Here is a 53280-nt window from a genome sequence, read left to right as displayed (position 1 = left end):
TGAACGCGTCGGTCGTCACCCCCGACGCCACCAGCGCCGCCGCGACGTGGGGTCGGCCCAGCGGCGCGCCCCCCGCGATGGCGGAGACCTGGTCCAGGGTGATCGGCGCACCCAGCTCGCGGCAGCGTTCGACGATCCGGACCGCGCGCCGGGCGCGGTCGGTGCGGATCAGCTCCAGCTCGGCCGCCAGCGGCGCGTCCGCCGGGTCGACGAAGTAGCCGAGCAGGTGCACCTCGGCGTCGTCGAGCCGGCAGGAGATCTCGACGCCGGGCACCAGCTCGACCCCGGCTTCCGCGGCGGCGGGCGCCGCCAGAGCCAGGCCGTCGAGCGTGTCGTGGTCCGTGAGCGCCACCACGGTCAGGCCCGCCTGGGCCGCCAGCCGGGGCAGGTCCGCCGGTGGTGTCGTCCCGTCCGAGGCCGTGCTGTGGGCGTGCAGGTCGATCGTCACACAGCGGATCGTGCCACCGATCGTCTTGAATGGGGGCGTGGAGATCCTCACCGACGCCGCCACGCTCGCGCTGTACACGACCGACGCCTCCAACTACCGCCACGTGCCCCGGGGCGTCGTGCTGCCGGAGACGGTCGACGACGTCGTCGCCGCGGTCGCCGCCGCCCGCGCCCGGGACCTGCCGGTGATCGCCCGCGGCGGCGGCACCAGCGTCGCGGGCAACGCGTGCGGGCCCGGGCTGGTGATCGACACTTCGCGCCACGTCGGCGGGGTGCTCTCGCTCGACCCGGACGCGCGGCTCGCGCGGGTGCTGCCCGGCACGGTGCTGGACGACCTGCAGGCCGTCGCGGCGCCGCACGGCCTGCGGTTCGGCCCGGACCCGTCGACGCACAGCCGCTGCACGATCGGCGGGATGATCGGCAACAACGCGTGCGGCTCGCACTCGGTGGCCTGGGGCCGCACGGTCGACGTCGTGCGCTCGCTGGACGTCCTGCTCTACGACGGCACGAGGCTGCGGGTGGGACGGGACGAGCCCACCGAGGGCCGGATCTTCGACGAGCTGCGCGCGCTGGTCGGGGACAATCTGGCCTTGCTGCGCAAGGAGCTCTCGACCTGGGGCCGCCGGGTGTCCGGTTACGGCCTGGAGCACCTGTTGCCGGAGAACGGTTTCGACGTCGCGAAGGCCCTGGTCGGCTCGGAAGGCACCTGCGTCACGGTGCTCGAAGCGACGGTCGCGCTGGCCGAGCTGCCCCAGCAGCGGGTGCTGGCGGTGCTGGGGTTCCCGTCCGACATCGCCGCGGCCGACGCCGTGCCGCAGATCCTGCCGTGGTCCCCGCTGACCGTCGAAGGGGTCGACGCCGAGCTCGTCGCGATGCTGCCCGGGCGTGCGGACGACCTGCCGCCGGGCGGGGCCTGGCTGTTCGTCGAGCTGGCGGGGGAGGACCCGGCCGGGCGGGCCCGCGCGCTGGCGGCGTCGCTGGAGCTGACCGGGGCCGCGGTGCTCGACGACCCGGTGGCGCAGCGGCGGCTCTGGCGGATCCGCGAAGAGGGCGCCGGCCTGGCGACCCGGCTCGCCGGCGGCGCCGAGGCGTGGCCGGGCTGGGAGGACGCGGCCGTCCCGCCCGAGCGGCTCGGCGCGTACCTGCGCGAGTTCAAGGAGCTGATGCGCGCGCACGGGCGCAGGAGCGTCGTCTACGGCCACTACGGCGAGGGCTGCCTGCACCTGCGTCTGGACTTCGATCTGCTCTCACCGCAGGGGATCGCCGGGTTCCGCCGGTTCCTGGAGGAGGCCGCGGACCTCGTCGCGTCCCACGGCGGCTCGCTCTCCGGCGAGCACGGCGACGGCCAGGCCCGCTCGGAGCTGCTGTCCCGGATGTACAGCCCCGAAATGCTCGGCGTCTTCGCCCGGTTCAAGGCGATCTTCGACCCCGCCGGGCGGATGAACCCCGGCATCCTCGTCGAGCCGCGCAAGGTCGACGCGAACCTGCGCGTCCGCTCGGCACCACTGTCCATAGAGGACGTCACGGTGCTCGGTTACCCCGAGGACCGCGGCAGTTTCGGGCAGGCGATGCGGCGTTGCGTCGGCGTGGGGAAGTGCCGCAACACCAGCGGTGGCGGTGTGATGTGCCCGAGTTTCCGCGCCACCCGCGAAGAACAGCACTCGACGCGCGGCCGGGCCCACCTGCTCGCCGAGATGATCAACGGCGAAGTCATCACGGACGGCTGGCGCTCCACGGAGGTCCACGACGCGCTCGACCTGTGCCTGTCCTGCAAGGGCTGCCTGTCGGACTGCCCGGTGGACGTCGACATGGCGACGTACAAGGCGGAGTTCCTGCACCAGCACTACCGGCGGCGGCTGCGCCCGGCGTCGCACTATTCGATGGGCTGGCTGCCGCTGTGGCTGCGGGTCAGCGCGCGGCTGCCGCGGCTGGCGAACGCGGCGGGGCGCTCGAAGGTGCTGTCCGGCCTGCTGAAACGGCTGGGCGGGATCGCGCCGGAACGCGCGCTGCCGGAGTTCGCGCGCGAGCCGTTCACGAAGGCGCGGGCCGACCTGCGGCGCCGGGCCTCCGGCGAGCGGAAGGTCGTGCTGTGGCCGGATTCGTTCAACAACTACCTGACGCCGTCGGTGCTCGACGCGGCACACGAGGTGCTGACCGCGGCCGGCTACGACGTCGTGCTGCCCGACCGCGGTGTCTGTTGTGGACTGACCTGGGTGTCGACCGGCCAGCTCGACGTCGCGCGCCGGGTGCTGCGCCGCACCTTGGACGTGCTGCAGCTCTATTTGGACGCCGGTTACGAGGTCGCCGGGCTGGAGCCGAGCTGCACGGCGCTGTTCCGCGGCGACCTGCCCGCGCTGCTGCCCGGTGACGCCCGCGCGGACCTGCTGGCGTCGCGGACGGCGACGTTCGCCGAGCTGCTGGAGCGCGCGCCGATCCCGTTCGCCGCCCTGGACGTCGACACGATCACCCAGGTGCACTGCCACCAGCACGCGGTCCTCGGCTTCACCGCCGACGAGTCGGCCATGGCGGCGGCGGGCGTCCGCAACACGACGCTGGATTCGGGGTGCTGCGGCCTGGCGGGCAACTTCGGCTTCGAGCGCGGCCACTACGACGTGTCGAAGGCGGTGGCGGAGGACCGCATGCTCCCGGCGATCCGCGCGGCCTCGCCGGACACCGTGGTGGTCTCCGACGGCTTCAGCTGCCGGACGCAGATCGCGCAGGAGTCGGGCCGTCAAGCCGTGCACCTCGCCGAGCTCCTGCGGCGCGCGCTACCGTGATCTGGTGCCCCACCACGTCTCCGCCAGCGCGTCGAGCGTCGGTTCCGGTGGCGCGGGCAGCACGTCGAGGTACCAGCGGAAGTCGCTGTAGACGTGCAGCAGCGCGTACGCGAGGCAACGCCGGGGGAAGCCCTCGTCCGGTTCGACGCCGTAACCGCGCAGCAGGTCGCGCAGGAAACCCTGGTCCCCGCCGGAAACGAACAAGCCCGCCGCCACGAAGTCGTACTCCGCGGCGCCGCGCATCGCGGGCTCGAAGTCGAACAGCCCGGTGATGCGCGGGCGGTCGCCGTCCACCATGACGTGGTCGCGCATGAACTCCGTGTGCAGCGGCACCGGGCGCGGCGCCCCGAGGTCGGCCGCGTCGAGGAACGCGGGGATCTGGGCCAGCCAAGCGTCGTCGAGCTTCGTCCGCCGATGGTGCTCGACGACCTTCGCGTGCTGCGCGGCGACGAACTCCGGCCAGTCCTTCGGCGCCAGCACGTCCAGCCTCGGGTCCTCGACGGCGTGCAGCCTGGCCAGCAGCTCGCCCAGTTCGGGGGCCAGCCGTCGTCTGTCCTCCGTGGACAGTGACGGCCAGGCCTCCTTGAGCGCCCGGCCGGGCAGGCGGGCCATCAGCAGGTGACCCCAGCCGTCCCGCTCGCCGGTCCGCTCGAGCCGGGGCGTGGGCAGGGTGCCGTGCAGCACTTCGAGCATCGTGCGCTCGGTGGTGATCTCGTCGCGGTACAGCGGTGGGTAGAGCTTGAGCACCAGGTCGTCGCCGACCGCGTACACCGGCAGCGAGCCGTCGGTGAACGGGACGACGTCGTCGCGGCCGAGCAGGGACGTGACCGCGGGCAGCAGGCTTTCGCGGGTGAGCGCGCCGAACTCCGCTTCGGTCGCCGCGGGCGGGAAGGGCACCATGATCCCGACGGTAGGGCCGCCGTCCACCGGTTATTCGGTGCGCTCCAGCAACGTCCGGGTGGCGGTGAGCACGAGACGGCAGATGTCGTCCGGGTCGGCGCTGGCCAGCGGTTCCTTGGCGGTGATCTCGCGGACCAGCCCGATGCCGAGCAGCCAGGCGATCGCGAGGTCGGCGCGCAGCTCGGCGTCCGGGGCGTCGGTCAGTTCCGTGAGCGTGGCGGCGTACTCGCGGCCGAGCTCCTGCCGCATCGCCGCGGCGGCGCTGTCGCTGCCCGGCGACCGCAGGTAGGTCTCCAGCGTCCGGTTCCGTTCGCTGCCGGGCTCCAGCATGGCGCGCAGGGTCGCGCTGAACAGCCGTTCCGGCGAGTTCGACGCGATCTGCGCACGCGTGTTGCGCGCGATGACCGCCTCGAACAGCGCCTCTTTGCTGCCGAAGTACCGGAAGAGCAGCGACTGGTTGGCGCCGGCCTCCTTGGCGATGTCCCGCACCGTGGTGCGGTCGAAACCCCGCTCGGCGAACAGCTGCGCGGCGGCGTCGAGCAGCGCCAGGCGCGTCGCGGCGGCGTCCCGCTTCCGGCCCGGCTGTTCGGTCACCGGTGAAGGTTAACCGGCAAACCGGACGCGGGCGCGGCGCGCCTACGCCTCGGCGAGCCGGATCGCCGCGGCCGGGCAGGTCAGCTCCGCCTGCCGCGCCGCGTCCCGCTCCCCGGCCGGCGGTTCCTCCGCGAGCAGGACGACCGTGCCGTCCTCTTCGTTCTGGTCGAACGTCTCCGGCGCCAGCAGCACGCACTGTCCGGAAGAGACGCACTTCCCGGTGTCCACGCTGATCTTCACAAAGTGCTCCTCACCAGGTGACGGGGACGCGGTCGACGCCGCCCGCGACGCGGTTCACGCGGACCGCGATGTCGTCGATTCCCACGGCGAGGCGCATGCCGGGGAAGCGGCGGAACAGGGCCGGGAACACCGTCCGCAGCTCGGTGCGGGCCAGGTTGGCGCCGATGCAGACGTGCGCGCCGGTACCGAAGGCGAGGTGGACGTTCGGGGTGCGGCCCGGGTCGAACTCGTCCGGCTCGGCGAAGGCCGCGGCGTCGCGGTTGGCCGCGTCGCTGGAGATGAGGACGGCGTCCCCGCGCATGATCCGGGTCCCGGCGATCTCGACGTCCTCGTGGGCGTAGCGCAGCAGGCCGGTGCCGCTGGTCGCGGTCATCCGCAGGATCTCCTCGACCGTCTGGTTCACCTCGCCGTCCGGGTCGGCGGCGAAGCGGTCGCGGCGGCTGGTGTCGGTGAGCAGGAACAGCACGCCCATCGCGATCCGCGTGGACGTCGTCTCGTGGCCGGCGAACAGCAGCCCGGCGCTCAAGCGGGCGAGGTCGTCGTCGGTGAACGCCGGGTCGCCGGCCTGGGCCGCGACCATGTCGGAGATGACGTCGGGCTGCGGGTTCGCGCGCTTGGCGTCGGCGAGACCGGTCATGTAGGCCTTGAACTCGTTCATCGCGGCCTGGGCGTCCGCGCCGCCGTCCATCACCGCGATCCGCTCGGACAGGTTCCGGAAGTGCCCGCGGTCCTCGAACGGGACGCCGAGCAGCTCGCAGATCACCAGCACCGGCAGGGGGAACGCGAGCAGCTCGGTCAGGTCGACCGCCTCGGCGGGGTGGGCGTCGTGCGCCGCCTGCATGTCGTCGAGGCAGCGGGTGGTCAGTTCGTCGATCCGGTCGCCGAGGGCGCGCATCCGCGGCGCGGAGAACGCGGGCGCGAGCATCCGCCGCATCCGCTTGTGCTCTTGTTCTTCGGTGTCGAAGTCGCCGCTCGGGCCGTCCTGGATCGCGGCGTGGGAGATCCGCGACGCCTGTTCCGGCGCCGGGTGCGAGCGGCCGAATCGCTTGTCGCGGAAGACCTCCTTGGCCTCCTCGAACGACGTCACCAGCCACGCCGGGTCGCCGGCGGGGGTGAGCACGCGGCTGATGGGAGCCTGCTGCCGGAGCGTTTCGTAGTCGGGCGCGATCGCGAGCGCGTTGGCGCGGGCGAAGGGCAGCCGAGGGGTCTCTTCGGTGGTGGTCATGAGTTCGCTCCTCGTTTCAGGTCGGAGAGCCAGGCGCGTTCGGTGTCGAACTGCTCGCAGACGTGCCGCATGGTCGCCCGGCTCCACGGATCGGCCTGCTCGGCGAGCAGCCGCGTCAGCCGCTCGCGCTCGGCGGCCAGCGCGCGGTCGCGGACCTCGATCACGCGGACGCGTTCGTCCTCGCGCAGCCAGCCGAAATTCCCCACCCTGGCGAGGAATTCGGCGTCGTTGAGCCCCAGTTCGGCCGGGAAGTCGGCGAGCATGTCGTGCAGCAGCTCCCGCCCCACATCGGTGACGGTGTAGACGTGCCGCGGCGGTTTGGCCTCCTGTTCCTCCGCGCTGCGGCTCACCGCACCGGCGTCGACGAAACGCCGCAGGGTCGGGTAGAGCGAGTTGTTCGACAGGGTGTGGCCGGTGGACGCCTCCACGGCCTTGCGCAGCTCGTAACCGTGCATCGGCTCGCGGGCCAGTCGCGACAGCAGCAGGATCTCGATCCACACCTAGGTCACCGTAACCTAGGTCTCCGTGACCCGGCAATGGCTCGCGGTGACACCCGGCCGGAAACTTTCCGTCGAGCACTGGACAAAAACGGGTCGATAACCGCGCTGACCTGGGCGGGCGGTCGCGCGTCGGACATCCTCGTCGTGACGGGGGAGGGTGCGGGTGGCGCAGCGATGGGTGACGTTGAAGGACGGCCGGAAGGTCCCGGTCGGCCGCGGCGGGGGTGTGGTCGCGGCGGTCGGCGTGGCCGTCCTGGTCGCCGGCGGCGCGGGCGTGGGAGGGGCGTTCGGCGGAGCCGCCTCGGAAGCCGGCCTGGGGGCCGCTTCCGAGGCGTTCGCCGGGAACACGGCCGGCGACGTCGTCGACTCGCTGCCGGGCCGCTCGCTCAAGACCCGTCGTGGCGAAGCGCGCGAGTCGGCCAAGCGCGGGAAATCGGGTGAAGCTTGGAGCAAGCTGCGGTTCAAGGAGCTGAAGCGGGCGGTGCGCAAGCTCGAACGTGCGGGGGACTGCGTTGCGGCCGCTTCCGGGCGGGTGCGGGACTTCCTGGTCAAGACGCCCTGCACGGCGCTGAACCGGATGCTGCTGGCGGTCGGCGACGGGCACGGCAACGCCGCGGTGATCTCGGTCGTGCGCGTCGGATTCCGGAGCAAGGCGCAGGCGCGGGAGTTCGAGAAGGTCGAGGCGGTGCAGGGGAGCGGCGACGTCCGGCCGCTGGGGATCGCCGCGGTCCTCGGGGTCGCCGGGGTGCGCATGACCGGCCTGCACTACCGGTCCCGGCCGGACGGTTACGGCATGGTCGTGGCCGAGGCCGACACCGCGACGGGCCGCGTCGACGCCGCGACGTTGGACGCGCTCGCCGACGTCGCCGCCTACCTGCCGATCAGGTGATCCTCCACGCAGCGTGGTCATCAGAGCGCTCGACGTGAGCCTCCAAGCTGTGTAGCGTTTGCAAGCGGGTGCTTACAAACGAGATCACGGGGGTTCCGCATGACCACCACGCACACCGAGCCGCTCGCGTACCCGTTCAACGAGGAGGCCGGGCTCGATCTCAACGAGGCCTACGCCGCCGCGCGGGAGGCTAATGGCCTGGTGCGGGTCAAGATGACCTACGGCGAACCGGCGTGGCTGGCCACCCGGTACGCCGATGCCCGGCTCGTGCTCGGGGATCGCCGCTTCTCACGGGCGATGGAGAAGGAGAAGGACGCTCCGCGCCGGTCGCCGATGCAGCGCGACGGCGGGATCCTGCAGATGGATCCGCCCGACCACACGCGGCTGCGGACGCTGGTCGCGAAGGCCTTCACGATGCGCCGCGTCGAGCTGCTGCGGCCGCGCGTCGTCGAGCTCGCCACCGGGCTGATCGCGGACATGAAGGCCGCCGGCGCGCCCGCGGACCTGGTCGACGCCTACGCCTTGCCGATCCCGGTCGCCGTGATCTGCGAGCTGCTCGGCGTCCCGGTCGGCGACCGGCCGAAGTTCCGCGTCTGGAGTGACGCCGCGCTGTCCACCAGCGGGCTGACCCCCGAGGAGTTCGAGCGCAACCGCGAAGAGCTGCGCGACTACATGCGCGGGCTGATCGCCGAGCACCGTGAACAGCCGCAGGACGACCTGATGACGGCGTTGATCGAGGCCCGCGACACGCGCGACCGGCTGACCGAGCTGGAGCTGGTCGACCTGTGCGTCGGCATCCTCGTCGCCGGCCACGAGACCACCGCCAGCCAGATCCCCAACTTCGTCTACGCGCTGCTGGACCAGCCCGGGCAGTGGGACCGGCTGTGCGCCGACCCCGAGCTGATCCCGGCCGCGGTCGAGGAGCTGCTGCGGTTCGTGCCGCTGGGCGCCGGCGCCGGGTTCGCGCGGTACGCCACCGAGGACGTCGAGGTCGGCGGGGCGCTGGTGCGCGCGGGTGAACCCGTGCTGGTGGCCGTCGGCGCGGCCAACCGCGACCGGCTGCAGTTCGACGACGCGGACGGGCTGCGGCTCGACCGCGAGGACAACCACCACCTCGGCTTCGGCCACGGGGTCCACCACTGCCTCGGCGCGCCGCTCGCCCGGCTCGAACTGCAGGAGGCGCTGCGCGCGTTGGTCACCGAGATGCCGGGGTTGCACCTGGCCGGCGATATCGTGTGGAAGACGCAGATGCTCGTCCGCGGACCGCGGTCGATGCCGATCGGCTGGTGACGGTGAAGGGTGACTATGAGCTGGCACGTTGAGGTCGACGAACACACCTGCATCGGCTCGGGGATGTGCGCGTCCCTGATGCCCGAGGTGTTCGCGCTGGACGGCGCGGTGGCGCACACGGTCACCGACGAGGTCGACGGCGACGAGACGGTGCTCGACGCCGCCGACTCCTGCCCGGCCATGGCGATCCTGGTGACCGACGGCGGCCGCGAGATCGGCCCGCGCCCTTAAGAAGGGTCGTAACGGCCGTGTTCGGTGACCACGGCCGTGATCAGCGCCGCCGGGGTGACGTCGAACGCGGGGTTGAACACCTCCGCGCCCGGCGGCGTGATGCCCACCCCGGCGAATTCGGTGAGCTCGCGGGCGTCGCGTTCCTCGATGGTGATGCCCGTGCCGTCCGCGAGCGAGCTGTCCACTGTGGACGACGGCGCGACGACGACGAACGGTACGTCGTGGTGCGCGGCGGCGATCGCCAGGCCGTAGGTGCCGATCTTGTTGGCGACGTCGCCGTTGGCCGCGATCCGGTCGGCGCCGACGAGCACGCAGTCGACCATCCCGCGCGCCATCGCGGCGGCGGCCGCGCCGTCGGGCTGGACCCGGTAGGGGACACCGGCCTGCGCCAGCTCCCACGCCGTCAACCGGGCACCCTGCAGCAGCGGGCGCGTCTCGTCGACGAGTACCTCCTCGACGAGGCCGCGCGCCTGAAGGTGCCAGACGACGCCGAGCGCGCTACCCCACGAGACGGTCGCGAGCCGGCCGGCGTTGCAGTGGCTGAGCAGCCGCAGCGGCCGGCGCGGGCATTCGGCCAGCACGATCTCGGCGGCGTGCGCGGACGCCGTCTTGTTCAGTTCTTCGTCTTCGGTGAGCAGGGCTTGTGCTTCGGCGAGGACGGCGTCGGCGCCCTGGCCGAGCTTGGCCAGCGCGCGTTCGACACCCCAGCGCAGGTTGACCGCGGTCGGGCGGGCGCCGGCGATCAGCTCGGCCTCGGCCCGGACGTCCCCGCCGAGGCGGGCCGCCAGCGCGACGCCGAGGGCGCCGGCACCCCCGAGCGCGGGCGCGCCGCGGACGGCGAGCCGCTTGATCGCGTCGACCAGTTCGCCGACCGTGCGCAGCTCCAGCAGCCGGTACTCGGCGGGCAGCGCGGTCTGGTCGATGATGACGATCGCGCCGTCCGCCCAGTCGATGGTCCTGCGCACGTGCCCTCCCGAAATCCGGTTGCCCGCCCGGAGAGGATGCGGGTTGTGACCATACAACGGCAGAATCCGCCCGGTCTGCACCCGACACCGGGGTACCACCACGTCACGGTCGCTTCGGCGGGCCGCACGGTGTACCTGGCCGGCCAGTGCCCGCTGGCCGCGGACGGCAAGGTCGTCGACGGCGACGTGCTCGCCCAGACCGACCAGGTCATCGCCAACACGGCGGCCGCGCTGACGTTCGCCGGCGCCACCCCGGAAGACGTGGTCCGCACGGTGATCTACGTGGCCACCGGCGACCGCGCGACGCTCTCGGCGGTCTGGGACCGCCTGACGGCGTCGGAGATCGGCGCGGCCTTCACCACGGCGAGCACCCTGCTGGGTGTCGCGCAGCTCGGGTACCCGGACCAGCTGGTGGAGCTGGACGTGACGGCGGCGCTGGCCTGAGCCGCCGCGTTCAGAGCCCGGCCATCAGATCCGTCTCCGTGATCCCCGGCCCCTGGCCGGCTCGGATGTACCACTCGGTGCCGAACGCGAAGGCGAACGCGTCGTCCGGCATCGCCAGCATGAACATGTCCTCGCTGATCTGGCTCGGGTGGGCGCGCATCGCCGCGCGTTTCACGTCCACGTACTTCGAGACGTCCACCGCCGCGGTGATCTCGGCCTCGGGCTTGCCGAACTCGACGTTCTCCGGGGGTTTCGGGGCGGCCTCCGGCGGCATCAACCCCTGTTCGACGGCCGCTTCGAAGCCGCGCTGCATGAACTCGCGGTTGAACGTGGCCTGGAAGACCCGGGCGGTGCCGGCCAGCTCGGCCGCGCGGACGCCGACGCGGTGGACCTGGATGTGGTCCGGGTGGCCGTAGTCGCCGTTGTCGTCGTAGACGGTCAGCACGCTCGCCGACTCCTCGCGCAGGATCGCCGCGAGCCGGGCGGCGGCGGTTTCGACGTCGGCCTGCCAGAAGCACCGCGGGTCGTCGTTCGTCGCCTCGCCCATCATCCCGGAGTCGCGGTAGCCGAGGAACTCGACGCGCTCGACGCCGAGGATCTCCGCGGCCGCGTGCGCCTCCCGGACCCGGCGGTCCTCGAGTTTTTCGCCCTCGGCGAGAAATCCGTCGGGTACCTCGCCGACCTCGCCGCGCGTGGCGACGACCAGCACGACGCGGTGCCCGTCTTCGACGGCTTTCCGCATGACGCCCGCGGTGCGGAGGCACTCGTCGTCGGGATGGGCGTGGAAGGTGACCAGTGTTGCCATGGATCCGACGCTACCGGGTACCTCCGACAATTTCCGTTCGCCGTCGTGCGGAGTCGCCAGGGTCCGGCGTCGTGGACCGCGAGAAGAGTTTGCTGCTGGGGTACCTGCGCGCCCAACGCGATGTCGTCCTGGCGATCCTCGACGGCTTGGACGAGACGGCGCTGACGGCCGCGGTCCTGCCGTCCGGGTGGACGCCGCTGGGGATGGTGGAGCACCTCGGGTACGCCGAGCGGTACTGGTTCCAGGAGATCGTCACCGGCACGGCCGACCCGGTCGCCTGGCCGGACGACGACCACGCGCCCCTGACCACGCCGCGTCCGCCGGAGGTCGTTTTCGCGTTCTACCGGCACCAGTGCGCGCGGTCCGACGAGATCTTCGCCGCGACGCCGCTCGCCACACCCTGCCACGCACTTTCCCCGGAGCTGCCCGAGGCGGAGGTCGGCGACCTGCGCGGGGTGGTGCTGCACATGATCGAGGAGACGGCCCGGCACGCCGGCCAGCTGGACGTCGTGCGCGAGCTGATCGACGGCCGCACCGGGCTCGGGCCGCGTTAGCCGGTCTGTTCCTTCGAACACCACCAGGTCGACCGGCCGCCGACCGTGCCGTGCGCCATCTCGGCGCCGCAGCGCGGGCAGTGGTCGCCGGCGCGGCGGTGCCCGATGATCTCGCCGGTGTGCACCCCGCCGTGCTTGATCGCGGCGCGCAACGACTTCCTCAGCGCCTTGTGGAGTTCGGTGAGGTCGTCGCCGGTGAGGCCGTCGACCGGTCGCGACGGGCTCAGTGCGGCCTGCCACAGGGTTTCGTCGGCCAGCAGGTTGCCGATCCCGGCGACCACGGACTGGTCCAGCAGCCGCGCCTTCAGCGGCGCCCGGCCGCGGCCGACGCGCTCGCGGAACTCGGCCCGCGCGACCTCGCCGGCGTCGGGGCCCAGCGCGTCCAGGTCGGGATCGAGGCGCACCCGGCTGAGCCGTCGCGTGTCGAACAACCGCAGCTGTTCGCCGTCGGCGAAGGTGATCCCGAACCGGAACCACTCGGGCTTTTCCACCCGGCGGCTGAGGTGCTCGGGGCCGAGCGGCCCGCGCTCGTCGCCGAGCCGCAGCTGGCCGGCCATCCCCAGGTGCAGGCCGAGGTTCGGGCCGGGCCGACCGTCGCCGCCTTCGGTTTCGCACCACAGGGTTTTGCCTCGCCGGTGCGCGGCGGTCAGGCGGCCGCCGGTCAGCGCGGCGGCGATGTCGCCGGGCGCGTGCGGGCGGCAGACCCAGTCGTCGTGGTCGTCGACCTCGCGGATCTTGCGGTCCAGGGCCCCGGTGAGGACCTGGCGGGCGAGCTCGACCTCGGGCAGTTCCGGCACGGGCCCAGTCTGCCCCAAGCTCAGCCGCCGGGCCGGTCGAGCCACTCGGCGAGCAGCGCGCGTTCGGCGGCGGTCAGCTTCGCCAGGTCGGGTGTGGCGACCTCGGGCGCCGGTGCGTCGGCGAGGATCGCGTGCAGCACCGCCTGGTACAGCGCGTCGGCGAGCCCGGTCTCCCGGTCGTCCGGCGGCGTGGCCAGCAGCGTGAGCACGGCGCCGGTGCCGGCGGCGTGGACCAGCTCGACCGCGCGTCGTTCGGTGACCCGGAGCCGTCCGGTGGCCGCGAGGCGGTGGACGCGGGCGCGCAGCACCGCCATCCCGGCGGCCGCGGCCGGGCCCGCGGGCCGCCGCGGGTCGATCAGCAGGCCGAACAGCGGCGCGTTGGCGAGGCCGAAGGCGACGTGCGCGTCCCAGCCGGCGCGCAGATCGGCCACCGGGTCGGCCGATTCGTCGAGCGTCTTCCCGGTGACGTAGGCGGTGAACACGTGCTCGGCGACAGCGTCGAGCAGCGCGTCCTTGTCCGCGAAGAACCGGTAGATGGCCGGCGGCTGCAGCCCGGCCGCCTGCGCGACGGCGCGGATCGTGACCGGGCTCTCGTTCCGCAGCAGCCGCGCCGCGACCTCCACGATGTGCGCCCGCGTCTCGTCCCTGACCGTCGTCATGTTTTCAATGGTAACGCATCTGTGGTATCCATGATGCTAACGTCGTTACTACCAACGTTAGCGAGAGGTGGACCATGATCGTCATCACCGGTGGGACCGGCAAGCTCGGCTCGCGGATCGTCCAGCGGCTGCTGGGGCTCGTCCCGGCCGAGCAGGTCGGCGTCAGCGTCCGGGACGTCGGCCGCGCCGGCGACCTGGGCGTCCGCGTGCGGCGCGGCGACTTCGGCGACCCGCAGTCCCTCGCCGAGGCGTTCGAGGGTGCTTCGCAGGTGCTCATCGTCTCGGCGAACGAGACGGGCGGAAAGGCCGTCGAAAGCCACGTCACGGCGATCGAGGCCGCGGTGAAGGCGGGCGCCGGGCGTATCCTCTACACGAGCCACCAGGGCGCGGCCGAGGATTCGCTGTTCGCGCCGATGCCCGACCACGCGGCGACCGAGGCCCACCTGGCGGAGACGGGCACGCCGTTCACGGTGCTGCGCAACGGTTTCTACGCGAGCACCGTGCCCCAGCTGCTCGGCGCGGCCCTGGAAACCGGCGAGCTGATCGCCCCGGCGGACGGCCCGGTGTCCTGGACCGCACACGCCGACCTGGCCGAAGCGGCGGCGATCATCCTGGCGTCGGACGGCTCTTTCGAGGGACCGACCCCGCCGCTGACCGCTCCGGTCGCGCTGGACCTCACGGACGCCGCGCGCATCCTCACGGAGCTGACGGGCCGCACGATCCGCCGGGTCGTCGCGGACGACGAGGAGTGGGTGGCGTCCCTGACCGGCCACGGCGTCCCGGCGCCGCAGGCGCGGCTGCTGCTGGGCATGTTCCACGCCTCCCGCCGCGGCGAGTTCGCCGAGGTGAACCCGGAACTGGAGCGGCTGCTGGGACGCCCGGCGACACCGTTGCGGTCGGTGCTGGCGGAGGCCATTGGAGCGGCGGCGTAACAAAGCGGCCCTGAGCGACGGCAGGCCCTGGAACGCCGAGGCTACCGGCGAAAGTTCCTCGACTCGGACGGCCGCTACGTCGACGACGACAACCTGGCCGGTCGGGCGAGTCGGCCTCGTGGGATGAGTGGGCCGCCGTCGCGCGGAGCGGATATGTCCACGAGATGGCCGGTTGCACCGGGTGCTGCACCGGCCGTACTGGGGTCGCGGGGGTTGGCCGAACATGGCGCCGTGGGGGTTCGATGACAGGGTGCCTGCAGCAACTGCAGACTGGTCGTTACGGGACGAGCTTCGGCCACCCCAATGCCGACGCTGTGGCCGGTTTCAGTGATTTGCTTCGGCTTGAAGACCGGCCGCGACTTCTGCGTCGATACCGCGTTCGACCTCGGAGAGGACGATGCGGTCACGGTTCTGCACCGCCGAGTAGATCGCCGCCGGTCCGGTGCCCGCACCTCGTTCAAGGTTCGTTCCGACCGACAGCGAGAGGCCGCGGTTCGCTCGGCCTGCGGTTCGCATGCTCGGTCTGATCAACCGGCCAACTCGCGGAAGCGGCCAGGTCTTCGCCGCCGGCTTGGTCCTGGCCACCCACCTGGAGACCCCGGCCGGCGCCGCCGGAAAAGGAGTTGGGTGCGGGGACCTCCAGCCGGTAACCTGCGCGGGAACCGTGACACCGGCCCAGGAGGTGAGACCCCGTGAACGTTGCAGTGATGTGGGTGCTCCCCTTCCCAGCACGGTCGGGCGGCTGACGTAGGTGTCGCCGGGAGCGCCAGGCACTCCCGAAAGGTGACACCATGAACCATTCAGGCACCGCCGTCGTGACGCGGGTCGCGGAGCGGCATTGGCACGCGCTGGAGGACGACCTCGTGGTCGGCCGCGGCGAAGCTTCCCGGCGGCCCGATGGGCGGACCTTCCTCAGCATCGACGCCTGGCACGGCGCCGTCTTCGACCACCTTGCCGAGGCGATGCTGCGGGACCTGCCGAGGCCGCTCCACACCGTGGTCGACGAGGCCGATCTCGACCTGACCACCGACTGGCTGCGCGCCGGCTTCTCGATCCGCCGTCGCGAGTGGGAGTACGTCGTGCCCACCAGAGCCGGCGAAACCCCTCCTGACGTCACCGTCATCCCAGTCGGCGAGGCGGAAGAAAAGCCCTTGAAAGAGCTGGATCGCGTGATCCGTGCCGAGGTCGAAAGGACCGTCGGCTGGCAGGAGATGCCCGCCGAAGTGCGGTCCGTGCTCGACCCGTCCAGGTACGCCGTGGCCGCGCGCGGCGGTGACTACGCAGGGCTGGTCCGGGTGGTACCGCTGCGGCAGCCCCGGATCGGGTTGATCGCGGTCCGGGCCGAGCTGCGCCGCCGGGGCATCGCCCGGGCTCTGCTCGCCCATGTGCTGGATTCCTTGTACCACAAGGGAATCGAGACGGCGTCCGCCGAGGTGAACGAGGCCAACGCGGCGGCCACGGCGTTGTTCGAGAGCTTCGGTGCCCGGCGGGCGGGCAGCAACCTCGAGCTGGTGATCCGCTGATGGCGAAGACCGGCAGCATCGAAATCGAGGGCACCGTCACGGAGTGCCTGCGCAACGCCACGTTCCGGGTGGAGCTGGAAAACGGGCACAAGGTGCTCGCGCACATCAGCGGGAAGATCCGGCGGAACTACATCAAGATCCTGCCGTTCGACCGGGTGCTCGTGGAGCTCAGCCCGTACGACCTCAGCCGCGGCCGGATCCTGTTCCGCTACCGGAGCTGAACGTCCGCCGGTAGGCATCCGGGGTCGTGCCGACCAGGGTGCGGAAGCGGCGGCGGAGGTTCACCGCGGAGGTGAGGCCGACGCGCGCCGCGATCGCCTCCACCGGCAGGCCGGTCTCCTCGAGCAGGGTGCGGGCCTCGGCGACCCGGCGTGAAAGCAGCCAGGCGCCGGGGCTCGTGCCGAGCCGCTCGGTGAACCGCCGCGCCAGCGTGCGCGGCGAAACGTTCAGGTGCGCGGCCAGGTCACCCACCGACAGCGACGTCCCGAGGCGCGCGCCGGCCCAGTCGAGGAGGCCGTCCAGCGCGTCCGACGGTGGCGCGTACTGGGCCTGGCCGCCGTCGCGGCGCGGCGGCATCACCATGTGCCGCGCGACGAGCGCCGCGTGCGCGGCCCCGTGGTCCTTCCGCACGAGGTGCAGGCGCAGGTCGATCCCCGCGCCCGCACCGGCGCTCGTCGCGACGTCGCCGTGGTCGACGTACAGCGCGTCGGGCTCGACACGCACGTCGGGGAACTCCGCCCGCAGCCGCGCGGCGCGCTGCCAGTGCGTCGTGGCCGAACGGCCGTCCAGCAGCCCGGTGCGGGTGAGCGCGAAGACACCCGAGCAGATCGTGACGAGCCGGGCGCCGCGGGCGTGGGCCCGCAGCAGGGCGGTGCGCACGCGGGCGGGCAGCGGCTCGTCGAGCGGCGCCCAGCCCGGGATGAGCACGGTGTCCGCGGACGCGAGCGCCGAAAGCCCCCGCGGCACGGACATCGTGTACCCGGCCGTGGTCGGCACCGGGCCGGGCGTCTCGGCGCAGACGTCGAACTCTGTTCCGGCGTGGCCCGGGCGCGGCACCGTGGGGGACATGCACCCCGAGATCCTCGCCCAGCCGGGCTACACCGCCGTCTCCGTCCGGGAAGCCCCGTCCGGGAGGTTTTCCCCGGCATCCGGTTCCGTCCGTTGTGGACGGACCCGGGCGGCGCGCACGCGGGGGTGCTGGAGATGGACCCGGGCACGTTCAACGACGGCGCGCGCTGTTCCTCTTCTACCCGCAGGGTTAGGACGCGGCCGCGATCGACGTGGTCTCCCAGGCGAAGCCGTCCGGGTCGGTGAAGGGCGTTCCGCCGCCGACGATCGCGATCCGGTGCGATCCCTCGCCTTCGGGGGAGACGCCGGCGTCCTTCGCGAGCGCCTTGCGCCGGTACAGCCCCAGCTTGAGGCCGGTGGTCTCGAACTCGACGTACATCCGGCCGAAGCTCTTCCGGACGGCGATGCCGTGGTCGACGTAGAACTTCTTGCTCGCGGCCACGTCGGTGACGCCGAGCAGGAGGACGACGTCGTCGACCTCGCGGGTGGCGGGGCCGGTGTCCTTCTTGGCCGAGGTCGCGATCTTCCAGATCGTGCCGTCCGGGGCCCGGACGACGCCGCCGTAGCCCCACATCGACTTCGCGGCGGGCTTGAGGGTCGTCGCCCCGGCTTCGAGGGCGGCGCCGATCAGGGCGTCGAGGTTCGCGGGCTGGGACACGGTGAGCGAGAGGGTGAACCCGCGGAAGCCGGTGGTCGGTTCTTCCGAGGCGCGCACCCGGATGCGGTCGCCCAGGCCGAAGGCGGTGGTGTAGAAGCGTTCGGCGGCCGCGGGGTCGGCCACCTCGAGGGTGAAAGATTCGATGGAGGTCATGGCGGTAACGCTAGGCGTGGGGCGGTGACCAGGGCTTCTTGATTCCTGATCGGTCTGGGTGCACTGTGACGCACCATGGAGCTGAACCTGTCCGGCAAGATCGCCGTCGTCACCGGCGCCAGCAAGGGCATCGGCCTGGCGATCACCCGTGCGCTGGCCGCCGAGGGCGTCCACGTCGTCGCCGGCGCCCGCACGCTCACCCCCGAACTCGCCGAGCTGACCTCGGTCCGGCCGGTCCAGGTCGACCTCGCCGCCCCGGACGGTCCCGCGCGGCTGGTGGACGTCGCGATCGGCGAGTTCGGCGGCCTGGACGTCCTGGTCAACAACGTCGGCGGGGTCACGCCGCGCACCGGCGGTTTCCTGTCCGTCACCGACGAGGACTGGACCACGGCGCTGACGATCAACTTCCTCGCCGCGGTCCGCACGACCCGGGCCGCGGTGCCGCACCTGATCGAGCGGGGCGCCGGCACCATCGTCACGGTCGCGTCGGTCAACGCGTCGCTGCCGGACCCGCTCGTCATCGACTACAGCGCCGCGAAAGCCGCGTTGCTCAACTTCAGCAAGTCGCTGTCCAAGGAACTGGGACCCCAGGGGATCCGGGTCAACACGATCAGCCCCGGCCCGGTGAGCACGGGCCTCTGGCTGGGCGACGAGGGTGTCGCGGCGACGGTCGGCCGCGCCAAGAGCCTGGACCCGGACGCGATCGCGAAGCAGGCCGCGGGCGACGCGGTGACCGGCCGGTTCACCCGGCCCGAAGAGGTGGCCGACCTGGTGCTGCTGCTGGCCGGCAACCGCGCGGCGAACGTGACGGGCACGGACATCGTCATCGACGGCGGTATGACACCCACCCTGTGAAATGCTCGGTGATGACCGAAGCCGTCCTGCCCCTGGACCTGTCCTGGGACGACGTCGATCCCCGGCGGCACCCGTTCGACGCCGGCGCCGCGCTCGACGCGGTCAAGGCCCTCCCGCCCGCTGCTCGCGTACCTTCCCGCGACGGCGCCGCCTGGGTGGACGAGCTGAACCAGGCCATCACCCGGCCACTTCGGGGCGTGGGCTTCGGGCTGGCGCTGGGCGCACGACGAAGGGGATCTCGGCGGCGGGCCGGTCGCGGCCTGGTGCTGCGCCCGCCACTCGATCACCACCCCGGACGAGACGCTGAACCGCGTCGCGGAGGCCCTTTGCCAGTGGCGAAGCTGGCTGGAGGACCTGGCCGAGCGGTTCGACCGGTACCCGTGGGAAGACGCGCCGGGTGCGGAACGCGCCACTGCCGACCTGGTGAACGCCGTCGTCGAGCGGACCGGCGCCGGGGACGCCTGGTATCTGCACTGCCGGCAGGTGCTCACCTGGTACCTGACCCGCTGGGGAGTGCCCGCCGAAACGGCCCAGGAGCAGGTCGAGCGCGCCGTCTCCGGCGAGTTCGAAAGCTGGGTCGCGCCGGACCCCGGCGCCCTGGACGAGGTCGCCGGACGGTTCGCGGGCCCGGGGTGACCGACCACCTCGCGGCGTGGCTGTCCGTCCGGGATTCCGTTCCGTGGCACCAGGTGCGCGGCATTCCGCCGGAGGTGGTCGTCCCGGTGCGCGACGGGCCGGTGCACGACGTCAGCGTCCGCGACCACCGCCGTGACCCGGTGCGGGCCGCCCGCCTGCTCGACGCCCTCGCGTGCGTCCGAGCCGACGCCGAAGCCGGTGCGACGCTGAGCTTCGAGTTGCTCAGCGCGTGGCAGTGCCGTGTCCTGGACACCGCCGACGCGCCGTTCCGGACGCTGCCGGCGTTCGCCAAAGGCGGTCGTGAACGCTACGGCGTGGACCCCTCGCTGCGCGGCCGGTTCGACCAATGCCTGGCGCAGGCCCACGAAACCGACCCGCCGCTGCCCGCCCGCGCCGCGCGGCTCTACCTCGACGTCTGCTTCGTCCACCCGTTCGACGACGGCAACGCCCGCTCCGCGTTCCTGGCCCTCACGTTCCTGCTGGCGCGATCGGGGATCACGCTCGACCAGGTGGGTCCCGTCCGGAGCGTCCCGCGCCGCGCCGACGATCCCGAGGACGCGCTCGCGCCGGCCGGTCTGCTGGCCGTCCTCATCGCGAGCACCGCCCGGCGCGGGGTCAGTACTCGTTCTTGATGACGAAGTAGGAGCCGCGGATGGTGCCGGCCAGCTTCGACTTCTGCCGGGCGAACTTGAACGCGGACAGCTCCCCGGGGATCTCCATCCCGTCCGACAGCTTGAACCCGACCGCCCGTTTCCCGGAGTCCTCGATCGTGTACATCACGTTGATCGACAGGCCGTCTTCGTAGAAGACGTAGGCCATCCGGATGCCCTCGACCTCGAACGCGGTCGCCTCCAGCGGGCGCGCGGCGATGACGATGCCGCGCTCCTCCTTGAGGATCCGGTGCACCCACTCGACCGTCGACGCGGCGTCGCTCGCGGGCTCGACCGTGAAGACGTGGTCGAACTTGTTCTTGAAGTACCGGGCCTCGTTCGCCCGCAGCCCGGCGAGGGCGTCCGCGATCGGCGACGATTCCAGGCCGACCGTCGACACGGTCGTGAAGTCCACGGCGTAGGTCATGCGGATTCCTCCGGAGTCGAACTCGGCGTATGCGCTGGTGGCGACTGTAGACGCGTCGCCGGGCATAGTCATTTCCGGTCGATGTCCGTGTAGAAGGACAGGAGGGTGTCGGCCAGCTGTTCGGGCGCCTCCATCGCCACGTAGTGGCCGATCCCTCCGATGTGGACCGCCGTCACGTCGGCGGCGACCTGCCGCAGGGTCTCGGGGGTGCGGTCCGAGAAGGCCGCCACCGCGAGCACGGGCATGGCCAGCTTCCGGGCCGCGAGCTGCCGGAGTTCCTCGCCCTCCGAGAGCAGGGACCGGTACAGGCCGGCGGCCCCGGCGAACGCGCCGGGGCGCCCGTAGGAGCGGACGAGCTCGTCGATGTCGCTGTCGGTGAACGCGTCGGGGCTCGCGGAGAGGGACGGGATCGCGTAGTCGGCGAGGAACGCGCGCTCGCGTCCGGCGAGGAGCATCTCCGGGATGCCGGGGGCGGCGAGGACACCGATGTGCCAGGCGCCGCCGTGGGTGACGTCGGCGAGCGCCTCGGCGCCGAACCCCGGGAGTGCGGTCTCGATCCCGGCGTAGCTGCGGACGAGGTCGGGGCGGGTCGCGGCGACGCGGAACGTCGCAGGGCCGCTGACGTCCTGGCCGGTGAGGTGGACGGGGCCGGCGTCCAGGTACCCGATCAGGTCGATGAGGTCCTGCGCCGCGGTCGCGCTGTCGTGCTCCGGGCCGGCGGTGGCGGAGTCGCCGAACCCGCGCAGGTCGACGGCGAACACCCGGTGGTGCTCACCGAGCAGGGGGATCAGCTTGTGGAAGACCCACCAGGTCTCCGGGAAGCCGTGGACCAGCAGGACAGGAGACCCGGACGTGCCGGCGGCGACGTAGTGCAGCTCGGTGCCGTTGAGGCTGACGCGGTGGTGGTCGATCGATAGACAAGTCACTTGTCGAACTATAGAAGATAGACAAGTGACTTGTCCATATCGGCGTGCCTCGTACAATCGGCCGCATGGCGCAGTCCAGCGGCGCCGAGCTCGCGCTTCTGCTGCTCGGCGGGTTCCACTCGATGGTCGACGAGGTGAACGTGGAGCTCGCGAAGCGCGGCCACGAAGGCGTCCGCCCGGTGCACGAGTTCGCCCTGCGCGCCGTGGACGCGGGCGCGGACACCGCCTCCGAGCTGGGCCGCCGCCTGTCGGTCACCAAGCAGGCCGCGGCGCAGACGATCGCCACCCTGGAGGATTTCGGCTATGTCGACCGCGAGCCCGACCCGGCCGACGCCCGCCGCAAGCGCGTCCGGGTGACCGCTCGAGGCCACGAGCTGATGACCGTCGGCGGCGCCCTGTTCGACGACGTGCGCAGCCGCTGGGCGGCCCGGATCGGGCCGGCGCAGCTGGAGACGCTGGAAGCGCACCTCGCCCAGCTGACCGGGCGCCGCTCGTTCACCGCGGAGAACCTGCAGGACTGAAACCCTCAGCGCTGCTTGCGGAGAAGGCCCGCGTCGCCGAGCGCAATGCGGACGTCGCGGGTGAAGCCGGCGGTGTCGTCCAGCCCGAAAGCCGTGTACTGCAGGACAAAACCGTGCAGCAGGGCCATCACGATCCGCGCGCCGCGGTCGGGATCCAGGTCGGCCGGCACGCTGCCCGCCCGCCGGCCGTTTCGCAGCGCGTCCGCGATGCGCCCGCGCACGTGCTCGAAGCCCGCTTCGGCGTGCTGTCGCAGCCCTTCGTGCCGTAGCAGTTCGCCCCACGCCTGGACGGCGCAGCGCAGGAGCTCGTCGACCGGGACGGCGTGGCCCGCCGCGTCGACGGCGACGTCACCGCTCACCGGCTCGATCGCCGCCGCGACCAGGTCGGCGACCGTCACGTCGCCGGCCGCGTCGACGAAGTGCTCGACGGGATCGAACATCACCCGGAAGGCGTCGCCGGCGATCTCGAGGATGATCGCTTCCTTGCTGGCGAAGTAGCGGTAGGGGGCGCCGACCGACACGCCCGCTTCGGCGGCGATGTCGGGCATGGACGTCTGGTGGAAGCCGTCACGCGAGAAGCAGCGACGGGCCGCGGCCACGATCTGCGACCGGTTCGCCGCCCGGCGTTCGGCGGTGATGCGGGGCACGGGTCACCTGCTTCCGTGAACGGTCATTCGCCTTGACGATAGCAGGGGTCCCGGGGCATCCTCAAAATGAAAGTTCGTTCACGGAAACGGCCCCGCGAGACGGAGGAGGACCGCCATGACCGACCGGAAGCCCAAGCTGGGCGTCTACCGGTACGAGCACACCGAGCCGCTGTTCGACGGGCGGGTCAAGATCGACGCCACCCTGGAGACGTCACCGCTGATCTCCGACGTCTTCCAGCGCATGGCCCAAGGTGAGCTGGACATCGCCGAGTACGGGCTGACCTACTTCCTGCGCTCGTTCGACCTGGCCGAGTCGCCCTTCCTGGCCCTGCCGATCTTCCCGAACCGCAACTTCCGGCACTCGTCGCTGTTCGTGAACGCCGACAGCGGGATCGAGCGGCCGGAGGACCTCGCGGGCAAGATCGTCGGCGAGTTCGCGCTGTACGGCTCCGACCCGGGTGTCTGGGTGAAGGGCGTCCTGGCCGACGAATACGGCGTGAAACCCGAGCAGATCGACTGGGTGATCGGCGGCACCGACCACCCCATCCCGTCGTTCGGCTGGATCCCGCAGCCGGTCCCGGACGGCGTCCACGTCCGCCACGCCGGCGACGACCAGACGCTGGCCGCCCTGCTCGAAGCGGGAGAGATCGACGCCCTGCTGTCGGTCGACGTCCCGCAGAGCGTTCTCGACGGCTCGACGAAGAAGATCCGCCGGCTGTTCACCGACTACGAAACGGTGGAACGGGATTACTACCGCCGCACCGGCATCTTCCCGATGATGCACGTCGTCGCGATCCGCCGGGAACTGGCCGAAGTGCCCGGCCTGGCCGAGTCGGTCTACCGGGCGTTCGGCCAGGCCAAGGAAATCGTGCAGGAGCACTACCGGGCCAACGCCGCGAAACAGCACATGGCCGTGATCACGCCCTGGTTCAGCGAGCTGTTCGCGGAGAACCGCGCGCTGCTGGGCGAGGACTGGTGGCCCTACGGCCTCGACGCCAACCGCAAGGCCGTCGACACCTTCCTGCGGTACCACCACGAGCAGGGCCTGTCGCGGCGGCTGCTCACGTCCGAGGACATCTTCGTCCCCGGGGTCGGCCGATGAACGTGCGCGTGGGCACCATGCTGTACGACACCACACAGGCCCTTTTCGACGGCAGCGTCACCTTCGACGGAACCCCGGCGACGATCGCCACCGCCGACATCGCGTCCGACATCTTCCGCCGGATGGTCCGCGGCCGGGAGTTCGACGCGGCGGAGCTCGGCCTGACCGTGTACCTCCGGTCGCTCGAGGCCGGTGAAGCGCCGTTCGTCGCGATACCGGCGTTTCCCGCCCGTGTGTTCCGGCACTCCTGCGTCTTCGTCACCACGTCGAGCGGGATCTCCCGGCCGCAGGACCTCGCCGGCAAGACCGTGGGGGAGTTCGGGATGTACGGCCAGGACTCGGGAATCTGGATCAAGGGCATCCTGTCCGACGACTACGGCGTCACCCCGGACCAGTGCCGCTGGGTGATCGGCGGCCTGGACCGCCCGATGCCGCCGTTCGACTTCGTGCCCCAGGTCCGCCCCGCGGGCGTCCACGTGGAGGAAGTGCCTCCCGGACGCTCCCTCGGCGCGATGCTCGAGGCGGGCGAGATCGACGCGCTCATCTCGTCCAACGCTCCGCGGTGCGTGCTGGACGGATCGCCCGCCGTCGCCCGGCTGTTCCCCGAGCACGAGGCCGTGGAACGGGACTACTTCCGCCGCACCGGAATCTTCCCGATCATGCACACGGTCGTGCTCGCCCGGTCGGCGGTCGCGCAACGCCCCGGCCTCGCGCGGACCGTCTACAACGGATACCTCGCCGCCAAGAACGCGGGCCTGGAACGGTATCGCGCCGGCCGCAGGGTCTACCAGGTCCGCACCATGCTCCCGTGGGCGAACGCGCTGTTCGAGCGCAACACCGAGTTGTTCCCGGACGACTGGTGGCCCTACGGCCTCGCGGCGAACCGCACGACGCTCGACACCTTCCTCAGGTACCACTTCGAACAGGGCTTGTCGGCCCGGCGCATGACCTGCGAAGAGCTGTTCGCCCCCGAATTCCTCGACACGTGAAGGAGAACTCGTGAAGGTCATCGGCCTGGAAGAGCATTTCGTGACCCGCGACGTCGTCGAGGCTTGGCGGGCGCTGGACCCGGAGTGGCAGGATCTGGCGCTGACGCCGTCCACGCAAGGGGATTCCGCCCGCCGGCTGGCCGATTTCGGCGACGAGCGGCTCGCCGAGATGGAGAAGGCGGGACTCGACGTCCAGGTGCTGTCGTTGAGCACCCCGGGCGTCCAGAACCTGGCCCCGGCCGACGCCGTCGCGCTGCAGACCGCCACCAACGACCTGCTCGCCGAGGTGACCCGCGCCCGTCCCGGCAGCTTCCAGGGCCTGGCGACCCTGGCCACCCCGCGTCCCGACGCGGCCGCCGCCGAGCTGGCACGCGCGGTGACCGAGCTGGGTCTCCACGGCGCGATGGTCTTCGGGCGCACCAGGGACCACACCATGGACGAACAGGCGTTCTGGCCGATCTACGAGGCGGCGGCCGCGCTCAGGGCGCCGCTGCACCTGCACCCGCAGTCCCCGCCCCCGGCGGTGCGCCGCGCCTACTACAGCGGATACGGCACCCGTGCCGACGCCGCGCTGGCCACGCACGGCATCGGCTGGCACTACGACAGCGGCGTCCAGCTCCTCCGCCTCATCCTGAGCGGCGTGTTCGACCGCTTCCCCGACCTGCAGGTGATCGCCGGTCACTGGGGTGAGATGGTCCTGTTCTACCTGGACCGCATCGATTCCCTGAACGGCGTCGTCGGCCTGCAGCGACCGGTCTCCGACTACTTCCGCACGAACATCTACCTGGCGCCCAGCGGCATCCTCAGCCGGCGCTACCTGCGGTGGGCGATCGAGGTGGTCGGCGTCGACCGCATCCTCTTCTCGACGGACTACCCCTTCGTCACCCCACCGGAGGGCGGGGCGCGCGCTTTTCTGGCCCAGGCAAAGACAAGTGACGTGGATCAGCTGAAGATCGCCTCGGGGAACTGGGACCGGCTTTGCTCCGCCATCAGGCGGTGAAGTGGGCCTCGCTCAGCGCGAGGAGCCGCCGCTGCGTGGTGGGGTCGTGGGACACCGGCGGGGTGCTTGATTCCGTGTCACGGCGGAAGTAGCGGCCGGTGACACCGGCCAGGGCCGGGTCGGTCGCGATGCGTGTCGCGCTTTTCGCGCCTTCGGCCGGGGTGAGCATGCTCCGGCGGATCAGTCCGCGCATCGGGCGGAGCAGCGGGGGCACGAGGTCGTCGATGATGTCGGTGGCGACGATCCCCGGGTGCAGGGCGTTGACGGTCACTCCGTCGGCGGCGAGGCTGCGGGCGAGGGCGTAGCCGGCGGTGACGGTCATGAGCTTGGCGCGCGCGTAGGCCTCGAACGGCGCGAAACCGGTGACGGGATTGAGTTGCGCGAGGTCGTCGACGCCGGCCAGGTCGAGGGTCGCCGGTCGGGGCCGGCCGGCGAGCTTGATCCGGCGGGTGTCGTTGAGGGTGTCGCTGGCGACGTTCACCACGCGGGCCCGGCCGCGTCGCAGCGGCTCGTCCAGCAGGGTGGTGAAGCCGTAGGCGGCGAGGTAGTCGAGGGCGATGTGCATCTCGACGCCGTCGGCCGACAGACGGTGCTCGGAGTAGTGCGCGCCGGCGTTGTTGACGAGGACGTGGATCCGGTCGTAACGGTCCGAAATGGTCTTCGCCGCGGTCACGACGTCCGCGCGCCGGGACAGGTCTCCGGGGATGACGTCGAGCCGGTTCGCTGCCGATGCGCCGATCAGGGCGCGCAGGGCGTCCGCACGGGCCGGGTCGCGGGCGACGGTGACCACGTGCGCCCCGGCGCGGACGAGGTCGGCGGCGATGATCCGGCCCATGCCGCCGGTCGCACCGGTGACGACGGCGACCTTCTTCGTCAGGTCGTTCATCGGACCACCCGCGGGCAGGCGTGGGTGTACTGCGGGGTTTCGGCCTCGCCGACCAGGAACGCGGCGAGATCGGCGCGCCCGACCGAGCTCCACATCCGGATCGGCAGGTCGGTGCCGGCCCGGTACTTCCCGATCCGCCGGCGGTCCGACAGCTTCGGCGGCCGCGCGATCGTCCACTGCAGACCGGAGGCGGTGATGAGCTGCTCCATCGTTTCCTTGTCGTGCATCCGCTCGGCCACGTTCGCCCACACGGCCAAGGAGTACAGCGACCTGTCGTGGGTCTCCAGCACGCCGTGCGCGCTGACGGCGACCAAGCGGGCCACTCCCGTCGCCTTCATCGCCGTGACCGCGGAGCGGATGCCCTCGGTGCAGACCGTCGTCGGCCCCTTGTCCGCTCCGCCCAGCGCGCTGATCACCACGTCCGTGCCCGGCAGGGCGCGCGTGAGGGCCGAGACGTCCGTGACCTCGGGCCAGGTCACTTCGTCTAGACCGGCCTTCGGCGCGAACGTTCCGGCCCGGCGGGTCAGCGCGACCACGTGGTGCCCGCGCTGAAGCGCCGTGGACACCACGTGACGGCCGGTGGCGCCCGTGGCCCCGAGGACCGCCACCTGCATCTGTGAAACAGATTGTCTCATAACTTGATGATGCCCGGCCGGTGCGCTATGAGTCAAGGTGTCTCACAGAATCGGCTCGTGACCGGTCGAGCGCGCGCCGAGATCAGCGCGGCTCGCCGAACCAGTGACCGAGTGCCGGTTCGAGGTCGTCCGGGTCGCCGGCCCAGCAGACGTAACCGTCCGGGCGGATGAGCATCGGCTCGGCCGCGGTGTGCCGGCCCACGCGGTCGACCCGGTCCGGCCAGAGGGCGGCGACCTTGGCGAACCGGTCGTCCGGGTCGATCAGGAGGCCGCGCCCGGAACGCAGCAGTTCGTGCGACCGGACCGGGCCGAGGTCCAGGTCCGGCGCGGGAAGGCCGACGCGCGGCCGGTCGTCGCCCGGCATCGGGTAGCGGATGCCCATCCCGGACAGCGTGTCGTCGAGGTGGTACTGCACGTCCCTCAGTTGCGTCAGGGCCGCGAACAGGTCCTTGGTGGCCAGCAGGTCCGGGTCGCGGGTGCCCTCCTGGTCCATCAGGAGGCTCTGCGCCTGGACGTTGCGCAGCACGGCGGCCGCGACCGGGTGGCGTTCGGCGTGGTAGGTGCCGAGCAGGTGCTCCGGCGCCCAGCCGTGCACCGCGGCGCCGAGTTTCCACCCGAGGTTGAGCGCGTCCTGGATCCCGGTGTTCATGCCCTGCGCGCCGATCGGGAGGTGCACGTGGGCGGCGTCGCCGGCCAGGAACACGCGCCCGTGCCGGTACTGCGCGGCTTGCCGGGCGGCGTTGGTGATGCGGCGGGCGTAGCGCAGTTCGAGCAGTTCCACGCGAGAGCCGAAGGCGGCGCGCAGCCCGTCGCGGATCTCGTCCTCCGTGACCGGGACGTCCCGGGGCAGCGACCGGCCCGGACCGCCCATCGAGAGCCGGCGCAGCGGCCTGCCCTGCGGGTCGGTGCCGAGCGGGAACACCGCCGCCCAGTGCCCGTCGTCGCCCCGGGCGTGCGTCATCGCCTGGACGTCGCCGCTCAGCCGGACGTCGGCGGCGACCACGGTCACCGTCCCCGGCCGGCCGGGGAACTCGGCGTCCAGCAGCGACCGCACCGTGCTGTGGCCGCCGTCGGCGGCGACGAGATACCGGGAGCGGATGACACCGCCGCCGGCGAACGTCGCGGTGACGCCGTCCTCGTCCTGGGTGAGGCCGGTCAGCTCGTGGTCGCGTCGCACGTGGATGCCGTGTGCGGCAAGGTGTTCTTCGAGAAAGCCTTCGATCACCACCTGCGGGATGGACCGCCACGGATGGCGGTGCCGGCCGCGGGTGAGCGGGAGCGTGATCCCGGCGAAGTGGGCGATGCCGGCCGGGTGGTTTCCGGTGGCCAGCAACGGTTCCAGCAGGCCGCGCTGGTCGAAGGCCTCCTGGGTGCGGGATTGCACGCCGCCCGCCTTCGACAGCGTGCTGCGCCGCGGCAGCTTGTCGACGACCACGGCCGGCACCCCCGCCACGCGCAGTTCGTTGGCCAGCGTCAGGCCGGTCGGGCCGGCGCCGGCGACGAGCACCTCGGTGTCCATGGATTCTCCCCTGGTTGTGCCGATCATGACGAGAGCGACGCTCCGCCGGCCGACGCGGAGGAGCCAGAAACCGGCTTGATTGCGTCGGTATCCGACGCCGATTACGCTTTGCGTAGTGGAATCCGACTACGACGAGCTGGATCGTCGGCTCGTGCACGCCCTGCAGATCAACGGCCGGGCCCCGTTCAGCACGATCGCCGACGTTCTCGGCGTGTCGGATCGCACCATCGCCCGCCGGTACGCCCGGTTGCGGGCGGCCGGGGCGGTGCGGGTGCTCGGCGGGGTCGACCCGACGGCGCTGGGGGTGGTGCTGTGGTTCCTGCGGGTGCGGTGCGCGCCCGCCGCGTCGGTCCCGGTCGCCGAGGCGCTGGCCCGGCGTCCCGACACGTCCTGGGTGAGCATCAGCTCCGGCGGCACCGAGATCACCTGCACGGTCCGCACCGAGAGCGTGGCCGACAGCGAAGCGCTGCTGCTGGCCAAGCTTCCCCGCACCCCACGCGTGGAGGGCGTCACCGCGCACTCCGTGCTGCACGCGTTCTACGGCGGCCCGGACAACCTGGTCGCCAAGCTCGGCTCGCTGGACGAGCAGGCGATCGAGCGGCTGCGCCCGCTCCCGGTGCCGCACCGGCCGGGACCGGTGCGGCTCGACGACGGGGACCGCAGGCTCCTGGCCGCGCTGGCCACCGACGGCCGGACCGAGCTCGAGCGGCTGGCCGCGCTGACCGGCTGGTCGCCGACGACGGTCCGGCGCCGGATGACCGAGCTGCGCGAACGCGGGGTGCTGTACCTGGACATCGACGTCGACGGAAGCCTGTTCGGCGTCGGCACCCGGACGCTGCTGTGGCTTTCGGTCGCCCCCGCGTACCTGGAGGAGGCCGGTACCGCGCTGGCCGGGCACCCGGAGATCGCGTTCGCCGCCGCCACGACCGGGCCGACGAACCTGTACGCGAGCGTGGTGTGCGCGGACCAGCAGGAGCTGTACCGGTACCTGACCACGCGGGTGGCCAAGCTGCCCGCCATCACGCACATCGAGACGGCGCCGGTGATCAGGACGGTCAAGCGGGCGGCGAACCAAAGCCACACCGGGCTCGTCCGCGGCCCGGGGTAGTAGTTTCACCGACGATCGAGGGGAGCTGACGGAGTGGCACGGCTACATGTCGGCTGCGCGATGTGGACGCACAAGGCGTGGCCCGGGCGGTTCCTGCCGCAGTCCCTGCCGGCCAAGGAGCGCCTGCGGGCCTACGCCGGCTGGTGCAACGCGGTCGAGGGCAACACGACCTTCTACGCGACTCCCGCCCGCGACACCGTCGTGAGCTGGGCGCAGCAGACCGATCCCGGCTTCCGGTTCGTGGTCAAGGTGCCCAAGGTCGTCACGCACGAGCGCCGGTTCGCCGGGGTCGAAGCCGAGATGCGGGCGTTCCTGGACGCCATCGAACCCCTCGGCGAACGGGCGGTCCTGTGGACCCAGCTGCCCGGCTCGTTCGGCCCGCCGGACGTCGACGACCTCGGCCGCTTCCTGCGCCGGCTCCCGGCCGGCCTCCGGCGCGCCGTGGAGGTACGCCACCCGGACTTCTTCACCGACGCCGGATCGACGTCCCTGCTGGAAGGGACGCTCGCCGTCGCGGACGCCGAGTGGGTGCCGTTCGACACCACGGTCTTCTTCCGGCGCCCGCCCACCAGCGAGGCCGAGCAGGACGCCTGGGCCAGGAAACCACGGCTGCCGCGGCGGACGCGCGCGCTGACCGACCGGCCGGTCGTCCGTTACCTGGGCCGGGACTCGGTCGAGGAGACGGTCGAAGGCTGGCGGCCGTGGGCCGCGGTGGTCGCCGGCTGGCTGCGCGAGGGCCGGTCGCCGACGGTGTTCCTGCACACCCCCGACAACAACGACGCGCCGGCGCTCGCCCGCCGCTTCCACGACGACGTGCGAGCGCTGGTGCCCGATCTGGACGCCTTGCCGGAACCGGAACCGGTCGAGCCCGCGACCCTCTTCTGAGCGAAGTCGTTCAGCGCCTTTCGGCTACGCGCTCGCCGGTGTGAGACGGTCGGAGGGTGACGAGAAGCGCTGCGGAGTTCGACCGCTGGTACGCGGATCGGACGGAGTCGCCGGTGGCCGACGAGCTGGTGCGGCGCGTGCTCGGCCTTCCGCCGGACCTGCAGTCCACCAGCCTGCTGAGCGGAGCCGGGCTCGACGAGGTCGTGGCGGCGCTTGACCTGCGTGCTGGGCAGGTCCTGCTGGATCTGGCGGGCGGCCGGGGAGGGTACGGGCTGGAAATCGCGCGGCGCAGCGGCTGCCGCGTGACCGGGGTGGACTTTTCGGCGGTCGCGACCGAGCAGGCTCGGCACCGGGCACAGACGCTGGGGGTTGGCGGATCGAGCCGATTTCCAGGTGGGTGAACTGACCGGAACGGGTCTGGCCACGGCGTCGGTCGACGCGGTCTCCTTCCCGGCGGGCGCTTGGTCATCACCTGCTGGGAGGCCTTGGACGCCGGCGACGAGCGGCTGTCGCCGCTCTTGCGGCAGCTGGATCTGCTCGGGCAGCTGCCGCGCGCCGGATTCGTGGACGTCGAGGTCACCGGCAAACCGGCGTGGCGGCCGGCCGAACGAGCGCTGTGGCAGGGGGCCCTCACCCTCGACGCCGGCGACGACCTCGCGATGCAGTCGATGCAAGCCGAGGCACAACGGGTCCTGGCCACCTTCGACGGACTGCGACGCGTCCTGGCCACGGCAGCCACACCCGCGCCCGCGCCACTGCCGTAGCAGGGGCAACCCCACCGGACCACGACTGGCTTCCGTGCGGAACCCGTCCTAAGTTGATTCATCGCCGACCCAAGGAGGCGTGATGGCCGAACGCACCAAGTACATCCTGGACGAAGCCGATCTCCCGACCCAGTGGTACAACGTCATCCCCGATCTGCCCGAGCCGCCGCCTCCGCCGCTGCATCCCGGCACCCGTGAGCCGGTCGGGCCGGCCGATCTGGCTCCGCTGTTCCCGCAGGCGCTCATCGAGCAGGAAGTGACGACAGAGCGCTATGTCGACATCCCGGAGGAGGTGCGGGAGGTCTACCGGCTCTGGCGGCCGTCTCCGCTCTACCGCGCGCGCCGGCTCGAGAAGGCGCTCGGGACGCCGGCGCGGATCTACTACAAGTACGAAGGTGTCAGCCCGGTCGGCTCCCACAAGCCGAACACCGCGGTGCCGCAGGCGTACTACAACGCGCAGGAGGGCGTCACCCGGCTCACCACCGAGACCGGCGCCGGCCAGTGGGGCAGCGCGCTCGCCTTCGCCTGCGCGCAGTACGGCCTCGAGTGCGAGGTCTGGCAGGTCCGCGCCTCCTACGACCAGAAGCCCTACCGCAAGCTGATGATGGAGACGTTCGGCGCGACGGTGCACCCCAGCCCGTCGGAGCTGACGGAGTCCGGCAAGGCCATCCTCGCCGAGCACCCCGACTCGACCGGCAGCCTCGGCATCGCCATCAGCGAGGCGGTCGAGCAGGCGGCGCAGGACCCCGATACGCGGTACGCGCTGGGCAGCGTCCTCAACCACGTGCTGCTGCACCAGACGATCATCGGCGAGGAGGCCCTGCGCCAGTTCGAGCAGGCCGGCGACACCCCGGACCTCCTCGTCGGGTGCACCGGCGGTGGCTCCAACTTCGGCGGGCTGGCCTTCCCGTTCCTGCGGGAGAAGCTGGCCGGCCGGATGGACCCGGTGATCCGCGCGGTCGAGCCGGCCGCGTGCCCGTCGCTGACGCGCGGGAAGTACGCCTACGACTTCGGCGACACCGCCGGGCTCACCCCGCTGCTCAAGATGCACACGCTCGGCCACGACTTCATCCCCGACCCGATCCACGCGGGTGGCCTGCGCTACCACGGGATGTCGCCGCTGATCTCGCACATCTACGAGCTCGGCCTGATCGAGGCGATCGCCATCGGGCAGCAGGAGTGCTTCGCCGCTGGTGTGCGGTTCGCCCGTTCCGAGGGCATCATCCCGGCCCCGGAGCCGACGCACGCGCTCGCCGCGTGCATCCAGGAAGCGTTGCGGTGCAAGGAAACCGGCGAGGAGAAGGTGATCCTCACGGCACTGTGCGGCCACGCCCACCTGGACCTGCCGGCCTACGGCGCCTACCTCGCGGGCGACATGGTCGACAACGAGCTGTCCGATGCCGCCCTCGAGGAGGCCCTGGCCACGCTGCCGTAGCGGCCGTCCCGCCGGGGCCTCGCGGCCCTGCCGGGATCAGACGGTGAGGACCACCTTGCCCTGGAGGTGCCCGCCCTCGAGCCGCCGGTGCGCGTCGGCGACGCGGTCGAACGGGAACGTCTCCTGCACGTGGACCCGCAGCTTGCCCTGGTCGACGAGGTCCACGAGACCCCGCAGGGCAACGGGATCCGGCTCGACGGCGATGCCGCTGAAGCGCAGGCCGGCCGCCTCGTACTTGGCGATGAGCGCCGAATCCTCCTCGGCGACCGCCGTCACCAGGTGACCGCCGGGGCGGAGCACCCCGAGCGACCGCTCGGCGGCGTCACCGCCGAGCGTGTCGAGCACGACGTCGACGTCGCGGACCACCTCGGCGAAGTCGGCCTTCGTGTAGTCGATCACCTCGTCGGCGCCGAGCCCCGCCACGAACTCCCGTTTGCTCCCGCTCGCGGTCGTGATCACGTGCGCGCCGAGCGCCTTCGCGAGCTGGATGGCGACGTGGCCGACCCCGCCACCGCCGCCGTGGACCAGGACGCGGCGGCCCTCGGTCACGCCGCCGAGGTCGACGAGGCCCTGCCACGCCGTCAACCCGACGACCGGCAGGGCCGCCGCCTCGACGTGCGAAAGCGACGCCGGCTTGCGCACCAGGTGCAGCGCCGGCGCCGCGACGAACTCGGCGTACGCGCCGGCCGCCCGCGGGAACAGCGGCATGCCGAACACCTCGTCGCCGGGCCGGAACCGCCACGTCTGCGCCTGCTCGACCACACCGCTGATGTCCCAGCCGAGGACGAACGGCGGCGGGCCGAGCAGCGGGAACTCGCCGTCACGCAAGCGCGCTTCCAGCGGGTTCAGCCCGATCGCCTCGACGCGGACGAGTACTTCGGTCGGCCGGGGCCGGGGCTCCGGCGCGTCCTCGATGGTGAGCACCTCGGGACCGCCGAGCGTGTGCTGGGTGATGATGCGCATGCCACACACGCTAGGCACCCGACAGGAACCCGCGGGTACCTTTGGTGCCATGAGCGGATTCGGTGCCGGCGGCCCCTTTCTCGCCGACTGCCCGGCACGCCTGGCGATCGAGCTGCTCGCCGACAAGTGGACGGCGGTCGTGCTCTACGGCCTCAGCGAGGGCCCGGTGCGCCACGGCGACCTGGCCGGGCTGATCGGCGGCGTCTCCCGCAAGATGCTCACCCAGACACTGCGCCGGCTCGAGGCGCACGGGCTCGTCCGCCGCCACGCCTACGCCGAGGTGCCGCCCCGGGTCGAGTACGAGCTCACCCCGCTCGGGGCGACGCTGATCGAGCCGATCCACACGCTGACCGAGTGGGCGCGGGCGAACGGCGAGGCGGTGCTCGACGCCCTTGATGCCGCTCCCGAGCCGGACGCCCGAGGCGGGCTCAGCGCTTCAGCGTGAACGCGAAGGCGCCGGAAAGCGCGCCGCTCCGCCGGACCGCCGAGACGAGCTTTCCTTTCGTGCGCAGCCTTTCGGCCTCGGCGCGCGGCCGGCCGCATCCGGGCCGTGCTCAGAGCACGTCGGGGATTTCGGGGCGGATCAGCTCGGTGTGGCTGCCGGCCAGGACGACCCGGTCGCGGCCCGCTTCCTTCGCCGCGAACACCGCGTCGTCGGCCGCCTGCAGCAGGATCGTGTACTCCTTGGCCGTTTCCGGGTACACCGCCGCGCCGATCGACGCCGTCAGGCCGGTGATCACCTCGGGTTTGCCCGGGCGGACCACCGGGACCGGCACCTCGATGCCGGCGATCGCGGCGCGGATGCGGTCGGCGATGGCCACGATCTCCGCGCTCGTCGCGCCGGGGAGCAGGACCACGAACTCGTCACCGCCGAAGCGGCCGACGTAGTCGCCGCCACGCACCGAACCCTGGACGACCGCCGCGATCGCGCGCAGCACCTCGTCACCGGCCAGGTGGCCGTTGCTGTCGTCGATGGTCTTGAAGTGATCGATGTCGATCATCAGCACACCCGCGGTCGACGACAGCTCGGCCGCGCGGGCCAGCTCGGCGCGGGCCAGCTGCACCCAGAACTCGGGCGCCAGCAGCGAGGTCTTCGAATCGGTGCGCGCGGCGGCCTGGAACTGCGGCAGCAGCAGCCCGATGTGCAGGGCCACCGGCGTCACCATGAGGACCGGGAGCAGCCACGGCCGGACCGTCATGACCAGCGCGATGCCGCAGCCGACGCCGACCGCGGCGAGCACGATCAGCACGTCGGACGGGTTGCCGAACGCCTGCCGCGGCGGCTTTCCCGGGTTGCTCAGCACGATCGCGAGGATCACCAGCACGTAGTTGAGTCCGAAGTAGACGATCCCGGACGCCAGCAGCGCGGTCATCCCGCCGAACCCGTCGAGGTAAGGTACGTACGGCGCCACGTGCCCGCCGGTGCCGGCGGTCAGCACGCCGCCCGCCGCGGTGCAGGCCAGGATCACGGTCGCCCCGGAGAACACTTTCCGGTGAACCACGCCCCGTCGTTTGTAGACGCGGAACCACGAGTGGGCGTAGCTGACCACGATCACCAAGGTGGCCAGGGGCGGCGGCAGCAGGAGCAGCCCGGCGAAGATCCAGATCGACTGCAGGTGCATGTGCGGCCGGCCGTCCGCGGCGAGCTCGCGGATGCGCTCGATGCGTTGTGCCGCTTCGAGATGCACGATCTCGCCGGCGAGGATCAGGCCGCACCACAGCGTCGACTGGCTCGTGATCGGCACGAGCCCGGCGGTCGCGGCCACGGCGACCAGAGCCAGTACGTCGACCACGAGGACATAACCGAACACCGGAGTGGGCAGCTTCCACATGGCCCACGCACGGATACCCGATCGTGGACGTTCTGAGCTGGGCTTACACCCTTGGGACCCGGAGAATCCCACGGAACGCCCCTCTTTCCAGGACGGAACTGTTCGCGGAATCGTCACTGTAATCGAATGAACGCGGTGTGTCACTAGGCTGGTCGGGCTACCGTCCGGTTACGCACCGTGCAAGATCGCCCCACATCGCACACCATAAGGAGAAATCATGTCGCACTTCCTGCCCAACGCCAACATCGTCCCGTCCCGCCGTCGCGCGCAGCGGCCCACCGACTGGACGCGTCAGCTGCCGACGGACTGGACCCGGTCCATCCCGACCGACTGGACCGCGCGGCAGATCCCGACCGACTGGACCGCGCGCGAACTGCCGACCGACTGGACCGCGCACCAGCTGCCGACCGACTGGGCCGGCACCGAGGCCGGCGCCGGCGTCGCACCACTGCCCGAGTGCCCGACGGACTGGACGACCCGCACCGGTCAGCGCCCCACCGACTGGACGCGCTTCTGAGAACCGGCACCCCGGTGACCGGGACCCGAGGAGGGACCGGTCGCCGGGGAACGGCCGACACGGCATTGTGGGACCGGCGCACCCGGCTCGCTCAGGACGGCTCGGCGGCCGGCTGCGCCCGGTGCCAGAGCCGGGCCGCGCCGAACGCCGCGAGCACGCCCACCGCACCCGCCGCGGCCACCACGCCGTGCGGGGCCACCCGCTCGGCCGCGAGCCCGGCGAGCACCACGCCCAGCCCCTGTGAGACCCGCAACGCCGTCAGCGCGAAGCCGAACGCCTGCGCGCGCTGGGCTTCCGGGGTCAGCTGGACGAACGTCGTGTTGGCGATGAGGTTGTAGGAGGCCGCGATCCCGGACAGGGTGAGCAGCGCGAGCGTCGCCCCGAGGTCCGGCCGCAGCGCGCAGCCCAGCAGGGCCGCGCACGCCAGCACCGCGAGCGGCCCGAGCAGCCTGCCGCGCCGCTCGGGCGGGATGCGCGACAGCGCGGCCATGCCCACGACGTTGCCCAGCGCGTACGCCCCGAGCAGCAGCCCGACCGCCACCGCGCCGCCGCCGAGCTCGGCCGCGTACGGCGCCGCGATCGCCTCGCCCGCGATGTAGATCCCGGACACGCACCCCAGCGCCACCAGGGCGAGCCGGCGGCGGTCGCCGACGACCACCGTCCAGCCCGCGCGGACGTGGCGCCACCAGCGGACGCCGGGTTCGGCCCGCGGCGGCCGCGCCCGCACACCCGCGGCCAGCAGCAGCGCCGACACCGCGAAGCTGGCCGCGTCCACCAGCAGGGCGCCGGCGGTGCCGAGCCAGGCGACGAGCAGCCCGCCGAGCGCGAACCCGGCGACCTGCCCGGCCTGCACCAGGATCATCAGCAGGCCCATCCCCGGCACGAACGTCTCGTCCGGCAGCACCTGCGGCATCAGCGCGGCCCGTGCGGAGTTCCACACCGGGTTGAACAGCTGGACGCCGACGAGCAGCGCGGCCACCGCGGGCAACGGCAGCCCGGGCAGCGCCATCGCCGTCACCGCGACGGCGCGCACGACGTCGGCCACGACCATCACCCGCCGCGGCGGGTAGCGGTCGGCGAGGCCGGACAGCAGCGGTCCGCCGACGAGGTCGGGCAGGAACGTCAGCGCGTAGGTCAGCGCGGCCCAGCCGGGCGAGTTCGTGCGGTCGTACACCAGGATCGACAGCGCGACGCGCGCGAGCTGGTCACCGGTGACGGAGACCAGCTGGGCGCCGAACAGCGCCCGGAACTCCGACACCGCGAGAACGTCCCGGAACCCTGCCGCACGTGCCGTCATCGCGCCCCCGGTGACTCGCGGAAGCACTCAGCGTACCGGCGTGGAAGCAGCCGGTGAACGGCCGTTAGGAGGGGCCGCAGGTGATTTTCGGTTGCGGGTTGTAGCGGACGGTCCGGGTCGAGCGGCTGATCTCACGGCCGGAGGAGACGTCCTTGAGCACACGGGTGTCGGTGGTGGTGAAGCCGGGCGCGCCGGTGGAGGCGTGGCAGTTCTCGGCCGGCCCCGGCTTGGTCGGCGGGTCGCTCGGGTTGACCCGGGTGCCCGGGATCGACTCGACGGTGTAGCGCTTGGTGCCCCACAGTTTCACGGTGAGGGACGACGGCGTCCAGATCGTCTGGATCGCGATGCCGGTCGGCGAGTCGTTGGTGAACTTGATGTCGATGACGCTGGCACCGTTGGGGTTCTGGAACACCGTCGCCTCGCGCGCGGCGGGGTAGCGGCTGATGTAGTAGCTGTGCTCCTTGTGCCCCGCGTCCTTCATGCCCGCGAAGTACGACGCGTTGTACAGCGTCGTCGCGAACTGCGAGATGCCGCCGCCGACCTCGCGCGCCGGGGCGCCGTTCTCGATCACGCCCGCCTCGACGTAGCCCTGCGGCTTGCCGCGCGGGCCGGTGAACCCGTTGAGGCTGAAGGTTTCCCCCGGTTTGACGATGGCGCCGTTCACCTTCTGCGCGACCACGCGGATGTTCGTGCCGGAGTCGGCCGCGAAGCCGCCGGTGGTGAACTCGCCGACGACTTCCTTGACGCCCAGCTGGTTCGCCTGGTCGGTCGTCACCTTCGCCGGGCTGTCCTGGTAGATCGCGGCGACCTCGCGGCCGTCGGTCTTCTTCAGGACGTCGGGCAGCGGCTTGAGGCTCGGGTCCCAGTCGATGGTCCGGCCGTCGGTCGACGGGTCCACGGTGGGCTTGCCGCCTTCGAAGACGATGGTCGCCTCCTTGCCCTCCTTCTCGGTGGACTTCAGCTGCGGCTTGGCGGCGTCGGCGATCTTGGCGTTGTCGATCTTCGGGGTCAGCCCGCCGCCCTCGGCGGGTTCGAAGCTCAGCGCCGCGGCGATCACGTCCGGCTTGACGGTGGCGTTCTTGCCGTCGCCCTTGACGACCAGCGGGCCCGAGACGGCGGGCTTCGCGAACTGCTCTAGCGCGGCCTGGACGCCTTCCGGGGTGGTGCGGACCGGCGTGCTCGTCACCGGCAGGGCGAGGGTCTCACCGCGAGCCCACTTCTCGACGACGGCGGCCTTCGCGGCCTCGACGTCGAGCTTCTGCCCGGGCTTCGGCGCGACGGCGACCGGGTTCGTGCCCTCGAACTTCACGGTGCCTTCGGCGGCCTCGCGGTCGACCTGGCCGCGGAGGCGGTCGAGCGCGGCGGCGAGCTTGGCGTCGTCGGCTTGGCTGACGACACCGACCTCGCGGCTGGAGAAGAGGGAGGAGAGGCGCGTGAACGGGTTCAGCGGCTGCTCGCCGGCCTGGTCCAGCGTCTGCGTCCAGTCGAGGGTCAGCCCGGCGAGGGTGGGGGACAGCGTGCCTCCGACGTCGCCGGCCGTCACGGCCAGCGGACGGGTGAGCCGCGGCTCGATCTGCCCGCGCAGCTCCTGCTCGGCGGCGGCGCGGTCCATGCCGCCGACGTCGACCCCCGCGACGGTCACCCCGCGCGGGACGCTGCCCTGGCTGGCCAGCAGGTCGACGCCGTAGACCACGACCAGCAGCCCGAAGACGCCACCGGCGATCCAGCCGGCCGTGCGCAGGCTTTTCCGGTTCGGTGGCTTGACCGGGGTTTCGGGTTCGGCGTCGGGGCGGACGACCGGCAGGACGTCCGTCTGCTCACCGTGTGACTCGGGCCAGCGCGGTTCGTACGGCAACTCTCCACCCCTTCAACGCGGCGCCCGATCGCGCCGGTGACGGGGCCAGCGTACGTGGCACCCGGACAAGCCGTACGACTCGCCCTAACGGGGGATGAACCGGACGCTCAGCGCGCGTCGGGCTCCGGGTTGTGGCCCGCCCTGGCCAGGAAGTCGAAGTCGCAACCCTCGTCGGCCTGGGTGATGTGCTCGGCGTAGAGCGCCCCGTAACCCCGCTCGAACGGCGGCGCGGGAGGCGTCCACGAAGCACGACGACGGGCCAGCTCCTCATCGGACACCTCCAGCACCAGCCTGCGGCCGGGGACGTCCAGCGTGATCAGGTCGCCGTCACGGACCAGCGCCAGCGGGCCGCCCACGTGGGACTCCGGCGCCACGTGCAGCACGCACGCCCCGTAGCTCGTGCCGCTCATCCGGGCGTCGGAGATCCGGACCATGTCGCGGACCCCGGCCGCCAGCAGGTGCGCGGGGATCGGCAGCATCCCGTACTCCGGCATGCCCGGGCCGCCGAGCGGGCCGGAGCCGCGCAGCACCAGCACCGAATCCGCGGTGATGGCCGGGTTGTCGATCCGTTTCTTCAGGTCGCGGTAGTTCTCGAAGACCACGGCCGGGCCGGTGTGGGTCAGCAGGTCCGGCTCGGCGGCGATGTGCTTGATCACCGCGCCCGACGGCGCCAGGTTGCCGTGCAGCACCGCGACCCCGCCCTCGGCGGCGACCGGGTTGTCGCGCGGCCGGATGACGTCGTCGTCGTGCACCGACGCCGACGCGAGGTTGTCGCCGAGGGTCCGGCCGGTGACCGTCGGCCGGTCGAGGTGCAGCAGGTCGGTCAGCCGCGACAGCAGCCCCGGCAGGCCGCCCGCGTAGTAGAAGTCCTCCATCAGCCAGTCACCGCCGGGACGGATGTTGGCCAGCACCGGCACGTTCCGCGCGATCGCGTCGAAATCGGCCAGCGAAACCGGAATCCCGCTGCGTCCGGCCATCGCGATCAGGTGGATCACGGCGTTGGTCGAGCCGCCGAGGGCGAGCACGGTCGTGATGGCGTCCGCGTACGCGCGCTTGTCCAGCACCTGCGTGATGGTCAGGTCCTCCCAGACCATGCCGACGATCCGCGCGCCGCTCGCCGCGGCCATCCGGTGGTGGGCCGAGTCGACGGCCGGGATCGACGCCGCGCCCGGCAGCGTCACGCCCAGTACCTCCGCGGCCGACGTCATGGTCGACGCCGTGCCCATCGTCATGCAGTGGCCGGGCGACCGGGCCAGCCCGCGCTCCAGTTCGGACAGTTCGGCGTCGCCGATCCGGCCCGCGCGCTTCTCGTCCCAGTACTTCCACATGTCGGTGCCGCTGCCCAGCACCTCATTGCGCCAGTGCCCGCGCAGCATCGGCCCGGCCGGCACGAAGACGGCGGGCAGCCGCGCGCTGGCCGCGCCCATCAGCAGCGCCGGCGTGGTCTTGTCGCAGCCGCCCATCAGCACCGCGCCGTCGATCGGGTAGGACCGCAGGATCTCCTCGGTCTCCATGGCGAGCAGGTTGCGGTAGAGCATCGGCGTCGGCTTCTGGTAGGTCTCCGAGAGCGTCGCCACCGGGAACTCCAGCGGGAAGCCGCCCGCCTGCCACACCCCGCGCTTGACCTGCTCGGCGCGTTCCCGCAGGTGCATGTGGCACGGGTTGATGTCCGACCACGTGTTGAGGATGCCGATCACCGGCTTGCCGAGGTGCTCTTCCGGGTTGTAGCCCAGCTGGCGGCTGCGGGCGCGGTGGCTGAAGTCGCGCAGGTCGTCGCCGCCGTACCACCGGTGGCTGCGGAGCTCCTCGGGTCGCTTCATGTCACCCAGTATGGCATCTGATATATGATCCTGAGGGGCTGGTTGAATGAGCTCCGACACGACCGAGGGAGCGCACCATGACCGGGACGTTCAGCCTGCCCGCATCCCGGACCGAAGTGGTCCTGGAAGAGATCCGCCGCGGCATCCTCACCCGCGAGCTGCTTCCCGGCCAGCCCCTGGTCGAAGCCGAGCTGGCCGCGCGGCTGGGCGTGTCGAAGACGCCGGTGCGCGAGGCGCTCAAGGTGCTCTCCAACTCCGGCTTGGTGACGTTCAGCCCGTACAAGGGCGCGTCGGTCTGCGTGGTCGACGCCGACCTGGCCCGGTCCGTCTACGACGTGCGGACGGTGCTCGAGCCCGAAGCCGTCCGGCGCACCGTCGAGCGGCGCGACGCGGACCTGCTGGAAGACGCCGCGGACGCGCTGAAGGAGGCGTCGGCGGCGATCGCGGACAAGGACCAGGTCGCGCTCAGCCTGCTCAACCGCCGGTTCCACCGCGCGCTCTACCGCGGCTGCGGCAACCCGCTGATGGTCTCCATCCTGGACGACCTCAAGGACCGCGCGGCGCTGATCACCGTCGTCGGCTGGGAGGCCAACCCCAGCTGGAAGAAGGAGTGGGCCGAGCACAAGGCCGTGCTCGCGGCGGCCAAGAAGGGCGACGCCGACGGCGCGGCCACGCTGCTGCGCGACCACATCGGCGGCTTCCTGGAACGCGTGCTGAAGGCCATCGAGTGAAGCTCCTGATCGTCTCCGACACCCACCTCCCCGGCCGCGCCCGCGTGCTGCCCGAGCCGGTCTGGCGGGCGGTCGAGGCCGCGGACGTCGTCGTGCACGCGGGTGACTGGGTGGACGTCACCCTGCTCGACGAGCTGGAGGCGCGCAGCAAGCGGCTCATCGGCGTCTACGGCAACAACGACGGCCCGGCACTCCGCGAGAGGCTGCCGGAGATCGCCCGGGCGGACCTCGACGGCGTCCGCCTGGCCGTCATCCACGAGACGGGCGCGAAGCAGGGCCGCGAGCAGCGGTGTGACGCGCGGTTCCCGGACACCGACGTGCTCGTGTTCGGCCACAGCCACATCCCGTGGGACACGACCACCCCGGCCGGCCTGCGCCTGCTCAACCCGGGTTCGCCCACCGACCGCCGCCGTCAGCCGTTCTGCACCTACCAGACGGCGCGGATCTCGGAAGGTGCGCTGACGGACGTCGAGCTGCACGAACTGCCCCCGAGGGGGTAGGAAGGTCCCATGGATCCGGCATGGGCCTTGCGGGAGATCGCGTTCCAGCTGGAACGCGCGGGGGAGCCGAGCTACCGGGTGCGCGCGTTCCGCAACGCCGCCGCGACCGTCGACAAGACCGATGCCGGCAGGCTGGCGTCGATGGCCGAGAACGGCACGCTCACGTCGTTGCCCGGGATCGGGAAGGCCACCGCCGGCGTCATCGAAGACGCGCTGGCCGGCCGGGATCCGGCGTACCGCGAGAAGATCGTCGAAGCGAAGCTGCCGGACGGCGAACCGCTGCGGTCCGCGCTGAAGGGCGACTGCCACACCCATTCCGACTGGTCGGACGGCGGCAGCTCGATCGGGGAGATGGCCGTCGCGGGCCGTGAGCTCGGGCACGACTGGATGGTGCTGACCGACCACTCGCCGCGGCTGACCGTCGCGAACGGGCTGTCGCCCGACCGGCTGCGGACGCAGATGCAGATCGTCGCCAAGGCCAACGAGCTGATGGCGCCGTTCCGGCTGCTGCACGGCATCGAGGTCGACATCCTCGACGACGGCGCGCTCGACCAGGAAGAGGAGTTGCTCGCGCAGCTCGACTTCGTCGTCGCGAGCGTGCACTCGAAGCTGCGGATGCCGGCCAAGGACATGACCCGGCGGATGCTCGCCGCGGTGCGGAACCCGCACGTCCGGGTGCTGGGGCACTGCACCGGCCGGCTGGTCACCGGCCGCGGCCGTCCCGAGTCGGAGTTCGACGCCAAGGCGGTGTTCACCGCTTGCCGCGAGAACGGCGTCGCGGTCGAGATCAACTCGCGGCCCGAACGTCTCGACCCGCCGATGAAGCTGCTGCGCCTGGCCGCGGAACTCGGCTGCGAGTTCGCGATCGACAGCGACGCGCACGCGCCCGGCCAGCTCGACTGGCAGGGTTACGGCTGCGAGCGGGCGATCAAGGCCGGGATCGGGCCCGAGCGGATCATCAACACCCGCACCGCGGACGAGCTGCTCAGCCGCTGACCGAGATGTCGACGACCGGGTGCCGCGCCGGGTCGAGCCAGCGCATCACCGCGTCCAGGTCCGCGCCCGGGATCGCGACGCAGCCCGCGGTCGGCTTCCCGTTGCTCACGTGCAGGAAGAACGCCGATCCGGCGCCCGGCACGACGGGCGAACGGTTGTAGTCGAGCACGACGGCGTGGCCGTAGACCGGGCCCGCCTTGCCGAGGTCCTCACCGGCGGCTTCGTTGAACAGGCAGGTGCCGGGAGCGCAGGAGAAGTGCTTGTTGTAGTACGGGGACTTCACGTCGGACACCCACCAGTCCGAGGTGGTGACCTGCCGGTACGGCAGCCGGGTCCCGTTGGACGGCTTGATCCCGAAGGCCTCGGTCAGCGTCCAGACGCCGGCCGGGGTGTGCGACGTCGATTCGCCGGCCCAGCCGATCCCGTCCTTCCCGACGAACGCGCTGACCGGGCCGTACGCCCTGGTCCAGCCGTTGCCGGTGCGCTGCCACGCCGTCAGCACGGCGGTGGTCGCGCTCGCCGAGTCCGCGACGACGGTGACGACCTGGCCGGCCTTCCCGCGGAAGGACGGCGGGACGGCTCCGGCGGGGCTCGCGGCGGTGGCCAGCAACGCGGCTGCGGCCAGCGTGGCGCCGAGGAGTCTCCTGCCCATGGCTCGAGACCTTAGCGGCGCCACGCCGGCGGCGCACTGTCGTCAGTTGATGGTGTACGAGTCGCCGTACACCTTCCACTTCAGCGGGGTGTGCAGGTCGAAGTTTCCCGCGTTGAGGAACACCAGCTGCTCGGTGTCGACGCGGGAGGTGTCGGCGTGCGCCTCCTCCTGCTTCATGATGACCTTGCGGGCGGCGAAGAACGCCTTGAGGTACGTCGCTTCGTCGCCGCCCTGCGCCGGCGTCTTCGCCTTCTTCATCGCGGCCTTGCGGATGCCGCCGAAGCTGTCGGAGCTGTCGCCGGGGCCGTGCATGACGATGGCGTCGTAGTAGGCGAACTGGCCGAGGTTGCTGAGGCCGTCCGTCTTGCCCTGGCTCACCGCCGGGTTGAAGTACACGCGGTCGCGCTCGTTGTTCTGCGCGGTCTGGAACGCCGTGGTGGCCGCGGCCTGCTTCCAGGCGCTTTCGAACGCCGAGCCGAGCCCGCTGTGCGAGTCGGTGCCGTTCACCTTCCGCAGTGCGGGCAGGTACTTCGCGAGGGGGTTGTCCGGCACGGCGTTCGTGTAGGCCTCGACCAGCTCGAGCATGTCCCCGGTGCCGGAACAGAAACCGATGATGCCGGCGGTGTACCCGCGGCCGTCGCCGATGTCCTCGATGTACTTGTACTGCGCTTTCCAGTCCAGGGAGGAGTTTTCCGCGCTGGAGACCAGCTTCATCGCGATCTCCTTCTTCGCCGCCACGGAAAGGTCGCCGGTGGCTTTGACGGAGGCGCTTTGCGCGGCCAGTGGCGCGGGGGCGGCCGAGGAGAGCGCGGGCGTGGTGATCACGAGGGCGGCGACGGAGGCCGCGCCGAGCGCGCCGATCAGGACCGGCCGCAACTTCTTGCTCATGGGAGAAAACCCTTTCCGCGGAACGTGCCGTGGGGGAGCACGGCCGTTGTGCAATGACGCTGTGGGCATGGCGGACAGCACCCGGAATTCGGTGGCCCTTCGGCTGCCGGAAACGGGTTGCTGGTGGTGCTGCGGCGTAGCGCCACGGTAGCGAAGGGTCAGCACCGCCACAAGGGGGGACGACTTTGTTGGCAAATAGGGAAAAAAGGCGAGCCGAAGTAGACGATTTCGACGTGGTCAGCGGGCGCCGGCGAAGATGCGGATGACGTCCGGCAGCACGTTCACCGGGATCGTCGGGTCGATCGCGCGCTGGACGCCCAGGCCGATGCCCAGGCTGAGCAACGCCGTCGCGGCGTCGTCGGCCGACATCGGGAGCGTGATCCCGAAGCGCTCGGCGTATCCCGAGAGCAGGCCCGCGATGGTGTCGCGGATGGTCTTGTCCCGCGCGGCCAGCTCGGCGCGGACGTGCGGGTTGCGCCGGGCGTTGGTGGCGAACTCGACCTCCAGGGCCGTCCACGCCTCGTCGCCGATGCTGCGCTCGGCCCAGGACTGGAACGCCGCCAGCAGCCCTTCCATCCCGTCCGCGCCGACCAGGGCCTCGGCGACCGCCGCGACCTGCTCGTCGTGGATCCGGTCGAGCACCGCCAGGCAGAGCTCGTCCTTGTTGCGGAAGTTCGAGTAGACCGCGCCCTTCGAGTACCCGGCCTCGTCGGCGACCTTCTCGAGCGACGTCACCGAGTAGCCGTCACGCAGGAAGAGCTGCTTGGCGGTCTCGATGAGCTGCTCGCGGGTGCGCGCCTGGCTTTCCGCGCGGGTGAGTCGGGCCATGCGTTCACTCTAGCCGGGTCCGGAATCGGGGTACCGGCAGTATCGAGATACTGCTAGTCTCCGAAAATGCATCAACGCGACTTCGCGGTCCTCGTCGTCGGCGCCGGGGCGTCGGGGCTGGGGGCCGCCGTCCGGCTCGGCCAGGCCGGCGTCGACGACCTCGCCGTGCTGGAGAAGGCCGACACGCTCGGCGGGACCTGGCGCGACAACACCTATCCCGGCTGCGCCTGCGACGTGCCGTCCGCGCTCTACTCGTACTCGTTCGCCCCCAATCCGGAGTGGACGCGCGCCTTCGCCGGGCAGGCGGAGATCCGGGCCTACCTGCGTGACACGGCCTCGCGGTTCGGGATCACCGAGCGCATCCACTTCGGCGTCGAGGTGACGCGTGCGCAGTGGAACGCGCTGGAGGCGCGGTGGGAGCTGGAGACGTCCCGGGGGCCTTACACGGCAAGGATTCTGGTCGCGGGCACCGGCCCGTGGCACGAGCCGCTGATCCCGGACCTGCCCGGCCTCGACACGTTCCCCGGCGAGGTCTTCCACTCCGCCCGCTGGAACCACGACCACGACCTCGCGGGCAGACGGGTCGCGGTGATCGGCACCGGCGCGTCGGCGGTGCAGTTCGTCCCGGAGATCGTTCCCCGGGTCGAGCGGCTGCACCTGTTCCAGCGCACGGCGCAGTGGGTGCTGCCGAAGCCGGACCACCACGTCCCGGGCGTCGAACGGTTCCTGTTGCGGCGGTTCCCGGCGCTGCAACGGGCTTTGCGCAGCTTGGAGTACGGCGCCATGGAGACGCTCGGGCTCGGCTTCCGGCACCCGTGGCTGCTGCGGCAGGTCCAGAGGCTCGGCCTTTTACACTTGCGGCTGACCGTGCGCGATCCGGTGCTGCGCCGGAAACTCACGCCGGACTACACGCTCGGCTGCAAGCGCCTGCTGATGTCGAACACGTACTACCGCGCGCTGACACGGTCCACAGTGGACGTCCACGCGACAGCGGTGTCTTCGGTGGACGGCAACCGGGTGCTGGGTGCGGACGGCTCGGCCGCCGAGGTCGACACGATCATCTTCGGCACCGGTTTCCACATCCTCGACATGCCGGTGTCGGCCCGCGTGTTCGACGGCGACGGCCGCAGCCTCGACGACCACTGGAAGGGCAGCCCGCAGGCGTTCCGCGGCACGACGGTCGCCGGGTTCCCCAACCTGTACCTGCTGCTCGGCCCGAGCCTCGGCACCGGGCACACGTCGGCGTTCATGATCCTGGAAGCCCAGCTGCGGCACACGGTGGCCGCGGTGACGCGCACACTGCGTTCGGACTGGGCCGCCGTCTCGGTGCGGCCGGAGGCACAGGAAGCGTTCAACGCCGAGGTCCAGGCGGCGCTGCCGGGCACCGTCTACCAGTCCGGCGGCTGTTCGAGCTACTACACGGACGTGAACGGCCGCAACAGTTTCAGCTGGCCGTTCTCGACCGCCCGGCTGCGGACGCAGGTGGGTTCGTTCGACGAAACGGACTACGAGATCCAAGCCGTCCGGTGACCACGAAACCGCGCCACGGCACGGATCGCGGCCGGCTGCACCCCTCGTGTGACCCAGTTCATTCCCGGCGCGAGGTGATTTGTCTCATTCATCCCCCGCGCGGGGCAAAACGATCGGCAAACCTGGCTTGCTGGGCCATTCGGCCTAATGCTCAAGGTGTTACCGCGCAGTAACTCTCCGTTGAGCACACTGGCGAAAGGATTCACCATGGGTATCTCGGACATCGTCTACGCGGCCGCCGACATCGCCTACTTCGCGATCCACGGCGTCGGCCACCTGGTCCACCTGCTGGTGGGCTGACCCGGTCCTCGGTGGGCTGCCCGCCCCGGCAGTCCACTGAGGACGGTCAGAGCGTCTCGAAGCGGATCCCCGCCTTGCCGAGCCGGTCGAGCAGGGCGTCACCCATCGCGGCCGCGGTGGTCACCTGGCCCGCCGTCTCCGGGAGGTCGTCGGTCGCCAGGCACAACGCCGACTCCGCGAGCATCTTCGCCGTCTCGTCGTAACCGGGGTCACCGCCGGACACCTCGGTCACCACGCGCTTGCCGCCGCCCTCGCCGACGAACCGCACCGAGAACCACGACCGGGCCCGGCGCTGCGGGCTCGGCCCGTTGCCGGGCGCCAGCAGCCGGGAAAGCGCTCGCCGGGCCGGCGGGACCTGCGCCGCCGCGAACAGCGCCCCGACGCCGACCGCGCCGCCCGCCAGCACCGGCAGGTGCTTGACCGCGGCGAAGTGCCGGTAGGTGAAGTCCGGGCCGTAGCGCTCGAGCGCCGTCGCCGACCGCCGGACGACCTCGGGGTCGATCGTCGGCAGCGGCACCGCCCACCAGCCCGGGCCGGCCAGCCGGTGCGGGCGGCCGAGCGGGGCGCGGGAGAACCGGCCCGCCGGACGTGGCTCGGCGGCGGCGCGCTCGCGAGCGGCGCGGGCCCCGGCCGGCAGCCGTCCCATGACGGTCAGCGCGCTGAGGAACGTGCCGCCCGAGGGCATTCCGCTCGCCCGGACGTAACCGTCGACCCGCAGCGGCACGCCTTCGGGCAGCTGCCGCACGGTGAACCACGCGCCGAGGTCGTGCGGGATCGAGTCGAACCCGCACGAGTGCACCAGCCGCGCGCCGGTCTCGCGGGCACGCCGGTCGTGCCTGAGGTACATCAGGTCGACGAACTCGGGCTCGCCGGTCAGGTCGACGTAGTCGGTGCCCGCCTCGGCGCACGCCGCCACCAGCGGCTCACCGCGGTCCAGGTAAGGCCCGACCGTCGTGATCACCACCTTCGCAGCCTCGGCGACCGCGCGCAGCGACGCCGGGTCGCCGGAGTCCGCGACGAGCAGGTCGAGCGCGGCGAACCGGTCGTCGATCTCCGCGAGCTTCGCCCGCACGGCCTCGAGCTTGCCGCGGTTGCGCCCGGCCAGCGCCCAGCGCAGGTCCGCGGGCGCGTGCCGGGCCAGGTACTCGGCGGTCAGGCCGCCGGTGAAGCCGGTGGCGCCGAACAGGACCACGTCGTGCGCGCGCATGTCTCCTCCAGAGGACGTCGACGGCGGGACGCGCTCAGGTTACTCGGCAGTCACTTGCGGTCGCCGGTGTAGACGACGGCCGCCGCGACCGCCTCCACCCCGGTGATCACGTCGGCGATGCGGCGCGGGAGCGCCTCGTGCGTGTCGGCCATCCACGCCCGCACCTGCGCCCGGCCGAGTTCCGGTTCGCACAGGTCGGAGACCCCCGCGGTCCACGCGAGCAGCGCCAGGCACGCCGAATGCGGGTCGGGCCGGTCGACGCCGAAGACCGCCGAGCGGGCCTTGCTCCGCGCGGCCGTCGAGACGAGCAGGTCCGCGGGCGGGTAGCGGTGCGTGCGGCGCAACAGCACCCGATCGGGTGCCCGGCGCACGAGCCCGAGCGAGATCAGGTTGTCGGCGGTGATCGACGGCAGTGTCGCGCGCAGGTGGTCGATCCAGTCGCGCACGCCGTGGGCGGCCGTTTCGGAAAGGATTTCGGAAAAGATCCGGTCCATGGTCGGAATTCCCGGCAGCCGCCGGGTGATCGGGCGGACCCTGCGGTCTTCGACGGTGATCCGGTCGGTGAACAGCAGGTCGCACAACACCGCGCCGGCCAGCCCGATGCCGAGTGACGTCCGGCCGAGCACCGCGCGCCCGGTGAACTCGTCGTGCCCGAGGAAGAAGAACGAATCGACCAAGGTGAGCCGGCGCATGACGGAAATGGGCCCCCTGGGCTGTCGACGGGAAGGATGCCGAAGATAGCGGTACGCTCCGGTGCGGTTTTCGGCGCCATCGGTGTTTTACCCCGATCGGCCGTACCGCCGTTGGGTCCGCTGCCCCTACGCTGTGGACCGCCGCCAAGATCACCACGGCGCGGGGGAACTGGGGAACGCCCGGCGGCCAGCGGTTTTCGATGCGGGGAAAGGTTCATGCGCACGCACACGCCGGAACGGCGCGGCCTCGGCACCCGGCGGCTCGGTGCCGCCCAGATCGTGTTCTTCATCGTCGCGGCGGCCGGTCCGCTGTACGCGGTCGCCGGCGGGGTTTCGGCGACTTACGCTGTGACAGGCAGTATCGGCGTGCCACTTTCGTTCGTGGTGCTGGCTCCGGTGCTCGCGTTGTTCGCCGCCGGTTACGCCGCGATGAGCCGCTACATCACGAACGCCGGCGCGTTCTACCCGTACGTCGCGCACGGGATCGGGAAATCGGCGGGCACCGGGGTCGCGTACGTCACGGTGGTCGCCTACAGCTCGATCCAGCTCGGGATCTACGGCATCTTCGGCCTTTCCGTTTCGACGTGGCTCGCCGCGCTGTTCGGCGTGACCGTGCCGTGGTGGCTGATCGCGCTGCTCACGGTGCTGGCCGCCGGCGCGGCCGGGGTGCTGCGCATCGACCTCGACGCGAAGGTGCTCGGTGTCGCGCTGGCGCTGGAAGTCGCCGTGCTGGTGGTGGCGGACGCCGGGCTGTTCGCGCACCCGGCGGGCGGGCACGTTTCGCTGACCCCGCTTTCACCGTCGAGCCTGTTCACCGGCGGTGTCGGCGCCGTCTTCGCGTTTTCCATCGCGGTTTTCCTCGGTTTCGAAGGCGCCGCGACCTACGGTGAGGAATGCCGCGACCCGAGCCGGACGGTCGGCCGCGCGACGTACATCGCGATCGGCCTGACCGCGGTGCTGTTCGTCGTTTCCGCACTGGGGATGGCGGTCGCGACGGGGCCCGGTCACATCGTCGAACGGGCCGCCGCCGAAGGGCCGGGACTGTTGTTCGGCCTGGCCGGGGAACACCTCGGTCCGGTGTTTTCCCACGTGGCCTACGTGTTGTTCCTGACCAGCCAGTGCGCCGCGATGCTGAGTTTCCACAACGCGGTGTCCCGCTACTTCTTCGCGCTCGGCCGGGAAGGGCTGCTGCCCGTCGGGTTCAGCCGCACGAGCAAGCGCACCGGCGCGCCGATCGGCGGTTCCCTGGTCCAAACCACGATCGCGTTCGTCGTCGTCGCGGCGTTCGCGCTGGCCGGCCGCGACCCGTTCACGGATCTGTTCACCTGGACCGGCGTCACCGCGTCGACCGGCGTCACGATCATCATGATCGCGGTATCGCTGTCCGTGGTCGGCTTCTTCCGGCGGCACCCGGGTGCGGAGACGCCTTGGCGGAGCCGGTTCGCGCCGCTGCTGGCCGCGCTGGCCCTGAGCGTGATCCTGGTGCTCGTCGTCGCCCACTTCGACGTCCTGCTCGGCCCGGAGGGCGCGAACCCGCTGCTGCGCTGGGGCCTGCCGGGGCTGCTGGTGCTGGCCGGGCTGGCCGGCTTCCTGCGGGCCGAGTCCCTGCGCACCCGGCGCCCGGACGTCTACGCCGGGATCGGCGGGCCGGTCCGTGAAGCCGAGGAGCCGGTGAGCCGATGAGCGACGTCCGGTCCGCGGGACCGTCCGATGTGGACACCGTCGTCGGCGTTCTCGTCGCGGCGTTCCAGGACGACCCGATGAGCCGCTGGATCTTCCCGGGCGACGACCGCCGCCGCACCCGCGCCCACCCGGCGTTCTTCCGCGCGCTCGCCGAGCTCGGCATCGCGACCGGGAACGTCGACGTGACCACCGACCACGCGGCCGCGGTGATCTGGACCCCCGCCGGGGGTGACACCGACGGCGACTTCCTGATCCCGGGGCTCGACGACGACGAGCTGCACCGGCTGGGCGCCCTGCTCGGCCTGATGGCCGCCCGCGAGCCGCGCGAACCGCACTGGCACGCGCAGTTCATCGGAGTCCTGCCCGGCCGGCAGCGGGAAGGCCTCGGCGCGCGGCTGCTCCGGCACGGCCTCGACCGCTACGACGCCGAAGGCGCGTGGACCTACCTCGAAGCCAGCTCACCGGAGAGCGCGCGGCTCTACCGGCGCCTCGGGTTCACCGACCACGGGCCGGCGTTCGCGCCGCCCGGCGGACCGCCGATGCAGCCGATGCGGCGTCTCCCGGGCTGAGCCGTACCGGCGAGTACAGTGCGCCTTCGAACGCGAGGAGGCAGACGTGACCGAACGCTTCGGCAGCTACCAGAACGAGCTCTACCTGCAGGGACTCGGTGGTCAGCTGCCGCCGTGCTCGACCGACGCGACGAAGCTCGAAGCGTCGGCCCGCGAGGTCATGGCGCCCGGCCCGTTCTCCTACGTCGCGGGCGCGGCCGGCTCCGGCGCGACCGCCCTGGCCAACCGCGAGGCGTTCGACCGCTGGCGCGTCGTGCCGCGGATGCTGACCGGTGCCACCGACCGCGACCTCTCGACCACGGTGCTCGGCACGCGGCTGCCCGCGCCGGTGGCCGTCGCCCCGGTCGGCGTCCAGTCGATCGTGCACCCGGACGCGGAGTCCGCCACCGCCCGCGCCGCCGCCTCGGTCGGCCTGCCGTTCATCCTGTCCACGGCGTCGTCCACCGGCATCGAGGACGTCGCCGAAGCCAACGGCGACGGCCCGCGCTGGTTCCAGCTGTACTGGCCCGGCGACCCGGACGTCTGCGCGAGCCTGCTGGCCCGGGCGAAGGCCTCCGGCTACACCGCGCTGGTCGTCACCCTCGACACGTGGACGCTGGCCTGGCGACCGTCCGATCTGGACCAGGCGTACCTGCCGTTCCTCAAGGGTGAGGGGCTGGCCGTCGGGTTCACCGACCCGGTGTTCCGCGGCCTGCTGGAGAAGACGCCGGAGGAGGACCCGCCTGCCGCGATCCTGCGCTGGATCGGCCTGATCACCGGCTCCGACCGGACCTGGGACCAGCTGCCGTTCCTGCGTGAGCACTGGGACGGCCCGATCGTGCTCAAGGGCATCCAGCACGTCGGCGACGCGCGCCGCGCGGCCGAGGCTGGGATGGACGGCATCGTCGTGTCCAACCACGGCGGCCGCCAGGTCGACGGCGCGATCGGCGCGCTGGAGGCGTTGCCGGGCATCGTCGCGGCGGTCGGCGACCGGCTGGAGGTGCTGTTCGACTCGGGCGTCCGCACCGGCGCCGACGTGCTCAAGGCGCTCGCGCTGGGCGCCCGCGCGGTGCTGCTGGGCCGCCCGTGGGTCTACGGGCTGGCGCACGCGGGCGAGGACGGCGTGCGGCACGTGCTGCGGAGCTTGCTGGCCGACTTCGACCTGACGATGGGACTTTCCGGCCACCGCACCCTCGCCGACCTGGGCCCGGACTCGCTCCAGCGGACGTGAGATAACAAATCGGGAAATCCGGGGACAGGGCTCGGACCGGCCATTATCGTTCGAGTCCCATTGCGGGCCGTCGGGGCGGCCTGCTCCCGTTTTTCCTTGCCCGTTGGGGGTTTTCCATGTCTTCCATCATGATGCGGATCGGCATCCTGTTCGCCGTCCTCGGCTTCGGCACCTTCGTCCTCGAGCAGTTCGACATGGAGTTCCGGCTGCTCTCGTGGGCCGACGACATGCAGCCGACGTTCGGGATCGTGCTGGGCCTGGTCGGCGTCGCGCTGATCATCGGCGCGCTGGTGCTCGGCCGGTCGAAGGCCACGCCGCAGCCGCAGCAGCAGTTCGCGCAGCAGCCGCCGGCGCCGGGCGCCCCGCAGGGCTACCCGGGCCAGCCGCAGCAGCAGTACCCGGGTCAGGCGCCCCAGCAGCAGCCGTACGCCCAGCAGCAGTACCCGCAGCAGCCGGGCCAGCCTCGCTGACGCTCGTCGTCCGTGAAGGCCACCTCGAGGGACTCTGAGTCCCTCAAGGTGGCCTTCACGGCGTTTCGGGGTGCCGCCGGTCACGCCGGGGGGATATTCAGGAG

At 71.8% G+C, this 53280-nt stretch carries 60 protein-coding genes (1 of these 60 only partly in view); 31 read left to right on the top strand and 29 right to left on the bottom strand.

Annotated features, from left to right (window positions below):
• Positions 1-448 carry the 5' portion of a PHP domain-containing protein gene (locus ACGFMK_RS13315; RefSeq protein ID WP_392761669.1) on the bottom strand. 362 nt of this gene lie to the left of the window's left edge, so the window shows 448 of its 810 coding nt (coding positions 1-448); its start codon is at positions 446-448; its stop codon lies beyond the left edge, outside the window.
• 37 nt (positions 449-485) lie between these two features.
• Between ACGFMK_RS13315 and ACGFMK_RS13310 the strand changes: the two genes are divergently transcribed.
• Positions 486-3224, top strand: a complete 2739-nt coding sequence (locus ACGFMK_RS13310; protein ID WP_392761666.1) for an FAD-binding and (Fe-S)-binding domain-containing protein — start codon at positions 486-488, stop codon at positions 3222-3224.
• On the opposite strand, the gene ACGFMK_RS13305 is transcribed toward ACGFMK_RS13310, so the two are convergent.
• Genes ACGFMK_RS13305 through ACGFMK_RS13285 form a run of 5 tightly spaced genes read right to left on the bottom strand, consistent with a single transcriptional unit; the run spans position 3216 to position 6683 of the window.
• Positions 3216-4124: a phosphotransferase family protein gene (locus tag ACGFMK_RS13305; RefSeq protein WP_392761663.1), complete on the bottom strand. Its 909-nt coding sequence runs from the start codon at positions 4122-4124 to the stop codon at positions 3216-3218. The genes ACGFMK_RS13310 and ACGFMK_RS13305 overlap by 9 nt on opposite strands.
• A 30-nt stretch (positions 4125-4154) precedes the next feature.
• Positions 4155-4718, bottom strand: coding sequence for a TetR family transcriptional regulator (locus tag ACGFMK_RS13300; protein WP_392761660.1), 564 nt, complete (start codon positions 4716-4718; stop codon positions 4155-4157).
• A 42-nt stretch (positions 4719-4760) separates the two neighbouring features.
• Complete coding sequence (locus ACGFMK_RS13295) at positions 4761-4958, bottom strand: ferredoxin (protein ID WP_392761657.1); 198 nt, start codon at positions 4956-4958, stop codon at positions 4761-4763.
• A gap of 10 nt (positions 4959-4968) precedes the next feature.
• Positions 4969-6183, bottom strand: coding sequence for a cytochrome P450 (locus ACGFMK_RS13290; RefSeq protein ID WP_392761654.1), 1215 nt, complete (start codon positions 6181-6183; stop codon positions 4969-4971).
• On the bottom strand, positions 6180-6683 hold the full coding sequence (locus ACGFMK_RS13285; RefSeq protein WP_392761652.1) for a PadR family transcriptional regulator: 504 nt from the start codon (positions 6681-6683) through the stop codon (positions 6180-6182). Before ACGFMK_RS13285 ends, ACGFMK_RS13290 begins: the two co-directional genes overlap by 4 nt.
• A gap of 163 nt (positions 6684-6846) precedes the next feature.
• On the opposite strand from ACGFMK_RS13285, the gene ACGFMK_RS13280 reads away from it, so the two are divergent.
• From ACGFMK_RS13280 to ACGFMK_RS13270, 3 genes are all read left to right on the top strand, one after another.
• Complete coding sequence (locus ACGFMK_RS13280; RefSeq protein WP_392761649.1) at positions 6847-7572, top strand: hypothetical protein; 726 nt, start codon at positions 6847-6849, stop codon at positions 7570-7572.
• A gap of 99 nt (positions 7573-7671) precedes the next feature.
• Positions 7672-8862 carry a cytochrome P450 gene (locus ACGFMK_RS13275; RefSeq protein ID WP_392761646.1) on the top strand — a complete coding sequence of 397 codons (1191 nt, stop codon included), beginning with the start codon at positions 7672-7674 and terminating at the stop codon, positions 8860-8862.
• A gap of 15 nt (positions 8863-8877) precedes the next feature.
• Positions 8878-9093 (top strand): ferredoxin, encoded by a 216-nt coding sequence (locus tag ACGFMK_RS13270; protein WP_323334049.1) that lies wholly within the window; start codon positions 8878-8880, stop codon positions 9091-9093.
• On the opposite strand, the gene mtnA is transcribed toward ACGFMK_RS13270, so the two are convergent.
• Positions 9090-10058 (bottom strand): S-methyl-5-thioribose-1-phosphate isomerase, encoded by a 969-nt coding sequence (gene mtnA / locus ACGFMK_RS13265; RefSeq protein WP_392761642.1) that lies wholly within the window; start codon positions 10056-10058, stop codon positions 9090-9092. The two genes, ACGFMK_RS13270 and mtnA, sit on opposite strands and share 4 nt — an antisense overlap.
• Positions 10059-10103: 45 nt before the next feature.
• Between mtnA and ACGFMK_RS13260 the strand changes: the two genes are divergently transcribed.
• Positions 10104-10502: a RidA family protein gene (locus tag ACGFMK_RS13260; RefSeq protein WP_392761640.1), complete on the top strand. Its 399-nt coding sequence runs from the start codon at positions 10104-10106 to the stop codon at positions 10500-10502.
• Between the two features lie 10 nt (positions 10503-10512).
• Here the strand turns inward: ACGFMK_RS13260 and ACGFMK_RS13255 are convergent, their stop codons facing one another.
• A complete protein-coding gene (locus ACGFMK_RS13255; RefSeq protein ID WP_392761637.1) occupies positions 10513-11307 on the bottom strand; it encodes a PIG-L family deacetylase in 795 nt (264 codons plus the stop codon).
• A gap of 71 nt (positions 11308-11378) precedes the next feature.
• Between ACGFMK_RS13255 and ACGFMK_RS13250 the strand changes: the two genes are divergently transcribed.
• Entirely contained in the window at positions 11379-11861 is a 483-nt protein-coding gene (locus ACGFMK_RS13250; RefSeq protein ID WP_392761635.1) for a DinB family protein, read from the top strand.
• On the opposite strand, the gene ACGFMK_RS13245 is transcribed toward ACGFMK_RS13250, so the two are convergent.
• Both ACGFMK_RS13245 and ACGFMK_RS13240 read right to left on the bottom strand, forming a co-directional pair.
• Positions 11858-12658: an Fpg/Nei family DNA glycosylase gene (locus ACGFMK_RS13245; protein ID WP_392761632.1), complete on the bottom strand. Its 801-nt coding sequence runs from the start codon at positions 12656-12658 to the stop codon at positions 11858-11860. The two genes, ACGFMK_RS13250 and ACGFMK_RS13245, sit on opposite strands and share 4 nt — an antisense overlap.
• A gap of 20 nt (positions 12659-12678) precedes the next feature.
• A complete protein-coding gene (locus ACGFMK_RS13240) occupies positions 12679-13317 on the bottom strand; it encodes a TetR/AcrR family transcriptional regulator (protein ID WP_392761630.1) in 639 nt (212 codons plus the stop codon).
• Between the two features lie 74 nt (positions 13318-13391).
• Here ACGFMK_RS13240 and ACGFMK_RS13235 point away from each other — a divergent pair, with 74 nt between their 5' ends.
• Complete coding sequence (locus ACGFMK_RS13235) at positions 13392-14249, top strand: NAD(P)H-binding protein (protein ID WP_392761627.1); 858 nt, start codon at positions 13392-13394, stop codon at positions 14247-14249.
• A 324-nt stretch (positions 14250-14573) separates the two neighbouring features.
• Here ACGFMK_RS13235 and ACGFMK_RS13230 read toward each other — a convergent pair whose 3' ends face one another.
• A complete protein-coding gene (locus ACGFMK_RS13230) occupies positions 14574-14765 on the bottom strand; it encodes a hypothetical protein (protein WP_392761624.1) in 192 nt (63 codons plus the stop codon).
• A gap of 275 nt (positions 14766-15040) precedes the next feature.
• Here ACGFMK_RS13230 and ACGFMK_RS13225 point away from each other — a divergent pair, with 275 nt between their 5' ends.
• Positions 15041-15772: a GNAT family N-acetyltransferase gene (locus ACGFMK_RS13225; protein WP_392761622.1), complete on the top strand. Its 732-nt coding sequence runs from the start codon at positions 15041-15043 to the stop codon at positions 15770-15772.
• Positions 15772-15993: a translation initiation factor IF-1 gene (infA, locus tag ACGFMK_RS13220; protein WP_392761619.1), complete on the top strand. Its 222-nt coding sequence runs from the start codon at positions 15772-15774 to the stop codon at positions 15991-15993. The genes ACGFMK_RS13225 and infA overlap by 1 nt, the downstream gene beginning before the upstream one ends.
• Here the strand turns inward: infA and ACGFMK_RS13215 are convergent.
• Positions 15956-16840, bottom strand: a complete 885-nt coding sequence (locus tag ACGFMK_RS13215; protein ID WP_392761616.1) for a GlxA family transcriptional regulator — start codon at positions 16838-16840, stop codon at positions 15956-15958. The genes infA and ACGFMK_RS13215 overlap by 38 nt on opposite strands.
• A gap of 190 nt (positions 16841-17030) precedes the next feature.
• The gene (locus ACGFMK_RS13210; RefSeq protein WP_392761613.1) at positions 17031-17651 is read right to left on the bottom strand and encodes a glyoxalase; all 621 of its coding nucleotides are present in this window, start codon (positions 17649-17651) and stop codon (positions 17031-17033) included.
• A gap of 75 nt (positions 17652-17726) precedes the next feature.
• Between ACGFMK_RS13210 and ACGFMK_RS13205 the strand changes: the two genes are divergently transcribed.
• The 3 genes from ACGFMK_RS13205 to ACGFMK_RS13195 all read left to right on the top strand — a co-directional run bounded on the left by ACGFMK_RS13205 (position 17727) and on the right by ACGFMK_RS13195 (position 19774).
• Positions 17727-18506, top strand: coding sequence for an oxidoreductase (locus tag ACGFMK_RS13205; RefSeq protein ID WP_392761611.1), 780 nt, complete (start codon positions 17727-17729; stop codon positions 18504-18506).
• Between the two features lie 423 nt (positions 18507-18929).
• Complete coding sequence (locus ACGFMK_RS13200) at positions 18930-19142, top strand: hypothetical protein (RefSeq protein ID WP_392761608.1); 213 nt, start codon at positions 18930-18932, stop codon at positions 19140-19142.
• On the top strand, positions 19139-19774 hold the full coding sequence (locus tag ACGFMK_RS13195; RefSeq protein WP_392761605.1) for a Fic family protein: 636 nt from the start codon (positions 19139-19141) through the stop codon (positions 19772-19774). Before ACGFMK_RS13200 ends, ACGFMK_RS13195 begins: the two co-directional genes overlap by 4 nt.
• On the opposite strand, the gene ACGFMK_RS13190 is transcribed toward ACGFMK_RS13195, so the two are convergent.
• Positions 19758-20219 (bottom strand): phage tail protein, encoded by a 462-nt coding sequence (locus tag ACGFMK_RS13190; protein ID WP_392761603.1) that lies wholly within the window; start codon positions 20217-20219, stop codon positions 19758-19760. The two genes, ACGFMK_RS13195 and ACGFMK_RS13190, sit on opposite strands and share 17 nt — an antisense overlap.
• Before the next feature lie 68 nt (positions 20220-20287).
• Positions 20288-21145 carry an alpha/beta fold hydrolase gene (locus ACGFMK_RS13185; RefSeq protein ID WP_392761600.1) on the bottom strand — a complete coding sequence of 286 codons (858 nt, stop codon included), beginning with the start codon at positions 21143-21145 and terminating at the stop codon, positions 20288-20290.
• Positions 21146-21210: 65 nt separating this feature from the next.
• On the opposite strand from ACGFMK_RS13185, the gene ACGFMK_RS13180 reads away from it, so the two are divergent.
• Complete coding sequence (locus ACGFMK_RS13180; protein WP_392761597.1) at positions 21211-21666, top strand: MarR family winged helix-turn-helix transcriptional regulator; 456 nt, start codon at positions 21211-21213, stop codon at positions 21664-21666.
• Between the two features lie 5 nt (positions 21667-21671).
• Here ACGFMK_RS13180 and ACGFMK_RS13175 read toward each other — a convergent pair whose 3' ends face one another.
• Complete coding sequence (locus ACGFMK_RS13175; protein WP_392761594.1) at positions 21672-22313, bottom strand: TetR/AcrR family transcriptional regulator; 642 nt, start codon at positions 22311-22313, stop codon at positions 21672-21674.
• A gap of 115 nt (positions 22314-22428) precedes the next feature.
• On the opposite strand from ACGFMK_RS13175, the gene ACGFMK_RS13170 reads away from it, so the two are divergent.
• From ACGFMK_RS13170 to ACGFMK_RS13160, 3 genes are read left to right on the top strand one after another with little or no spacing between them, the layout of a single operon-like run.
• Complete coding sequence (locus tag ACGFMK_RS13170) at positions 22429-23415, top strand: 4,5-dihydroxyphthalate decarboxylase (RefSeq protein WP_392761591.1); 987 nt, start codon at positions 22429-22431, stop codon at positions 23413-23415.
• A complete protein-coding gene (locus ACGFMK_RS13165) occupies positions 23412-24404 on the top strand; it encodes a 4,5-dihydroxyphthalate decarboxylase (RefSeq protein ID WP_392761588.1) in 993 nt (330 codons plus the stop codon). The genes ACGFMK_RS13170 and ACGFMK_RS13165 overlap by 4 nt, the downstream gene beginning before the upstream one ends.
• A gap of 10 nt (positions 24405-24414) precedes the next feature.
• On the top strand, positions 24415-25404 hold the full coding sequence (locus tag ACGFMK_RS13160; RefSeq protein WP_392761586.1) for an amidohydrolase family protein: 990 nt from the start codon (positions 24415-24417) through the stop codon (positions 25402-25404).
• Here the strand turns inward: ACGFMK_RS13160 and ACGFMK_RS13155 are convergent.
• The 3 genes from ACGFMK_RS13155 to ACGFMK_RS13145 form a co-directional block, all read right to left on the bottom strand.
• Positions 25394-26290, bottom strand: a complete 897-nt coding sequence (locus ACGFMK_RS13155) for an SDR family NAD(P)-dependent oxidoreductase (protein ID WP_392761583.1) — start codon at positions 26288-26290, stop codon at positions 25394-25396. The two genes, ACGFMK_RS13160 and ACGFMK_RS13155, sit on opposite strands and share 11 nt — an antisense overlap.
• The gene (locus ACGFMK_RS13150) at positions 26287-26904 is read right to left on the bottom strand and encodes an NAD(P)-dependent oxidoreductase (protein WP_392761581.1); all 618 of its coding nucleotides are present in this window, start codon (positions 26902-26904) and stop codon (positions 26287-26289) included. The genes ACGFMK_RS13155 and ACGFMK_RS13150 overlap by 4 nt, the downstream gene beginning before the upstream one ends.
• 103 nt (positions 26905-27007) lie before the next feature.
• Positions 27008-28444, bottom strand: coding sequence for an FAD-dependent monooxygenase (locus ACGFMK_RS13145; protein ID WP_392761579.1), 1437 nt, complete (start codon positions 28442-28444; stop codon positions 27008-27010).
• Positions 28445-28559: 115 nt separating this feature from the next.
• On the opposite strand from ACGFMK_RS13145, the gene ACGFMK_RS13140 reads away from it, so the two are divergent.
• The 5 genes from ACGFMK_RS13140 (at position 28560) to ACGFMK_RS13120 (ending at position 32636) form a co-directional block, all read left to right on the top strand.
• On the top strand, positions 28560-29552 hold the full coding sequence (locus ACGFMK_RS13140) for an Lrp/AsnC family transcriptional regulator (RefSeq protein WP_392761576.1): 993 nt from the start codon (positions 28560-28562) through the stop codon (positions 29550-29552).
• A gap of 60 nt (positions 29553-29612) precedes the next feature.
• Positions 29613-30437, top strand: a complete 825-nt coding sequence (locus tag ACGFMK_RS13135) for a DUF72 domain-containing protein (RefSeq protein ID WP_392761969.1) — start codon at positions 29613-29615, stop codon at positions 30435-30437.
• A gap of 113 nt (positions 30438-30550) precedes the next feature.
• On the top strand, positions 30551-30838 hold the full coding sequence (locus ACGFMK_RS13130; RefSeq protein WP_392761574.1) for an SAM-dependent methyltransferase: 288 nt from the start codon (positions 30551-30553) through the stop codon (positions 30836-30838).
• 60 nt (positions 30839-30898) lie between these two features.
• Complete coding sequence (locus tag ACGFMK_RS13125) at positions 30899-31201, top strand: hypothetical protein (protein WP_392761571.1); 303 nt, start codon at positions 30899-30901, stop codon at positions 31199-31201.
• 82 nt (positions 31202-31283) lie between these two features.
• Positions 31284-32636 (top strand): TrpB-like pyridoxal phosphate-dependent enzyme, encoded by a 1353-nt coding sequence (locus ACGFMK_RS13120; protein WP_392761568.1) that lies wholly within the window; start codon positions 31284-31286, stop codon positions 32634-32636.
• 36 nt (positions 32637-32672) lie between these two features.
• On the opposite strand, the gene ACGFMK_RS13115 is transcribed toward ACGFMK_RS13120, so the two are convergent.
• Complete coding sequence (locus ACGFMK_RS13115) at positions 32673-33599, bottom strand: NADP-dependent oxidoreductase (RefSeq protein ID WP_392761567.1); 927 nt, start codon at positions 33597-33599, stop codon at positions 32673-32675.
• Positions 33600-33648: 49 nt separating this feature from the next.
• On the opposite strand from ACGFMK_RS13115, the gene ACGFMK_RS13110 reads away from it, so the two are divergent.
• Positions 33649-34044 carry a winged helix-turn-helix transcriptional regulator gene (locus tag ACGFMK_RS13110; RefSeq protein WP_392761564.1) on the top strand — a complete coding sequence of 132 codons (396 nt, stop codon included), beginning with the start codon at positions 33649-33651 and terminating at the stop codon, positions 34042-34044.
• 109 nt (positions 34045-34153) lie between these two features.
• On the opposite strand, the gene ACGFMK_RS13105 is transcribed toward ACGFMK_RS13110, so the two are convergent.
• Positions 34154-35431: a GGDEF domain-containing protein gene (locus ACGFMK_RS13105; RefSeq protein ID WP_392761561.1), complete on the bottom strand. Its 1278-nt coding sequence runs from the start codon at positions 35429-35431 to the stop codon at positions 34154-34156.
• Positions 35432-35648: 217 nt separating this feature from the next.
• Between ACGFMK_RS13105 and ACGFMK_RS13100 the strand changes: the two genes are divergently transcribed.
• The gene (locus tag ACGFMK_RS13100; RefSeq protein WP_392761559.1) at positions 35649-35948 is read left to right on the top strand and encodes a hypothetical protein; all 300 of its coding nucleotides are present in this window, start codon (positions 35649-35651) and stop codon (positions 35946-35948) included.
• A 91-nt stretch (positions 35949-36039) separates the two neighbouring features.
• Here ACGFMK_RS13100 and ACGFMK_RS13095 read toward each other — a convergent pair whose 3' ends face one another.
• The 3 genes from ACGFMK_RS13095 to araD all read right to left on the bottom strand — a co-directional run bounded on the left by ACGFMK_RS13095 (position 36040) and on the right by araD (position 40920).
• Entirely contained in the window at positions 36040-37245 is a 1206-nt protein-coding gene (locus ACGFMK_RS13095; RefSeq protein WP_392761556.1) for an MFS transporter, read from the bottom strand.
• Between the two features lie 64 nt (positions 37246-37309).
• Positions 37310-39100 carry a VanW family protein gene (locus ACGFMK_RS13090; protein WP_392761554.1) on the bottom strand — a complete coding sequence of 597 codons (1791 nt, stop codon included), beginning with the start codon at positions 39098-39100 and terminating at the stop codon, positions 37310-37312.
• Between the two features lie 107 nt (positions 39101-39207).
• Entirely contained in the window at positions 39208-40920 is a 1713-nt protein-coding gene (gene araD, locus ACGFMK_RS13085) for an L-arabinonate dehydratase (RefSeq protein WP_392761551.1), read from the bottom strand.
• Positions 40921-40997: 77 nt separating this feature from the next.
• Here araD and ACGFMK_RS13080 point away from each other — a divergent pair, with 77 nt between their 5' ends.
• Genes ACGFMK_RS13080 through ACGFMK_RS13070 form a run of 3 tightly spaced genes read left to right on the top strand, consistent with a single transcriptional unit; the run spans position 40998 to position 43147 of the window.
• Positions 40998-41651, top strand: coding sequence for a GntR family transcriptional regulator (locus ACGFMK_RS13080; protein ID WP_323334121.1), 654 nt, complete (start codon positions 40998-41000; stop codon positions 41649-41651).
• Complete coding sequence (locus tag ACGFMK_RS13075; protein WP_392761549.1) at positions 41648-42151, top strand: metallophosphoesterase family protein; 504 nt, start codon at positions 41648-41650, stop codon at positions 42149-42151. The genes ACGFMK_RS13080 and ACGFMK_RS13075 overlap by 4 nt, the downstream gene beginning before the upstream one ends.
• A gap of 9 nt (positions 42152-42160) precedes the next feature.
• On the top strand, positions 42161-43147 hold the full coding sequence (locus ACGFMK_RS13070; protein WP_392761547.1) for a PHP domain-containing protein: 987 nt from the start codon (positions 42161-42163) through the stop codon (positions 43145-43147).
• On the opposite strand, the gene ACGFMK_RS13065 is transcribed toward ACGFMK_RS13070, so the two are convergent.
• The 3 genes from ACGFMK_RS13065 to ACGFMK_RS13055 all read right to left on the bottom strand — a co-directional run bounded on the left by ACGFMK_RS13065 (position 43137) and on the right by ACGFMK_RS13055 (position 45515).
• The gene (locus ACGFMK_RS13065) at positions 43137-43799 is read right to left on the bottom strand and encodes a L,D-transpeptidase (RefSeq protein WP_392761544.1); all 663 of its coding nucleotides are present in this window, start codon (positions 43797-43799) and stop codon (positions 43137-43139) included. The two genes, ACGFMK_RS13070 and ACGFMK_RS13065, sit on opposite strands and share 11 nt — an antisense overlap.
• Before the next feature lie 42 nt (positions 43800-43841).
• On the bottom strand, positions 43842-44687 hold the full coding sequence (locus tag ACGFMK_RS13060) for a chitosanase (protein ID WP_392761542.1): 846 nt from the start codon (positions 44685-44687) through the stop codon (positions 43842-43844).
• Between the two features lie 237 nt (positions 44688-44924).
• Positions 44925-45515: a TetR/AcrR family transcriptional regulator gene (locus ACGFMK_RS13055; protein ID WP_392761539.1), complete on the bottom strand. Its 591-nt coding sequence runs from the start codon at positions 45513-45515 to the stop codon at positions 44925-44927.
• Positions 45516-45581: 66 nt separating this feature from the next.
• Between ACGFMK_RS13055 and ACGFMK_RS13050 the strand changes: the two genes are divergently transcribed.
• Complete coding sequence (locus ACGFMK_RS13050; RefSeq protein ID WP_392761537.1) at positions 45582-47045, top strand: flavin-containing monooxygenase; 1464 nt, start codon at positions 45582-45584, stop codon at positions 47043-47045.
• Positions 47046-47391: 346 nt separating this feature from the next.
• Here the strand turns inward: ACGFMK_RS13050 and ACGFMK_RS13045 are convergent, their stop codons facing one another.
• Together ACGFMK_RS13045 and ACGFMK_RS13040 are read right to left on the bottom strand one after the other, a co-directional pair.
• Entirely contained in the window at positions 47392-48552 is a 1161-nt protein-coding gene (locus ACGFMK_RS13045) for a saccharopine dehydrogenase family protein (protein WP_392761534.1), read from the bottom strand.
• A gap of 50 nt (positions 48553-48602) precedes the next feature.
• Complete coding sequence (locus ACGFMK_RS13040) at positions 48603-49244, bottom strand: GPP34 family phosphoprotein (protein WP_392761531.1); 642 nt, start codon at positions 49242-49244, stop codon at positions 48603-48605.
• A 216-nt stretch (positions 49245-49460) separates the two neighbouring features.
• On the opposite strand from ACGFMK_RS13040, the gene ACGFMK_RS13035 reads away from it, so the two are divergent.
• From ACGFMK_RS13035 to ACGFMK_RS13020, 4 genes are all read left to right on the top strand, one after another.
• Positions 49461-50927 (top strand): APC family permease, encoded by a 1467-nt coding sequence (locus ACGFMK_RS13035; RefSeq protein WP_392761529.1) that lies wholly within the window; start codon positions 49461-49463, stop codon positions 50925-50927.
• Positions 50924-51496: a GNAT family N-acetyltransferase gene (locus ACGFMK_RS13030; protein ID WP_392761526.1), complete on the top strand. Its 573-nt coding sequence runs from the start codon at positions 50924-50926 to the stop codon at positions 51494-51496. The genes ACGFMK_RS13035 and ACGFMK_RS13030 overlap by 4 nt, the downstream gene beginning before the upstream one ends.
• Positions 51497-51542: 46 nt before the next feature.
• Complete coding sequence (locus ACGFMK_RS13025; protein WP_392761523.1) at positions 51543-52706, top strand: lactate 2-monooxygenase; 1164 nt, start codon at positions 51543-51545, stop codon at positions 52704-52706.
• Between the two features lie 116 nt (positions 52707-52822).
• Positions 52823-53176, top strand: a complete 354-nt coding sequence (locus ACGFMK_RS13020; protein ID WP_392761521.1) for a hypothetical protein — start codon at positions 52823-52825, stop codon at positions 53174-53176.
• Positions 53177-53280: the final 104 nt, after the last annotated feature.

Origin of the sequence: Amycolatopsis sp. NPDC049252, from assembly GCF_043197175.1 — a bacterium.
Classification (GTDB): Bacteria; Actinomycetota; Actinomycetes; order Mycobacteriales; family Pseudonocardiaceae; genus Amycolatopsis.
This window is presented reverse-complemented; position numbering and strand designations above follow the sequence as displayed.

What these genes read in the sequence shown, in the direction of transcription:
- ACGFMK_RS13080 (WP_323334121.1), top strand. Translation starts at nt 40,998, where the DNA reads ATGACCGGGACGTTCAGCCTGCCCGCATCCCGGACCGAAGTGGTCCTG.
- ACGFMK_RS13065 (WP_392761544.1), bottom strand. Translation starts at nt 43,799, where the DNA reads ATGGGCAGGAGACTCCTCGGCGCCACGCTGGCCGCAGCCGCGTTGCTG.
- ACGFMK_RS13215 (WP_392761616.1), bottom strand. Translation starts at nt 16,840, where the DNA reads ATGTCCCCCACGGTGCCGCGCCCGGGCCACGCCGGAACAGAGTTCGAC.
- ACGFMK_RS13230 (WP_392761624.1), bottom strand. Translation starts at nt 14,765, where the DNA reads ATGCGAACCGCAGGCCGAGCGAACCGCGGCCTCTCGCTGTCGGTCGGA.
- ACGFMK_RS13275 (WP_392761646.1), top strand. Translation starts at nt 7,672, where the DNA reads ATGACCACCACGCACACCGAGCCGCTCGCGTACCCGTTCAACGAGGAG.
- ACGFMK_RS13240 (WP_392761630.1), bottom strand. Translation starts at nt 13,317, where the DNA reads ATGACGACGGTCAGGGACGAGACGCGGGCGCACATCGTGGAGGTCGCG.
- infA (WP_392761619.1), top strand. Translation starts at nt 15,772, where the DNA reads ATGGCGAAGACCGGCAGCATCGAAATCGAGGGCACCGTCACGGAGTGC.
- ACGFMK_RS13070 (WP_392761547.1), top strand. Translation starts at nt 42,161, where the DNA reads ATGGATCCGGCATGGGCCTTGCGGGAGATCGCGTTCCAGCTGGAACGC.
- ACGFMK_RS13305 (WP_392761663.1), bottom strand. Translation starts at nt 4,124, where the DNA reads ATGGTGCCCTTCCCGCCCGCGGCGACCGAAGCGGAGTTCGGCGCGCTC.
- ACGFMK_RS13135 (WP_392761969.1), top strand. Translation starts at nt 29,613, where the DNA reads ATGTGGACGCACAAGGCGTGGCCCGGGCGGTTCCTGCCGCAGTCCCTG.
- ACGFMK_RS13290 (WP_392761654.1), bottom strand. Translation starts at nt 6,183, where the DNA reads ATGACCACCACCGAAGAGACCCCTCGGCTGCCCTTCGCCCGCGCCAAC.
- ACGFMK_RS13205 (WP_392761611.1), top strand. Translation starts at nt 17,727, where the DNA reads ATGGAGCTGAACCTGTCCGGCAAGATCGCCGTCGTCACCGGCGCCAGC.
- ACGFMK_RS13095 (WP_392761556.1), bottom strand. Translation starts at nt 37,245, where the DNA reads ATGACGGCACGTGCGGCAGGGTTCCGGGACGTTCTCGCGGTGTCGGAG.
- ACGFMK_RS13180 (WP_392761597.1), top strand. Translation starts at nt 21,211, where the DNA reads ATGGCGCAGTCCAGCGGCGCCGAGCTCGCGCTTCTGCTGCTCGGCGGG.
- ACGFMK_RS13235 (WP_392761627.1), top strand. Translation starts at nt 13,392, where the DNA reads ATGATCGTCATCACCGGTGGGACCGGCAAGCTCGGCTCGCGGATCGTC.
- ACGFMK_RS13055 (WP_392761539.1), bottom strand. Translation starts at nt 45,515, where the DNA reads ATGGCCCGACTCACCCGCGCGGAAAGCCAGGCGCGCACCCGCGAGCAG.
- araD (WP_392761551.1), bottom strand. Translation starts at nt 40,920, where the DNA reads ATGAAGCGACCCGAGGAGCTCCGCAGCCACCGGTGGTACGGCGGCGAC.
- ACGFMK_RS13110 (WP_392761564.1), top strand. Translation starts at nt 33,649, where the DNA reads ATGAGCGGATTCGGTGCCGGCGGCCCCTTTCTCGCCGACTGCCCGGCA.
- ACGFMK_RS13120 (WP_392761568.1), top strand. Translation starts at nt 31,284, where the DNA reads ATGGCCGAACGCACCAAGTACATCCTGGACGAAGCCGATCTCCCGACC.
- ACGFMK_RS13170 (WP_392761591.1), top strand. Translation starts at nt 22,429, where the DNA reads ATGACCGACCGGAAGCCCAAGCTGGGCGTCTACCGGTACGAGCACACC.
- ACGFMK_RS13020 (WP_392761521.1), top strand. Translation starts at nt 52,823, where the DNA reads ATGTCTTCCATCATGATGCGGATCGGCATCCTGTTCGCCGTCCTCGGC.
- ACGFMK_RS13115 (WP_392761567.1), bottom strand. Translation starts at nt 33,599, where the DNA reads ATGCGCATCATCACCCAGCACACGCTCGGCGGTCCCGAGGTGCTCACC.
- ACGFMK_RS13035 (WP_392761529.1), top strand. Translation starts at nt 49,461, where the DNA reads ATGCGCACGCACACGCCGGAACGGCGCGGCCTCGGCACCCGGCGGCTC.
- ACGFMK_RS13045 (WP_392761534.1), bottom strand. Translation starts at nt 48,552, where the DNA reads ATGCGCGCGCACGACGTGGTCCTGTTCGGCGCCACCGGCTTCACCGGC.
- ACGFMK_RS13270 (WP_323334049.1), top strand. Translation starts at nt 8,878, where the DNA reads ATGAGCTGGCACGTTGAGGTCGACGAACACACCTGCATCGGCTCGGGG.
- ACGFMK_RS13145 (WP_392761579.1), bottom strand. Translation starts at nt 28,444, where the DNA reads ATGGACACCGAGGTGCTCGTCGCCGGCGCCGGCCCGACCGGCCTGACG.
- ACGFMK_RS13225 (WP_392761622.1), top strand. Translation starts at nt 15,041, where the DNA reads ATGAACCATTCAGGCACCGCCGTCGTGACGCGGGTCGCGGAGCGGCAT.
- ACGFMK_RS13060 (WP_392761542.1), bottom strand. Translation starts at nt 44,687, where the DNA reads ATGAGCAAGAAGTTGCGGCCGGTCCTGATCGGCGCGCTCGGCGCGGCC.
- ACGFMK_RS13030 (WP_392761526.1), top strand. Translation starts at nt 50,924, where the DNA reads ATGAGCGACGTCCGGTCCGCGGGACCGTCCGATGTGGACACCGTCGTC.
- ACGFMK_RS13190 (WP_392761603.1), bottom strand. Translation starts at nt 20,219, where the DNA reads ATGACCTACGCCGTGGACTTCACGACCGTGTCGACGGTCGGCCTGGAA.
- ACGFMK_RS13040 (WP_392761531.1), bottom strand. Translation starts at nt 49,244, where the DNA reads ATGCGCCGGCTCACCTTGGTCGATTCGTTCTTCTTCCTCGGGCACGAC.
- ACGFMK_RS13255 (WP_392761637.1), bottom strand. Translation starts at nt 11,307, where the DNA reads ATGGCAACACTGGTCACCTTCCACGCCCATCCCGACGACGAGTGCCTC.
- ACGFMK_RS13155 (WP_392761583.1), bottom strand. Translation starts at nt 26,290, where the DNA reads ATGAACGACCTGACGAAGAAGGTCGCCGTCGTCACCGGTGCGACCGGC.
- ACGFMK_RS13165 (WP_392761588.1), top strand. Translation starts at nt 23,412, where the DNA reads ATGAACGTGCGCGTGGGCACCATGCTGTACGACACCACACAGGCCCTT.
- ACGFMK_RS13100 (WP_392761559.1), top strand. Translation starts at nt 35,649, where the DNA reads ATGTCGCACTTCCTGCCCAACGCCAACATCGTCCCGTCCCGCCGTCGC.
- ACGFMK_RS13105 (WP_392761561.1), bottom strand. Translation starts at nt 35,431, where the DNA reads ATGTGGAAGCTGCCCACTCCGGTGTTCGGTTATGTCCTCGTGGTCGAC.
- ACGFMK_RS13150 (WP_392761581.1), bottom strand. Translation starts at nt 26,904, where the DNA reads ATGCAGGTGGCGGTCCTCGGGGCCACGGGCGCCACCGGCCGTCACGTG.
- ACGFMK_RS13050 (WP_392761537.1), top strand. Translation starts at nt 45,582, where the DNA reads ATGCATCAACGCGACTTCGCGGTCCTCGTCGTCGGCGCCGGGGCGTCG.
- ACGFMK_RS13210 (WP_392761613.1), bottom strand. Translation starts at nt 17,651, where the DNA reads ATGACCTCCATCGAATCTTTCACCCTCGAGGTGGCCGACCCCGCGGCC.